General features: G+C 42.4%; 39 protein-coding genes, 6 pseudogenes and 1 riboswitch. Of the genes and pseudogenes, 38 read left to right on the plus strand and 7 right to left on the minus strand.

Going from position 1 to position 45,886, the window contains the following annotated elements; all coding sequences use genetic code 11:
* The first annotated feature begins 436 nt into the window (after nt 1-436).
* The 6 genes and pseudogenes from AC0YN6_RS29310 to AC0YN6_RS29335 all read left to right on the plus strand — a co-directional run bounded on the left by AC0YN6_RS29310 (nt 437) and on the right by AC0YN6_RS29335 (nt 5,682).
* On the plus strand, nt 437-1,240 hold the full coding sequence (locus AC0YN6_RS29310) for an extracellular solute-binding protein (RefSeq protein WP_475751625.1): 804 nt from the start codon (nt 437-439) through the stop codon (nt 1,238-1,240).
* Nucleotides 1,241-2,194: 954 nt separating this feature from the next.
* A pseudogene (locus AC0YN6_RS29315) lies at nt 2,195-2,260 on the plus strand (S-layer homology domain-containing protein); the annotation flags it as partial.
* 49 nt (nt 2,261-2,309) lie between these two features.
* The gene (locus AC0YN6_RS29320) at nt 2,310-2,495 is read left to right on the plus strand and encodes an S-layer homology domain-containing protein (RefSeq protein ID WP_475751627.1); all 186 of its coding nucleotides are present in this window, start codon (nt 2,310-2,312) and stop codon (nt 2,493-2,495) included.
* 22 nt (nt 2,496-2,517) lie between these two features.
* Complete coding sequence (locus tag AC0YN6_RS29325; protein WP_475751629.1) at nt 2,518-3,804, plus strand: cohesin domain-containing protein; 1,287 nt, start codon at nt 2,518-2,520, stop codon at nt 3,802-3,804.
* 268 nt (nt 3,805-4,072) lie between these two features.
* Nucleotides 4,073-4,666, plus strand: a complete 594-nt coding sequence (locus AC0YN6_RS29330) for a chloramphenicol phosphotransferase CPT family protein (protein WP_475751631.1) — start codon at nt 4,073-4,075, stop codon at nt 4,664-4,666.
* Nucleotides 4,667-5,301: 635 nt separating this feature from the next.
* On the plus strand, nt 5,302-5,682 hold the full coding sequence (locus AC0YN6_RS29335) for a hypothetical protein (protein ID WP_475751632.1): 381 nt from the start codon (nt 5,302-5,304) through the stop codon (nt 5,680-5,682).
* Between the two features lie 346 nt (nt 5,683-6,028).
* Here the strand turns inward: AC0YN6_RS29335 and AC0YN6_RS29340 are convergent, their stop codons facing one another.
* Entirely contained in the window at nt 6,029-6,211 is a 183-nt protein-coding gene (locus AC0YN6_RS29340) for a DUF6954 family protein (RefSeq protein WP_475751634.1), read from the minus strand.
* Nucleotides 6,212-6,840: 629 nt separating this feature from the next.
* On the opposite strand from AC0YN6_RS29340, the gene AC0YN6_RS29345 reads away from it, so the two are divergent.
* The 6 genes and pseudogenes from AC0YN6_RS29345 to AC0YN6_RS29370 all read left to right on the plus strand — a co-directional run bounded on the left by AC0YN6_RS29345 (nt 6,841) and on the right by AC0YN6_RS29370 (nt 10,773).
* Complete coding sequence (locus AC0YN6_RS29345) at nt 6,841-7,263, plus strand: hypothetical protein (RefSeq protein ID WP_475751636.1); 423 nt, start codon at nt 6,841-6,843, stop codon at nt 7,261-7,263.
* A gap of 404 nt (nt 7,264-7,667) precedes the next feature.
* Nucleotides 7,668-8,114: a hypothetical protein gene (locus AC0YN6_RS29350; RefSeq protein ID WP_364145309.1), complete on the plus strand. Its 447-nt coding sequence runs from the start codon at nt 7,668-7,670 to the stop codon at nt 8,112-8,114.
* Between the two features lie 234 nt (nt 8,115-8,348).
* Nucleotides 8,349-9,002 (plus strand): tyrosine-type recombinase/integrase, encoded by a 654-nt coding sequence (locus tag AC0YN6_RS29355; protein ID WP_475751638.1) that lies wholly within the window; start codon nt 8,349-8,351, stop codon nt 9,000-9,002.
* A complete protein-coding gene (locus tag AC0YN6_RS29360; RefSeq protein ID WP_475751687.1) occupies nt 8,944-9,177 on the plus strand; it encodes a tyrosine-type recombinase/integrase in 234 nt (77 codons plus the stop codon). The genes AC0YN6_RS29355 and AC0YN6_RS29360 overlap by 59 nt, the downstream gene beginning before the upstream one ends.
* A gap of 399 nt (nt 9,178-9,576) precedes the next feature.
* Nucleotides 9,577-10,029 (plus strand): annotated as a pseudogene (locus AC0YN6_RS29365) (VOC family protein).
* A 372-nt stretch (nt 10,030-10,401) separates the two neighbouring features.
* Nucleotides 10,402-10,773, plus strand: a complete 372-nt coding sequence (locus AC0YN6_RS29370; protein WP_475751640.1) for a hypothetical protein — start codon at nt 10,402-10,404, stop codon at nt 10,771-10,773.
* A gap of 86 nt (nt 10,774-10,859) precedes the next feature.
* Here AC0YN6_RS29370 and AC0YN6_RS29375 read toward each other — a convergent pair whose 3' ends face one another.
* Nucleotides 10,860-11,759, minus strand: coding sequence for an IS3 family transposase (locus AC0YN6_RS29375; RefSeq protein WP_475751689.1), 900 nt, complete (start codon nt 11,757-11,759; stop codon nt 10,860-10,862).
* Entirely contained in the window at nt 11,738-12,415 is a 678-nt protein-coding gene (locus tag AC0YN6_RS29380; protein WP_475751642.1) for a transposase, read from the minus strand. The genes AC0YN6_RS29375 and AC0YN6_RS29380 overlap by 22 nt, the downstream gene beginning before the upstream one ends.
* Before the next feature lie 189 nt (nt 12,416-12,604).
* Between AC0YN6_RS29380 and AC0YN6_RS29385 the strand changes: the two genes are divergently transcribed.
* The 5 genes and pseudogenes from AC0YN6_RS29385 to AC0YN6_RS29405 all read left to right on the plus strand — a co-directional run bounded on the left by AC0YN6_RS29385 (nt 12,605) and on the right by AC0YN6_RS29405 (nt 22,087).
* Complete coding sequence (locus tag AC0YN6_RS29385) at nt 12,605-13,000, plus strand: hypothetical protein (RefSeq protein WP_475751644.1); 396 nt, start codon at nt 12,605-12,607, stop codon at nt 12,998-13,000.
* A 117-nt stretch (nt 13,001-13,117) separates the two neighbouring features.
* Nucleotides 13,118-13,684 carry a peptidase M56 gene (locus AC0YN6_RS29390; RefSeq protein ID WP_475751646.1) on the plus strand — a complete coding sequence of 189 codons (567 nt, stop codon included), beginning with the start codon at nt 13,118-13,120 and terminating at the stop codon, nt 13,682-13,684.
* Nucleotides 13,685-13,822: 138 nt separating this feature from the next.
* A pseudogene (locus tag AC0YN6_RS29395) lies at nt 13,823-15,090 on the plus strand (IS110 family RNA-guided transposase).
* 1,586 nt (nt 15,091-16,676) lie between these two features.
* Entirely contained in the window at nt 16,677-16,799 is a 123-nt protein-coding gene (locus AC0YN6_RS29400) for a hypothetical protein (RefSeq protein WP_475751648.1), read from the plus strand.
* Nucleotides 16,800-16,816: 17 nt separating this feature from the next.
* Nucleotides 16,817-22,087, plus strand: coding sequence for an endo-alpha-N-acetylgalactosaminidase family protein (locus AC0YN6_RS29405; protein WP_475751650.1), 5,271 nt, complete (start codon nt 16,817-16,819; stop codon nt 22,085-22,087).
* Between the two features lie 411 nt (nt 22,088-22,498).
* Here AC0YN6_RS29405 and AC0YN6_RS29410 read toward each other — a convergent pair.
* Nucleotides 22,499-22,630: pseudogene (locus AC0YN6_RS29410) on the minus strand (hypothetical protein); the annotation flags it as partial.
* 298 nt (nt 22,631-22,928) lie between these two features.
* Here AC0YN6_RS29410 and AC0YN6_RS29415 point away from each other — a divergent pair.
* The 6 genes from AC0YN6_RS29415 (at nt 22,929) to AC0YN6_RS29440 (ending at nt 28,887) form a co-directional block, all read left to right on the plus strand.
* Nucleotides 22,929-23,585 carry a response regulator gene (locus tag AC0YN6_RS29415; RefSeq protein ID WP_475751652.1) on the plus strand — a complete coding sequence of 219 codons (657 nt, stop codon included), beginning with the start codon at nt 22,929-22,931 and terminating at the stop codon, nt 23,583-23,585.
* 21 nt (nt 23,586-23,606) lie between these two features.
* Complete coding sequence (locus tag AC0YN6_RS29420; RefSeq protein ID WP_475751691.1) at nt 23,607-24,719, plus strand: sensor histidine kinase; 1,113 nt, start codon at nt 23,607-23,609, stop codon at nt 24,717-24,719.
* Nucleotides 24,720-24,846: 127 nt separating this feature from the next.
* A complete protein-coding gene (locus tag AC0YN6_RS29425) occupies nt 24,847-25,782 on the plus strand; it encodes an ABC transporter ATP-binding protein (RefSeq protein WP_475751654.1) in 936 nt (311 codons plus the stop codon).
* A 32-nt stretch (nt 25,783-25,814) separates the two neighbouring features.
* Nucleotides 25,815-26,936, plus strand: a complete 1,122-nt coding sequence (locus tag AC0YN6_RS29430; RefSeq protein ID WP_475751656.1) for an ABC transporter permease — start codon at nt 25,815-25,817, stop codon at nt 26,934-26,936.
* Between the two features lie 2 nt (nt 26,937-26,938).
* On the plus strand, nt 26,939-28,087 hold the full coding sequence (locus AC0YN6_RS29435) for an ABC transporter permease (RefSeq protein WP_475751658.1): 1,149 nt from the start codon (nt 26,939-26,941) through the stop codon (nt 28,085-28,087).
* Nucleotides 28,088-28,626: 539 nt separating this feature from the next.
* A riboswitch (cyclic di-GMP riboswitch) is annotated at nt 28,627-28,709 on the plus strand.
* Between the two features lie 16 nt (nt 28,710-28,725).
* Nucleotides 28,726-28,887 (plus strand): anti-repressor SinI family protein, encoded by a 162-nt coding sequence (locus AC0YN6_RS29440; RefSeq protein ID WP_475751660.1) that lies wholly within the window; start codon nt 28,726-28,728, stop codon nt 28,885-28,887.
* Between the two features lie 62 nt (nt 28,888-28,949).
* Here AC0YN6_RS29440 and AC0YN6_RS29445 read toward each other — a convergent pair whose 3' ends face one another.
* Entirely contained in the window at nt 28,950-29,237 is a 288-nt protein-coding gene (locus tag AC0YN6_RS29445; protein ID WP_475751693.1) for a helix-turn-helix domain-containing protein, read from the minus strand.
* A gap of 133 nt (nt 29,238-29,370) precedes the next feature.
* Entirely contained in the window at nt 29,371-29,988 is a 618-nt protein-coding gene (locus AC0YN6_RS29450) for an SET domain-containing protein (RefSeq protein ID WP_475751662.1), read from the minus strand.
* A gap of 923 nt (nt 29,989-30,911) precedes the next feature.
* Here AC0YN6_RS29450 and AC0YN6_RS29455 point away from each other — a divergent pair.
* From AC0YN6_RS29455 to AC0YN6_RS29525, 15 genes and pseudogenes are all read left to right on the plus strand, one after another.
* A pseudogene (locus tag AC0YN6_RS29455) lies at nt 30,912-31,054 on the plus strand (IS110 family transposase); the annotation flags it as partial.
* A gap of 260 nt (nt 31,055-31,314) precedes the next feature.
* Nucleotides 31,315-33,264, plus strand: coding sequence for a metallophosphoesterase family protein (locus tag AC0YN6_RS29460; RefSeq protein WP_475751664.1), 1,950 nt, complete (start codon nt 31,315-31,317; stop codon nt 33,262-33,264).
* A 171-nt stretch (nt 33,265-33,435) separates the two neighbouring features.
* Nucleotides 33,436-34,524, plus strand: coding sequence for an ABC transporter ATP-binding protein (locus AC0YN6_RS29465; RefSeq protein WP_475751665.1), 1,089 nt, complete (start codon nt 33,436-33,438; stop codon nt 34,522-34,524).
* Entirely contained in the window at nt 34,484-35,389 is a 906-nt protein-coding gene (locus AC0YN6_RS29470) for a carbohydrate ABC transporter permease (protein ID WP_475751667.1), read from the plus strand. The genes AC0YN6_RS29465 and AC0YN6_RS29470 overlap by 41 nt, the downstream gene beginning before the upstream one ends.
* Nucleotides 35,390-35,409: 20 nt before the next feature.
* Nucleotides 35,410-36,231 (plus strand): carbohydrate ABC transporter permease, encoded by an 822-nt coding sequence (locus tag AC0YN6_RS29475; RefSeq protein WP_475751668.1) that lies wholly within the window; start codon nt 35,410-35,412, stop codon nt 36,229-36,231.
* A gap of 42 nt (nt 36,232-36,273) precedes the next feature.
* A complete protein-coding gene (locus AC0YN6_RS29480; RefSeq protein WP_475751669.1) occupies nt 36,274-37,605 on the plus strand; it encodes an ABC transporter substrate-binding protein in 1,332 nt (443 codons plus the stop codon).
* A gap of 25 nt (nt 37,606-37,630) precedes the next feature.
* On the plus strand, nt 37,631-38,581 hold the full coding sequence (locus AC0YN6_RS29485) for a CehA/McbA family metallohydrolase domain-containing protein (RefSeq protein ID WP_475751671.1): 951 nt from the start codon (nt 37,631-37,633) through the stop codon (nt 38,579-38,581).
* An 87-nt stretch (nt 38,582-38,668) separates the two neighbouring features.
* Nucleotides 38,669-39,445 (plus strand): DeoR/GlpR family DNA-binding transcription regulator, encoded by a 777-nt coding sequence (locus AC0YN6_RS29490; RefSeq protein ID WP_475751673.1) that lies wholly within the window; start codon nt 38,669-38,671, stop codon nt 39,443-39,445.
* Nucleotides 39,446-39,492: 47 nt separating this feature from the next.
* Entirely contained in the window at nt 39,493-40,299 is an 807-nt protein-coding gene (locus tag AC0YN6_RS29495; RefSeq protein WP_475751675.1) for a histidinol-phosphatase HisJ family protein, read from the plus strand.
* Nucleotides 40,296-41,693, plus strand: a complete 1,398-nt coding sequence (locus AC0YN6_RS29500; RefSeq protein WP_475751677.1) for an MATE family efflux transporter — start codon at nt 40,296-40,298, stop codon at nt 41,691-41,693. The genes AC0YN6_RS29495 and AC0YN6_RS29500 overlap by 4 nt, the downstream gene beginning before the upstream one ends.
* 268 nt (nt 41,694-41,961) lie before the next feature.
* Nucleotides 41,962-42,501 (plus strand): DinB family protein, encoded by a 540-nt coding sequence (locus AC0YN6_RS29505; protein WP_475751678.1) that lies wholly within the window; start codon nt 41,962-41,964, stop codon nt 42,499-42,501.
* Between the two features lie 86 nt (nt 42,502-42,587).
* Nucleotides 42,588-43,091, plus strand: coding sequence for a DinB family protein (locus AC0YN6_RS29510; protein WP_475751679.1), 504 nt, complete (start codon nt 42,588-42,590; stop codon nt 43,089-43,091).
* 204 nt (nt 43,092-43,295) lie between these two features.
* Complete coding sequence (locus tag AC0YN6_RS29515) at nt 43,296-43,634, plus strand: hypothetical protein (protein WP_475751681.1); 339 nt, start codon at nt 43,296-43,298, stop codon at nt 43,632-43,634.
* Nucleotides 43,635-43,706: 72 nt separating this feature from the next.
* A complete protein-coding gene (locus AC0YN6_RS29520; protein ID WP_475751683.1) occupies nt 43,707-44,615 on the plus strand; it encodes a hypothetical protein in 909 nt (302 codons plus the stop codon).
* Nucleotides 44,616-44,683: 68 nt separating this feature from the next.
* Complete coding sequence (locus tag AC0YN6_RS29525; protein ID WP_475751685.1) at nt 44,684-45,307, plus strand: NAD-dependent epimerase/dehydratase family protein; 624 nt, start codon at nt 44,684-44,686, stop codon at nt 45,305-45,307.
* A 7-nt stretch (nt 45,308-45,314) separates the two neighbouring features.
* Here the strand turns inward: AC0YN6_RS29525 and AC0YN6_RS29530 are convergent.
* Nucleotides 45,315-45,886: pseudogene (locus tag AC0YN6_RS29530) on the minus strand (transposase); the annotation flags it as partial.

Consider the following 45,886-nt stretch of genomic DNA (forward strand, 5'->3'; position numbering starts at 1 on the left):
ATCACAAGCGCATTAAGGCAAAACTAAAGGGAATGAGTCCGGTACAGTACCGAACTCATTCCCAAAAAGTCGCCTAATGAAATAACCTGTCTAACTTTATGGGGTCACTTCGCAAGAGGTTGTGGTTTTTGCATTTCCTCGACCTTTACCTTCAAAATAAGTTCAACATGCTCTTTATGGACGATTACCTTCTCTACATAGCTTCCTATAAACTTATTAATTTCAGGAATGCTTCGATTGTTATCATGTAACCTTAGTACTTCCTCAACAAGTTGGGTACCTACGAAGGTACCTTGATTTATTCTTCACCAGACTAATTTTCAATAGTGTATGAAACTTTCTAACTATTTTGCAATTATAATCAAACCGTTAACAGCCTCCCTTCGTTTCCTTTAAAAGTACCGGTAAAAATCACGTATGAAATGGAGGAAGAATTATGAAGAAGACCGTATTCCTATCAGCTCTACTGCTCCTTGTCATTTCGTCTACCGGATTGTCAGCCTATGCAAAAATGGACCGTACGACTGTGTCCCAGGAGACACCAAATTCCAGCCAAAGTAATCATGTCATCCGGGTGTACGGACCGGGCGGACCACTTGGACCGATCAAGGAAGCTGCTGAACGTTTTTCAGCTGAAACGGGAATCAAGGTGGAAGTAACAGCCGGACCAGAGGGCAAATGGATCGGCCAAGCAAAGCAAGATGCAGATATTATTTTCGGTGGCTCCGAGTATATGCTGCAGGAGTTCATCTTTAACCACCCCGCAGTGATTGACACTAAATCACGAACGGAGCTTTACTCGCGTGCTGCAGGAATATTGGTGAGGAAAGGAAATCCTAAGAAGATTGAAAGCCTGGAGGATTTAACGGAAAAGGGAGTAAAAATAATCGATGTGAATGGGGCTGGCCAGCTTGGCCTGTGGGAAGACCTGGCAGGCAGAAAAGGGCTGATCGAAGGCATCTACCAAAATATCAACCTTTCTGTAAAGTCGAGTGCCGAAGCCATTGAACGATGGAAATCGAATTCCAGCCTAGACGCCTGGATTACCTATGAATCGTGGCATTACCGGCTCCAAGATGTGACGGACCTGGTCGAACTGCCCGAAGAAGAAAAGCTCTATCGTGGAACGCCGGTCGCCCTGACGAAAATCACCGATCAGAAAAAAGAGGCACAGCAATTTATTGATTATTTAAAAACGGAAGAATCTCACCAAATCTTTCAAAAATGGGGCTGGAAGTAAGGACGAGCCTTAAATCTAAAAAACTGGACTGTAGAATCCATTTTGATTGATCTTTTTTCAAAATGGATTCTTTGAATTTATCGCAAAAAATAACAATAATAATTTATTATTTATGTTCTTGTCCAAACTCAAGGACAAGAACATACATGCTTTCCTGCGAGTGAATAAACAACAGAGAAGAAGAGTTCAAAAAGATTCGTCAATTAGGCTTCGACATCACTCAACGGGCTGGATAGCGCAGAGTAGGACATTGTTATAAAATGGGGGTATCTTGCTTTACGGGGTTGACAACAAATACCCATTTCAGAATTAGAACAGTGGTTATATAAACGAAGTTTATAGCCAAACAGAGTGGCTTGAAAACGCTCTTGTAATCTGCATGCGCATGAAAGAAGAACATCGGAAAGCCGTATGAGGGAAAACCTCACATACGTTTTGATGAGGAAGGGCTGAAATCATATTCAGCCCTTTACTCTAGAACGAGCAGATTACATTAATGAACGAATCCGATGTAAAGCAACAATCGGTATTAAACTGCTTGGAAAACTAGTACGAATCATCATCGGCATTGTTCAAAGGGGAGAAGCTTTTTCTCCTGAAAAGGCTGCCTAAGGTGATATTGTCGACCTGTCGATAAGTGGAAAGAAAAATTTTCGGAAATTAACAAATACGAATTAAAGCGGTAACAATCAAAGGGTAGCCATGATGGCTGTCCTTTGATACAATACAAATATTGCCAGTCATTGGGGGGAGGAAACAATTAAACGGGCAGCTGGTCTTGGATAGATTAATGGTTATCTGGACGCAACCTTCCGTCTTGAAAATTAAGTAACCCGTGCAGAATTTACGACGATGTTATCCAGGGCGTTTTCCTTGTCATCGAAAGGCGGCTTGTCACTTTCCTTTGCCGATATGGCATAAGTTCCCGATTGGGCAAAACCGTTTAAATCGGAAGTGGTAGAATCAGGCGTCATAACAGGCTATGGGGACAACACGTTCCGAGCGAACAATCCGATTACCCGAGCCGAAATGACCGTCATGGTAATGCGAGCGTCAGGTATCAACGTGAATGCCGGGGCACATCAACGCTGGTCAAATACCGACTTGGGCGCTTCCGTCAGTGACGGTGGCAGTCAAAGCAGGCTTGATCAAGGGAACAGGGAATAATCGGTTTGTCCCTGACGATCACACAACTCGGGCGGAAGCGGTAACCTTAATTCTCCCATTGATCGATTATAAGCAAGTGAACAAATAAATGAGGAGAAGGAGATCATGCTATGCAATGGAGTACAGGTAAAAAGACATTTTTGGCACTAGTACTGTTTATCGCTATATTAACAGGCCCATTTGCGGATCTGTCAAGCGCTCAGGCAAAGGGGGCCGTTCAAGGCTTCTTACACGGGAACAGTAAAGTTGATTCCGATCAAGCGCTGGAATTAATGTACAGTATCAGAGGAATATCTAAGCCTGTTTTTGCACAGGATCTGACCGTGACCTACGATCCGGAACTGCTGGTATTTACTGGTGCAGAATCATCGAAGGAAGGTTTGTCGATCGTCGCTAAATCGGAGGAGCCTGGGCTTGTCCGTCTGATTGCGGCCAGCCAGGGAAAGGAGTATGCGATTGACGAAGATGGCGATGTCATCGCCTTGCATTGGAAGGCTAAATCGTCCTCCAAAACAGCAGCTGCATCGATCACCTTGAAAAACGTGGTCGTATCTACCGGCGAGGATGATGATTCTCAGATCAATAGAGCAGCTCGCAGCATAAGTGTGGCCTCTTCAATTCGGGGGGATTTGAATGGCGACGGAAAGGTTACCATCGGTGATCTAGGTATCGTAGCAGCGGCAATTGGGAAAACATCGGCTGACCCGGATTGGGAGATGTACGCTCATGCGGATGTCAATCAGGATGGAAAAGTAGATGAAGGGGACCTGAGAATTGTCGCGGAACTGATTCTACAAGGGCAGCCAGAGGTATTATCTATTGTTCTCACAGGCTCAGATACGGCGCAGGCCGGTCAAACTTTTGATTTGACTTATGGCATGAAAGGGATAACAAAAAGCGTCGTAGCTCAGGATATGACTCTGACATATGACGCGGACAAACTTGAGTTCATCTCCTACGAATTGTTGGATGCAAAGCATTTTTCGATTATAGAACATGAGGAAAAAGTCGGACAAGTACGCTTCCTCGGGGTTCATTTTGGAATTATACCAAATAACCTGGACGGACATTTAATGAAGCTCCGTTTCAAAGCGAAAGTGGATGCAAAATCGAGTATCGCAGCGCTCTCTGTATCCCAGTTAATTGTAGCCAACGGTGAGGGCGTGGAGACAGAAATTGACGGCACTACACATAGATTACAAATAATTGGCGGGATTTCGGGTGATTTCAACAACGACGGAAGAGTAAGCATCGGTGATTTAGCAATCTTAGTTCAATCATATGGTAAAACATCAGTAGATCCTGATTGGGAATCAGTGAAAAATGGCGATTTAACTGGTGATGGTCGTATCGATATTTCTGATCTTAGCAGGTTAGCAACAATGATTTTGATGTAGGCCTGAAATTCAATAAATTAGACTTATCGGGGCTGGGGGAACAAAGGGGACAAGAGTATGATGGCGAATAATTAACTTTTTACCCATTCAACTAACGAGTAACGATTACGGAGGAGCTTCCTATGTGGTAGCTCCTATTTTTATTGAACTAACTGGCAGGATAGTTGAAACGTTCCTCGAATATTTTATCAGTTTGATAATCTAATGAAATTTGTTGAAATAAGGTTGTTTGAATGAAACGCAAATCTTATAGATAAGGGTGATTCATGTGAAGCAAGGACTCATTGTGTTTTTGAACGGAACGTCAAGTTCTGGAAAGACCTCCATATCGACTGAACTGATAAATCAGAAAGAGATTCCTTTTTATCATTTATCAATTGATGATTTTTTTAATAATTACAATGATTTTGTTAATAATAAATTTCCAGATGAACCTCCAAGAGGAATAGATCATCAAGTTGTCTCACAAATAGTTGATGATTCCATATTCTCAGTGTACCATTCGACAATTAAATTGTTATCAGAACTAGGTTTTAATGTAATAGTAGATACCATAATCGCAAATGACAAGTCGTTTAATGATTTTTATGATTTACTTGTTGATCATCCTATATTGTTTGTAGGCGTACGATGCTCGAAAGAAGAACTCACAAGAAGAGAGCAGAGTAGGGGAGATCGATTAATTGGACTAGCACATTCCCAGTTCGACAGAGTATATTCCTATAATGAATATGATCTTGAAGTAAATACGGAAAAGTTGAGTCCAACCGAATGTGCCGATAAAATATTAAGTTTTATTAAGTCCGATCAGGGTTACTCTGCATTTAAGAAATTAAGTAAATGTGAGATTAGTGTTTCATAGTAGGCAAATCCATCAGATAACAACATATTCAAGCATTGGGGCTATTGCCCCTCGGTCTGCCCACAAGATTTCGGAATTAAGCTAACGGGAAACGATAGTTCAATACCATGAGGGCGGCCAGCGGGCGGCCCTTCGTTAAGCTCCCTCAGAGAATAAGGTTTTTCTCACGAATACTCGCGAATTCGTAGGATTTCACATATAGATTTAAAAAGGAGTTTAAATGATTACATAACATGGGCTAGGCAGTTCCGTTTGAGGGCATGCGGGAATATAGGGTGTTGGTCTATTTACAACATCTTCCTGAGAAAGATTTGCTGCACGCCTCTTTCCACAAGGTCCTAGGGATTCACTCCCCCAAATCTCAACGGGTCTAAGTCCTTACATTCCATCGTCCTATCCTATCCAAGGTGTGGAGCCCGATCAACGTTAACGGAACGGGTCTCTGCCCTTAAGCGTAAAAATCTCGGTACTCCGTGTTCCGCTGATATTTAGAGATTCTTCTCATTAAAAACCGGCAGCCATCACGCAATAAGTATTAGACTGGTTCTGAATGTGCTCAGCTTCACATATTTTAGTTTCAGAGAATGTAATTAATGCTAAAATATAGTGAGTTCAATAGTTGATGGGAGGCATGAATGATGAGTCTAATTGCAAGAGCCGAGAATCCGGCAGAGCAAGCCAAACTATTGCAAGATCAAGCAGCACCGTTGCAGGCATCCGAGAGTAACGTTTCCTATTCCGTTAATTTGGGAGTACACGGTGGAGATTTTGTACTTAACTGGAGCGTAACGCCTCAAGTTTATGGAAGGTGGGACTGGGTTGGCGTTTTCGAGAACGTGGAAAATGCTCAAAACGACCCTGCCGGCACCTATAAATACGGCGGATGGCAATGGGCGGATGCAGGCAGCCCTTATTCGACGAACATCACCGCAAACGATGGCTATGTAATTGCCTATATTGTATGGAACTATGGAACGAAATCCTATCAAGCGGTTGCCATATCTGCACCTTATTAATAATCTAGTATGACGGATTTGCATGTCGTTCCATGAATTCTTGAATGCCTTCTGTTGAGTCTAAAACATATCTTCTAGTATTATTGCTTTATTTTTTGGATTCATGGTGATAGGACCTTTAATTGCGTTTATTATTAGCTAATTGTTTAACTAACGGGTAACGTTAGTTCAATAAAACAGTGATAGTCTAGGACTTTATTTTCTCGTCCTTGGCTGTCGCTGTTTCAATTTCTAGGCTCAGTCTAAAACTTATTTTATGGAGTCTGACGGTATGATAATTCGAAAAGCCGCGTGGAATAAAGTCATCCAGTCTAATACTTTATTTTCTGCTGACATCTGTCGCTCATTATTTTTTTTGGCGGAATATAACATAGGTGATAATCGTTAATGCGAAATAGATGATCATCACAACAGCAAGGGTGATCATTCGCTCTTTTTGGCTACCGTCGGCAAACAACAAAGGACCTAACCCAAACATCGTCACCAGCGCATACAAAACAAACATAATAAAACCAAGAATGACCTTCATGTTCAAGCACCTCCTGTTTTTCATTGCCGCACTTGATGATTATATCTTTTTTATCACTAACATTGCATAAAACTTATATAGTCCGACTACAAGCCAAGCTGATTTCAGGCATTCAAACCTGATCTTGCTCGGCTTTTTCTTTTACTCCCTTATATCAATTATAGATACAAACTTGAAAATCACAGCCATTATGATGTTGTGGATTTTCTAATATCATAAATAGGAGTGGATTCAGATGTTAGAATACACGCAAGTTGTTTCCATTAAGCTAGAACGTCCGAAAGTTGACGGTAATGCCTGACCAGATATTGACCGATATAGTGACCAAGAAGTTATCTCGGGAAAGGGAAAAGAGAGTCTAACACTTTATTTTTCTGATTACGTTAATAAGTCCTTACATAGTATTTGTTAGTCTAAAACTTATTTCTCAAAAGCTGACGAATTTCAAATTCAAAAACCGCGTCAAATCAACAACTCCAGTCTAATACTTTATTTTCTTCGAACAGATAGACCGAAAAATAAAGTATTAGACTGGTAATGGTATGTGGCATAAACCTTTTGTTGCTCATTCAAATCACTAATTCCAATGAGTTATTTTAAATTCTTCGTTTTGGTAGGAGGACTAATAAATGCGAAAGTTTTTTATGTTTATGTTGCCCATAATAATTTTAACTTTATCAGGATGTATTCAATCAGCAGTCAATGATTATAGGGATGGTCAGCCAGAAATTCTCATTTTGCCCAACGAATATCGTTTGTATGGGGGCAACCCTGGGCTTAATTTTATCCGAAAAAAACCTGATGGTTCCCCACAAGTGGTTGAACCTAGTGTAGAAAAGGTCGGATGGAATGATGTCTATGTGCTTTACAAAAGAGTCGATTATGATAATAAAACGGAGTATGGACTTCTGGATACAAAAAAGGGAACCATTGAAAAACTTGATTCAAACATTGATATTCAGAAACAGTTGAACGAAAGGGGTCTTGGTACAATAGAGATGTTCGATGTGAACGAACTTGTGGAGAAGAAACGCGAAGAATTGGAAGGGTAACTAGTTGAAATCGACAGCTGTAAGTTTGTTGTTTCTCTATCTAGGACTTTCTATACTCGCTTAAGCACGCGAGTACGTTACTGAAATGTTGGCGTTTGTAAAAGTTAATGAGTAGGGAAATCGCCTTTAAAGCTGAGTAGATAGTATTTTCGAAGATACTTGATTGAACTAAGGGGTAACGTTAGTTCAATAAAACAGCGACAGTCTAGGACTTTATTTCTCGTCCATGGCTGCCGTCGTATTCGGACCATACTGTCTATTAGTGTGTATTGATATCCACTCATGTACAATGGAAAGTACGTTTTTCAATTCTATTAAAAGTGCTTATCTACTAGTAATACCGCACAAACAAATCTATCAATTTTATATATACTATATTATTCCCAAATATAGGAGATGATATAGTGAAAATTAAAACATCAGCTAAGAGAGTAGTAAAGACCAGCGCGATGAAGAAAAAATTGAACACTCAGTTAAAAAAGCAAGTTCGGGTGAAAAACACCACTTCGGGTACTGTTAGAAGCACAGGTGTTCTCAAAAAAAATCCGAGTACAACATTTGCCCATACCGAAGTCATGAATCGGAGATCTTCACCGATAACCGCAACCGTTATGGTCTTTAATTGGGATACCAATTCACCAGTAAGAATTGGTAACAACACCGTTACCATACCAGCCAATTCCCTTAGATTTTTCAATACAAATCTCGCTGGTGTCAACGATCACTATGAAGTAGTTGTCATCCTTTCAGCTACTTCAAATGTTATTGTTAACCATTTCGGAGTAGCTGGGGATGTACCGCAAGATGGTAACATCGTTCTGGATCGTGACCTTATTTCAATTACGTTATAACATGTTATAAAAATGCGCCCATAATTGGGCGCTTTTTTATTGCACAGTATTATCTATTTGTCTTTGTATATGCCTATAAATGCTTATATATCAACGTTTATGATTATATCAGCATAGGACCATACCGTTCATCTCAATTGTTGAACTAACGGGTAACACTAGTTCAATACAATAGATTAAAACCTCTCATTAGAAGCAAACCTAGATTTATTAGGTCTAATGGGAGGTTTTATTATGATTTTAGTTGAATTGTGGAGACTGTATGTAGCCGATAAGCAGATTCAGGGATTTAGTCCAAACACACTAAAAGCATACGCCTTGCAGCTAAAGATGTTGGTTTCTGAATTTGGCGATCTTGATATTTCAGAGGTTACTCTACAGTTGCTAAAGGAATACTTGGCGAAGCAATCCGGCCGCTTAAAACCAAGCAGCTTGGGCCATCGTATTCGCTTTGTTCGCTCTCTTTTTCGCTTCGCATACGAAGAAGCATATCTGGCTTCAAACCCTTCTCTAAAGTTAAGAGAACCAAAAATGGATAAGCGTATTCCAAAGTTTTTAATCGAGGAAGATGTGATTCATTTAAAGATCTCTTGTCTATCCCTGCGGGAACGAGCTCTCCTTGAGTTCCTGTATACTACCGGCTGCCGGGTTGGTGAGGTTCAGAAGATAAATATTGAAGACCTAAATTGGGACAATTGCTCTGCGATTGTCAATGGTAAGGGGTCGAAACAGAGGGAAGTTTACTTCACCACCGAGTGCAAGGTTTGGTTGAAGAAGTATCTAGTCAGTCGAGAGGACTCCTGTAAGGCGTTGTTTGTGACGGAGTCTTATCCTACCCGTCGTATGCAGGTGGTCATTAAAGCGGCTTGCAGTTCGAGGAGAGGTTGAAGCTAATGTATATCCGCATCGTTTTCGCCATACTTATGCTTGTCAACTGCTGGATAACGGAGCGCCTTTGGATTTCATCCAAGGCATGCTGGGTCATGAGAAAGCATCAACCACTCAAATATATGCTCAGCTACGTGGAGAGCGGAGACGTGAGCTATATCGCCGTTTCTTTTAGCACTTAGTACCTTGTTGACCCATTAATTAACGGTACTTTATTCAGAATTTTAGCCGCAGTTACTCAACTAAAGGGCAGTTTAGTTTAATGATCAAAAATAATAAGCAGGAGATAATATCGTAACTCCGAATTGTTAAAGTATAAAAATATTAGGAGTTTAGAAAAGGGATATCTACGTAATTTTATTACGTAAAACGATCTTATTACGATAATTACGAATTGAATTTCGTAGAATAAAAGTTAATATGACATATCCGAAAACCAATACTATACTGTGACTTATCTTTGTTATCATGAACTGTGACAAGAGTCAATCTTTTGGAAGGAATTAGTAATTTTTGATAGAATAAATATGAAGATGATCAGGTAATAAATTTGTACACAAAAGGAGATAAAACTATGGCAAAAAACAAATTACTAAGAATGGACAATGTTGGCATCGTTGTAGAATCCCTTGATGACGCAATCTCTTTCTTCGAGGAGATTGGCTTGAAGCTCGAAGGGCGAGCTACTGTCGAAGGTGAATAGGCTGGTCGCGTAACCGGGCTGGGTTCACAGTGTGTAGAGATTGCTATGATGGTTACCCCAGATGGCCACAGCCGATTTGAACTTTCGCGATTTCTCACCCCACCTACTATATCAGATCACCGAACTGCTCCTGTAAATGCCCTCGGTTATCTACGCGTCATGTTCACCGTTGAAGACATTGACGAAATGGTATCCAGACTCACTAAGTATGGTGCTCAGCTCGTTGGCGAAGTGGTTCAGTACGAGGACTCGTATCGGCTCTGCTACATTCGTGGAAATGAAGGACTTCTAATCGGTTTGGCGGAACAACTCAGTAATAAATAAGTGTCGTTTAAAAGAAGACTTAACTGAAATATACATTACTAGAGTAGGGTGCATCATATAAACACCGCATTCACGCTCCGGGTCTGGGCAAACGAGGAAGTAATTGCCGGGACACATCTGCACCGACTAACGGCATCGCGGCCGGCAGCAAGCTGCCTTAACTCGGTGGGACTTCGTGATGCATGAACTTTAACGGAAATCAATGCAAAACCAAATTAAAGGGACTCAACTAACGGGTAACAATAGTGGAGCATGCTGCCGCGGTGCAGATGCTCCATTTTTCACTCAACTAACGGGCAGAATACGCAACTTAATGTCACTTCAAAACGTTACTTTAAGAAAGGCGGCTAGGATAACTTGAGGGGGAGGATTATGAAAAAAATCTTAATGACTGCAATTCTGCTATTCGTCTTGATGGCTGGGCTTCTTACCTTTAGATTTGGAAGTGCCTTGTCACAAGAGGGAAATCCTTTACCTATACTTTCTTCAATATCTAAACTTGAATTTGCAAATAGTAGTTATGAACAGTATTCCAAAACAGATAAAAGCACTAGTTTCGTATCAAAGAGTGAATCTAGGTATGATGTAGTCAAGGATATTATGAAGAAAAATGGCTGGGACTTTAAAGAACAAATGGGTGCTGGTCTTATCTTTGAAAAAAATGGTCAGACAAAAGTTGTAGAGACTAGACAATATTCAAGACATTATATCCTGTCGGTTATCCCAAATGATGTATTAAGTTAACGGGAAACGTTAGTTAAACACAAAATGGAGCAGTTGCAGTCTGAACTGCACCCCGTCAAGTAGACAGTACAAATAATAAAAATCAATTAAGCGGCCTTGGTCCTAAATTCCATTGGACTGAGGCCGTTTAGTTTTGCTTGTAACCGTTCGTTATTGTAAAAGTGGATATAGGTCTCGATGTCCCTCGAAAGCTCCTCAAAAGTATGGTACGTGTGCAAATAATACTTCTCACATTTCAAGGTCCCCCAGAAAGATTCCATTGGACCGTTATCAATGCACCGTCCAACACGGGACATACTCTGGATCATTTTATTGTCATCCAAGAGCTCCTTAAAGCCCAAAGAGGTGTATTGGAAGCCTCGATCACTATGAAGCATGGGGCTGCTTCCTGGAGCTACTTGTAGGGCTCGTTTTAACGTCTGGAATACAAGCGGATTGTTATTGGAACGCCCTAATACATAGGAGACGATGGATTTATCATGAAGGTCGAGAATCGCGCTTAAATACGCTTTTTGGCCATTGCCGTACTTGAATTCCGTTACATCGGTGAGCCACTTTTCATTCGGTGCAACGGCATGGAATTCGCGGTTTAGTATGTTCTCGGCCACCTGCTGCGGAGTGGCGATCACGTAACTCTTTTTCTTCCTACGGATAACTGACTGGATCCCCTGTACCCTCATCAGGCGGTAGACGCGCTTATGGTTAATCGGTCTTTCCGTTTGGCTGCGCATATGTAGCGTTAATTGACGATATCCAAAGATACGCTCAACTTTCTCGTAAATGGACAACATGACATGTGTCAGTTCTGCGTTCTCCTGTTTACGGGAACTGGGTTTGCGATTTAGCCACTTGTAATAGCTTGAGCGTGGGATTCCTGCAATTTCACACAGAAGCTGAACGCTGAACAACGCTTCTTCCCGAAGCGCTTGAATGGCAAGATAGACGTTCTCTTGGCGGTATTGACTTAGTTTTGCCTCCTTTGGAATTCCCGTAACTTTTTTAGAAACGCATTCTCCGCCCGTAGCCGTTCCATTTCATATTCCATCTTCTTCATCTCGAGCTTTTGGTGATCTGCCTCCGATAACTCTTCCAGTGCTTTCTTTCGTCCACGACCATCCTTTAATGCATCCTGACCGCCGTCTTCGAACTTCTTCACCCATTGGTACACTTGCTGGTAGGAGACCTGAAAATGTCCCGCTGCCTTATGAATGTCACGCTGATGTGTTAGGCAGTATTGGACAATATCGATTCGTTCCTGCCAAGTCGTAGAACGCCCCTTCGTCATCGCTTTCACTCCCCTTGAATAGGCTGTTAAGCTGCTACGATGATTATACTGCTTAATCCAGTTAGAAAGCTGCGTTCTACTAGAAATCTTGTATTTATCGATGATCTGATACGAAGACATTCCCCCCTCAAGGTAATCCTTCACTGCTTGGAGCTTAATCTCCGCACTGTAACTTCGATTATGAGTACGACTCTCTAAACCTTCATATCCGTACACCTTATAACGACGTTGCCATTTCCATAAGGTCCCTGTATTAATGCCGTGTTTTTTGCCTACTGCATTAACACCTATCTCACCATTCTCGATTTCTTCTAGGATAGCGAGTTTCTCTGAGGCAGAATATTGACGTCTAAGCATAAAAAAGCCCCCCTTTCAGTAGCAGGTTTTATTATTTCACCTGTCTACCGTAAGGGGAGCATATCAGTTGGCAGCTGCTCCATTTTTTATTACGCTAACGGGCATGAAATTTCCAATATGTGTTATATTCAATAAGTAATGCCTATTAAAGTTCAGTGTGAATTTCGTTGATGAAAGGTAGGGAGGCTATTGGGGACAGACATTCATGTATATATCGAGCAGAAAACAATCAATAATAACAATCCTATGATGACTGAATGGATCAGCGTAGATGATTGGAGAGATAGCACTTTCGAGATTCGAAAAAGAAACTGGAAAATATCGATGCCAAAGGGATTGCCTGAAGATGTTAGCCCAGAGGTTAAGAATCAAAGTGATGAAGAAAATGGGGACGCTCACACAAGGAGTTGGCTCACTTTAAAAGAACTCCTCGAATATGATTGGCAACAAAAAATGGAGGATGACAACGAAGAGATTTTTCCGATTGAAGAGTTGATTATCCCTTTTGTGAGTGAGTTTATCCTACGTCTGAGCAAAATTGACGAGCCTGAGAATGTTCGCATGGTCTTTTGGTTTGACAATTAGTAGTTCTTTGAACTAACTGAGAACTATAGCTTAACAATCACCAGAACGCGTTGAGCTAACGGGCAGATTAATGGAATACTTCCACCATATCAGGAAAAGATAAACTAGGGTGATTAAATGAGAAAAAAGTTGTTATATACTCTGCTTCTTATCATTAGTATTTTGTTCCTTCCTCAATCGACATTAGCTGAACCTCAAAAGTTAATACATGACGAAACTAAACCGCCAAACTATAACATCTATAAGAATGTTGATTACCAAGTTGAGTTCAAGTATCCGAAATCGTGGAAACCGGTGACAGGATACACCCCTGTTAAATACGAAGGCATTGACGGATTTTTTTTAATTAGTGCAGTATCAGGGGGAGGCTTTAATATAGATGGGGTTGTGAAACCTATAGCCTATCATAAGTTACAACCATACGGATCAAGACCTAAAATAGAAAGTTTGATTATATCAGGACAAGAAGCAAGACTAATTTTGCCTTCCACTGGCCAAGATGAGCATATGCACAATGAAGCAAGTTTAATTATCAAATATCCTTCACCAGTGACTATAAACGGAGATAAATACTACTTTCTTATCATCTATGCAGATCAAAACCATATATATCAAATCGGTAATACTATTACTTTTATCACTCATATAAGTAAAAATCATATCCCCGATCTAGACAAACATTAAAGGGCAGTTAGTCGTATCAACCTGTTCTTTTTGTTGAACTAAACATTCCTGTTGAGGCTAAGAAATAGCCTTTGTCAAAAAAGGAGCACCTCGGTATGATGGGTTTGTCCAATACACCATCAAGGAGGCACTCTTACTATGAAGTTTAAGCAATCAGACGTACAAAATCAACGGATTGAACGAATTACCACCTCGCATCTTGTCGTAGGGATCGACATGGCCAAAGAAACGCATGTCGCACAAGCTACGAATTTCCGAGGGATCGTGGTTTCCAAACGACATCTCTCATTCTCAAATAGCATTGAAGGCTTTGAAAAATTGAGTCGCTGGATGACGGAGTTACAGCAGAAACACCGACTAAAGAAGCTCATCATCGGCATGGAGCCAACCGGACATTACTGGTTTAACCTGGCCAACTGGTTAGCAGATAAGGAATTACACGTGGTTATGGTTAACCCTGCTACGACGAAGCGCAATAAAGAAAATCGAGATAATAGCCCATCAAAGAACGACCCCAAAGATGCACTTATCATCGCAGATTCAGTAAGTCGGGGCTTCTACTATGAGTACACGCGTCAATCGCTTGTGTTTCAACGCTTACGGACCATAATGAGTGATCGCGAATTCTGGGTGTCGAACAGAGTACGCCTGCAGAATCGAATCATTCGCTGGCTGGACATTCGCTTTCCTGAGTATCCGTCCGTATTCAAAGACTGGACCTGTAAGCGATCATTGGCGACCCTCAAGACATTCCCTTGCCCACAGGATTTAGAGACGTATGCAATACCGGATGTAATCAGTGCTTGGAGAACTCATATGCAGCGCGCTGGGGGTTCTACGGGGATTGAGAAGGCTGCACAGCTCATCGCTCATGCTAAACGCAGTGTTGGAGATCGAACCGCTGTAGAAGAATCGAAGGCAGATTTAATACGGCTAATTGAAGAATATGAACGAGTTACAACCATGCTTGAACAGATTGAAAAGGACATCGAATCCCTGCTTTCTGAGATTCCAATGGCACAGCAGCTTCGCACCATAAAGGGTCTTGGTAAGATCTTCACCGCAGCCATACTAGCAGGCACAGGCATGGACGTCAGGTATTACGGAAGGCTGGCCTGAATTTGGCTGAAAGTACGTCAGGAAAGCGAAAAGGACGAATTGTTCTTTCGAAACGAGGAGACTCATCCCTGCGAAAATATCTCTATCTCGCGACGGTTTAGCTCGTTTGGAATAATCCCGTGTTCCGTCATCTGCATGATCATAATGTGCAAGAAAAGAAGATGAAAAAGCAGCAATCCATATTTAAGTTAATAGGAAAGCTGGCACGAATTCTAGTTGGTATTGTTCAACGGGGAGAAAAGTTCACGCCAGAAAAAACTGTCCTGAGCTGGACAGAAGCAGCTTAATCTAAGCAGCATCACGTATATTGACTCATTCGCAGGATTTCACAAAGAAAGCACGGAGGACCGAGTTCGTTACCCAAAAGGGCTCTGACCCATCCGCTAAACGCTATCGGTCTCCACACCTTGGACAGGTATAACGAAGGAATGTAAGGTGCAGTAGAGACAGTCTGGGGAATATTTCCCGAGAGTTCCTCTATTTCCGCATGCCCAACCTACCACCTCAACCGGCATCAACTGCGTTGCTTCCTGAGATGGATGTGATCCAAGGTGACGAAATCCTGCGAATGAGTGAGTATATGTAAGATAAACCCTTAAAACCGAGGGACGGGTAACGTTAGTTGAATGAAAAACAGCAGCAGCCAGGAATTTTTCCAAGGCTTCTGCTGTTGCTGCGTCTGCGATTCGAACATTTATTGTGTTCTTTTTTGTAATTCTTGATAATTCGCATTTTGAACTACTGTTACTCCTGGACTTTGTATTGTTTTTATTTTTGTATGAGTACTGTAGTTCACGGCTACAAATGCGCTAACAAATAGAGAAGCAATTAAAAATGTGTATGTTATTGTTTTTGGGATTTTGGTTTCTCTTTTCGCTAATATAACAATACACATAGTACTAATTAGCAGAAATAACAGCATGATTCTTTAATCTCCTTTCGTACTGGAAACGTAGATCTTATTTTACATGCTATTATATTCAATAGAAAGGTAGCTAATACAATTTAAATTCATAATTTGCTCCAATTATACCAACCTCCGCATTCAACTAACGGGAAACGATAGTTAAACGATCTTGGTATTACGTTGAGATATCAAAGACTTTGAATTGATAAGTTGTACTGTGTATAGGAAAATCAACACTGTTAATTATAATGTACTAACGAATTTGCGCATCTAGAGATGATCTCTACGATGATCTATAAAATGTATCCAATCCAATATGCAACCTTTAATATGTGCAAAAATGGGGGAAAAAATTGCAGTTTAAGCTACTGTCCCTTTTCCCTTTATAGTGCCGTAGCCGAAGTAGAACCTCATGGGCGGCATGATGTAATAAGGGACGTGAGTACTTATACATCGGTTTTATAATAAAATCCTTTATTGATTAATAAATAGACCACAACAGTCAAAAGAGAGGTTTCTCGGGATTCTAAATTGAATTCTGAGAAGCCTTTTTTTGTGTGTGACAGGGTACGCAAAAATAATATATATCTTAGTTATGGATGTAATGGTATTCAGCTCTTAATAACCTAAATCTTCTATCAGCATCTGATAAGAGATTCACAAAAAAACACATACACTTGAAAAAAAAATACATGTTGGTTCAATAGAATGTTCTATTAAGATAATGTAAGCGTAATTAAAAACCAAATCAAAAGGGGTTACGAGGAGGATGGTTATGAAAAAAGCTTTATATTGTTACTAGTTTGATGCTAAGCATGAGCATGTTTGCTGGGTGCGGAGGGAAGGAGAATAACGCTAATCCACCAAGCACGGCTCTAGGCGATGCATCCGGTGTACCGAGAACGCTGGTAAAAGATAAAGGACTTCTTAATCTGACAGAGGTATTTAACGAGCAGGTTCCAGGCCTTGAACCATACACAGGCACAAACACAATTTTTGAAAGGGGTTGCATTATTTATCCCTTGCGGAACTTGGCTTGAAGGTGAAATGAAGGATATTGTTCCAGCAGACTTTGAAAAATCTAATTGATGGAGGCAACAAGACAAATGAAAAAAAAACCAAGAAGGTTTCGTAAGCAAGTAATTGTTTCAGCCTTGGCTTTGGCCATGATGGTTACCCAAGCAATGCCTGGCGTGAGTGCTGCTTACAGTGGAGAAGTACAGGCTGTTGAAGTGCAAACAGAACAATCAGTTGTTCTTCAAGATGAAATGGAATCTAATGAGAATAGTGTTATTACTGCTTATGAAACGATTGAATCTGATGAGATGCAAGTTACTCTCGATCATAACTTTCCAAGTATTGAGAAATACGTCTGGTTAGATGGTAATAAAACGATATATGGTCAAGATTCACCGATTAATGAAGTGCTCATTAATGAAAAATCTTATACACCTACAGTTGCATTTACGAAAGTAGGGGAGGATAGTGCTTCGTACCATTTGACCTTTGATGACATTAAAGTAGAGATGGATATGGAGTTTAAGGTTGTTGACAATACGGTTAACTTCAAGATTACTAATATTAATGATCCAAACAAAGTGGTATATAATATTCAGATTCCGGATCATAATCTGCTATCGGTAAAAAGTACACAAAAGGGAGCAGCATTTGCAGGATCCAGAATGCATACAGCAAGGTCAGGATCTGGTGACACGTTTGCTTCTGTTGAAGGTACGCCAGAGGTTGATCAAGTCGCTAAAAATTACATGTATGCCATGGTAAACACCGATGAACTCGCTGGTGGCGTATGGACGAATGCAGTTGTGGATGCATCTGACAAGGCAGACACGGATAATAATAGACTAAAGAAACAGACAGTTATTAAACAAGGTTACTATCAAACCGGTCTGTGGAGTACAGGCTGGACCTATCGGATCGAAGGATGGGATGAAACAGAGCCGCTTCCAGAAGCAAAGATTGCGATTACTCCTGATGCCAATGGAGATGGAATTGTAAATTGGCAAGATGGTGCTGTCGCATACAGAAGCATCATGAACAATCCTTTTGGATCAGAATTGATCCCAGAGATGGTTGTACAACGTATTCCTACTAACTTTGGAAGTACGACAGCACAGCCATTCTTGAGAACACTTGATGAAACGAAGAGATTGTATCTCGCCACAGATGGATTGGGGCAACAGGTCATTCTAAAAGGTTATCAATCAGAAGGACATGATTCGGCTCATCCAGATTACGGTGGCAATATCGGCCCGCGGATTGGTGGAGTTAAGGATATAAATACGCTTGTGAATGAAGGCTCAAAGTATAATGCCAATTTTGGTGTTCACATTAATGCACAAGAAGCTTATCCAGAAGCCAAAAACTTCTCTGAAGAGCTGGTGTACAAAAACAGTTTAGGCTGGGATTGGCTTGACGCATCCTACATAATTAATAAACGTCTAGACGGTACTAGTGGTAATAGATTAGATCGTTTGGAAAAATTGAAAGAAGAAGTGCCAGGTCTTAAGATGATATACCTCGATGTTTGGTATGACAAAGGATGGAATGGTCGCAAGATTGCACGTGAAGTCAATTCGTTGGGTTGGATTTTTTCTACAGAATTTATGGATTCTGCAGAATGGGATTCGGTTTGGAGCCATTGGGCAGTTGAACATAATTATGGTGGAAATAGTATAAAGGGATACAATAGTAAGATTGCTAGATTTTTGAGAAACCATCAGAAGGATACTTGGCTCGACCGAGATACTCTTCTGGGTGGAACAGAATTTGTATCTTTTGAGGGCTGGAGTAACGCTAAAGATATTGACAAAAATATCAAGATGACATTTGATACGAATTTACCGACGAAGTTTTTACAACATTATCCAATTATGAAGTGGGAAGACGATACTATTCAATTCCAAGACAATGTGCAAGTGTCTACAGCAACTGGTGAACGTGTCATTCAAAAGGATGGTATTGTTTTGTTGAAAGGCAATGCTTATCTGCTGCCATGGACGATTAAAGATGAAGAAGAGAAGCTTTATCATTGGAATAGAGATGGTGGTTCTACAACTTGGACATTGTCAAACGATTGGGCAAATCTTGGTACTGTTAATGTATATAAATTGACAGATAAGGGTCGCGTGTTTGTTGAAGAGGCTGATGTTACTGATGGACAAGTGACATTGAATGCTGATGCAGAAACAACTTATGTTGTTTATAAGGGTGAACCTAATACAATATCTAATGTCGATGCAGTGAAATTTGGTGAAGGAACGTACCTGAAAGATCCTAGTTTTGATCGAGGAACATTGGATAGCGTCTGGAATGTAGACGGAAGTGGTGCAACTATAGAACGTAATAACTTCGGTCAACATGAACTAGTTATTGATGAGGGCGATGGAGCAACTGTTAGTCAGACCATTACTGGGCTTACTCCAGGAACGTATTATGCAACTGCCCATGTGCAAACGTCGACCTCTTCATCCAGCGAAGGACGTAAAGCTTATATTGGAATTAAAGATATTACTGGTATGGATGAAGTGAGTAATTATATCGATCATTCCTATTGGATGAATAATACAGTGCAAGACGCTAAGGTTGGTACGTATATGACGAAGATGCCAGTTATATTTGAAGTACCAGAAGGGCAAACTACGGCGACTCTATATCTGAAAGCAGACAAGGGAATAGACAAAGTTTTCTTTGATGATGTGCGAGTAATTAAGATTCAAAAACAAGAAAATCCAACTGAAGCTTACTTTGTTCAGGACTTTGAAAATGTTCCAGATGGTTGGTATCCATTTGTACGCGGAACTGTGGATCAAGGAGCACAGACTCATTTATCTGAGTTACATCAGCCTTATACCCAAAAAGGTTGGAATGGTAAGAAAATCGATGATGTGATTACTGGCAATTGGTCGATGAAGTCGCATCATGAAGCTGAGGGGCTTCTGTATCAAACCTTGCCACAAACACTTCGTTTCGAACCAAACAAGGTTTACAAAGTATCTTTCAATTATGAGAATGAGGCAGATAAAGCAATTAGTTTTGTTGTTGGAGACATGAACACAGAAGTGAAGAGCAAGGAGCTTCCAGCAGCAACTGAGCCAACACGGTTTTCCTATGCGTTTCAAACTGGAACATCAGAACAAACTTGGATTGGCATTCAAAAAACACGATCTGTTAGTGGAGATTTTGTATTGGATGATCTGGTTGTAGAGGAAATCGAATATTCAGGTGAACTTCCAATTGCACCTCAGAATCTTAAAGCATCGAATGAGATTGGACAAGAGGGGCAATATGTCGAACTGAATTGGGATGAGGTAGATGGTTCAGATTTTGGAATAGATTCTTATAAAATATACAGAGATGGTAATCTAATAGGAACAAGTAAAACTACTAGCTACAAAGATTACAACATTCAAGATTTAGCGCAGTATTCATATAGCGTTTCGGCTCTAAACGATTTCAATGTTGAAGGAGACAAGAGTAAAGGAGTTAGCATAACTACGGACCCTGATACCATATCCCCTAAAGTTGAAAATATTAACATTATAGACGAAAACACTCTAGCCGTTATTTTCAGTGAAGCTGTAGATAAAGAAAGTGCTGAGTTGGTGAGCAATTATAGTATTAGTAAAGGTCTATCCGTTAATTCTGCAACATTAGAAAATGATAATAAAACAGTAAAACTCATTGTTGATTACATTAATCCTATTCGTAAATATATACTATCCATAAAAGGGATCAAGGATATTGCGAAATCTCCTAACATTATTGAAGGTACAGTTAATATAGGCTTTAGTTGGATTGGAGAAATCCAATATGAAGCAGAAAAATGGTACTCAACTAAAGGGGGGACAGGTGTAATCCAACAAGATGACGCTTCAGGCGGGGCACTAGTATGGATTAACGATTATAATAGGGACGATTCCGGTTTTACTTACAAAATTGAGGAGTCTGCAACAGATATCATTATTCGGCATTCAAATATTAGCGCAAAGGATCGGTTACTAGATTTCTACGTAAACGGTGAACCTGTGTTAGAAAATGTACATTTTCCTACTACTGGACCAAGAGTTAACGGTTTATTGACGTTTGATTTATTATCACTCAAATTGAACCTGAAAAAAGGAGACCTTTTAACACTTAAGGCGCCTGTAGGGGAAGATGCGGCAATGATTGATTATTTCAAAACAGAATTTAATCAAGAAGAAGAGGAGTACAGCGTAAACACCAATCAAGTAGATAACGGAAATATCACAGTATCCAAAAATGTAGTTGAAGGTAAAGTGTTAGCAGGAGAAGATGTAACCTTTACTTTCACACCAAATCAAGGCTACCAAGTGAAGAGTGCAACCGTAAATGGAGTAACAGTCACATTGGTAGATGGCAAGTACACAGAACCAAAAATACAAAGTGATTTAACAGTAACAGCTGAGTTTGAGGAGATTGGTGTGCCTCCAGTAGACAAAACCGCACCAATATGGTCTCCGGAAGCAAAATTATCTGCAACAAATGTTGGCAAGACTAGCCTTACGCTTTCATGGACAGTAGCAACGGATGATACGGGTGTAACAAGCTATAAGGTTTACAAGAATGGTATTGAATTAACTACATTACCAGCTGGTATTACTAGCCATAAAGTCAGTGGCCTTTCAACTGACACGACGTATACCTTTAAAGTTGAAGCAGGTGATGCAGCAGGAAATTGGAGCGTGGATGGTCCGAGTGTAACGGTGACGACTGAAGCTAACTCTTCAGGCGGCGGTGACTGGACACCAACACCAGATCCAACACCAACACCAGATCCTAAACCAACGCCAACACCTAAGCCAATAGATCTGTCAGATATTGCAGATCATTGGGCAAAGGCCTCCATTGCAAAATCAGTTGAACTTGGTTTTGTGAGTGGCTATGAAGATGGAACTTTCAGACCGAATCGTACTGTAACACGTGGTGAGTTTTCAGCCATGTTAGCTAGAGCGCTGAAATTGGAACAAGTTAATACTGAGTTTGGATTTGCAGATCAAGCCAAAACACCAGTATGGGCAAAGCCATTCATTCATGCACTCGCTAATGAAGGTTACATTTCAGGTTATGAAGATGGAACATTCCGTGCGAATAATGAGATTACCAGAAGTGAATTAGTTGTTATTATTGTTCGTGCACTTGGTCTTGAAGTAAATCCAAATGCAGTTCTAACGTTTAAAGATGCAGATCAAGTCCAAGCATGGGCTAAGCCTTATGTAGCGGCAGCAGCAGAAGCAGGCTTAATTAAGGGGAATGGAGATGGCAAATTTAATCCTAATGCTTCATCAACTAGAGCTGAAGCAGTCACTTTGATTCTAGCTATGCTAAACAATAGATAGTGAACGCTTTTGTACAACGCACCGCCATATAAAGCGGTGCGTTGTATTTTTGTCGTACCAGTTAATTTTTTTTTAATCTGTTCAATGTATTTTGTAACTTATCTATCTGATCATCCTTGGACACAGCGTCTAATCGCTCCAGTTGTGTCTCCGACTTCAGCAGGATTGGAATCGTCCATCTTCATATTGGCCTTTACATCCTCAAGATATTGTTCCAACTTATCAACGTATTGAGAGAAACTCGCGTAGAATACTTTTTCGAATAGCTCCAACCTAATTAGACCAGTGAAGTCGACTTTTCCAATCCGCGATGATGGTGCCTTGGTCAGTGGCCTCGGTCTTAAACTGTCTTGGAGCGCCTGATGGCTTTTTGCTCGTCTTTGAAACTTTGGTTTTTCCGAAAACGACTGTTTATTCGTATGTCTGCACCTTGGCAAGCATTTTTTTAAGTTCGGGTCTATTAATGTCTTGAGAAGAACCCACCTCAGAGAACACTTCGAATGTCCAATCGTTCTTTACGCACATTTCAATAAGAATGCTAAGCTGTCTTTGTAACTAGATTTAAGCTGGACGGAATTCCGGGGATCGACTGAATTAATTCATACTTTTCAATTTCTTCAGCCAGAGCATCTATGTTCTGTTCCAATTCCTCTCGGGATCAAGTCCCACGGGCAGTTATACGCGGCAGCCAACCGCAACTAATTGCTCCTTATTGACGTATAAACTGACTAATCAAACTAAATTTTTATATAATCAAAATTAGAGAATACAAGAATCATGCTCCAATTCAAGCTAAGCGTGATGGAGCGGTTAAACAGCGGTGAACGGAGAGTGAGCAGCCTTGAAAATAAAGGTCATTATTGCCGATGACAATCCCTTTGTTCGAGAAGGCATGAGGATCATCTTGACTACCTTCGATGAATTCGAGGTATTGGCATCGGTTCAGGATGGTCAAGAAGCCGTAGATTTCTGCCGGCAGAACGAAGTAGACGTGGCACTGCTCGATGTGCAGATGCCCCATATGAACGGCGTGGAGGCGACCAAGCTGATCTCCGAGCTGACAGGAACCAAAGCGCTAATCCTGACCACTTTTGATGACGAGGCATTTATTCTTGATGCGATAAGGAGCGGAGCGAAGGGGTATCTGCTGAAGAATAATGATCCGGAGCGAATTCGCGATGCCATTATCACAATATACAATGGACATAATGTGCTGCAGGATGCAGTGCTGGATAAGCTGAAATCTAGTTTGCTCGCGGACAAGGATAAAGATAAGAAGACGGATAGAGGCAGTAAAATCGATAGAAGCTTATTCACCGATAGAGAGTACGACATTATGTCCCTCATCGCAAAAGGACTTTCGAATCGTGAAATCTCGAAGAAGCTGTTCATCTCAGAAGGCACGATTGCCAATCACATTACTTCAATTTTAGGAAAAAAAGGTCTAACGCATCGTACACAAATCGCGATTTATTTTCTAACCGGGGAAGTGGATTAAATGACGGAGAGGGCAACCCCTATAGAACTCTGGACAATGGGAATAAAAGCGATTTTCTTAAGCTATGTGGTCATTCAATCCTATGTATCTGTAGGTTCTATTTCACCATGGTATACGTTGTCCATCCTCCTCTACCTGTGTTTGAATATTTCCATTTATATCGCTAAAAAGGTTAGTACCACGACGATCGTGCTTTTGCTGTCCATGCTGGTTATCGCAGCGTCCTCGTTATACATTCAACCCTTATTTTTACTCCTATTCCCTCTGAACATATACGAACTGTTCGCTATATACCTGTGTAAACGCGGAATTATTCTATTTCTTATGCTGGTTCCGCTTTTACTGCTGTCTCAAGAATCTCAAGCCATCTTGATTATATATGGTCTCGTTTCGATGCTAAGTTTTCTCTACTACCTCTTGCTAAACACCTACATAAGCAAAATTGCAGACCTCAAAGAGGACATAGAAAATAGAAACGAACATATCCAGCAGTTAACAAAGAGTCTAAATGAGAATAAAGAATATATTAGACAGTCCGATTATACAATTAAGCTGGAGGAGCGGAACAGACTGTCCCAGGAAATTCATGATAAAATCGGACATTCGATGACAGGTGCATTGATCCAGATGGAAGCCTCGAAGCGCTTGTTCACCTCCGATCCTAACAAGTCGGCGGAGCTGCTGCAGAATGCTATTCACATCTCCAAGGACGGAATTGAGACCATTCGCCTTGTGCTTAAGAATTTGAAACCGCCGACAGAGCAGCTAGGGATGAATCGGATGAAATTATTCATTGATGAATTTTCAGCGAAGCATACGATCAGGACCTCTCTCACTTATGAAGGAAATGTCGACATCATTACTCCAATCCAGTGGAAGGTCATTCAGGAGAACACCCAGGAAGCGTTGACCAATGCCATGAAGTATTCAAACGCTACTTTCGTCTCCATCCATATCGTGGTATTGAGAACCTTAATCAAGGTCGAAGTATCGGACAACGGCAAAGGAGAGCAGAAGGTGATAAAAGGTTTGGGAATAATCGGCATGGAAGAACGGGCAGCAAGCGTAAATGGTACGATTATCTTCGATGGCTCAAGAGGCTTCAGTGTCACTACATTAATTCCTCACGGATAAGATGAGATTTACGATGATTAGATAGGAAGATTCTCAGGGGTTAAGGATGAACTTGTGCACTGTCACAGGGGCATCCTTTTTTATTACAATTACATTATCCTAAAGACGAAACGGGAGAGTGTTACGGATGAACGTACTTGAAATTAAGCAGCTTACGAAGAAGTTTGGGGATTTTATTGCCGTGGATAATATCACGATGTCTGTAAAGGAAGGCGAGATATTTGGATTTCTAGGTGCGAATGGAGCAGGGAAAAGCACTGCCATCAATATGATTGCCTCATTGCTCCGGGTTTCCAAAGGCGAAATCGAAGTTCTTGGCAAGAGTATAGCTAAGCATAGCAAATTTGCGAAGATGAACATCGGGATCGTGCCGCAGGAAATGGCTATTTATGAGGATATGACCGCTTATGAAAACGTTCATTTTTTTGCCGGATTATACGGACTCAGAGGGGCGGAGTTAAAGGAGCGGGTCATTGAAGCACTAGCATTCGTAGGTCTTGGCGATAAGCACAAAAACTATCCCAAAAACTTCTCAGGCGGCATGAAACGAAGATTAAATATAGCCTGTGCAATTGCCCATCGGCCAAAGCTGCTCATTATGGATGAGCCAACGGTGGGAATCGATCCGCAATCTCGCAATTATATTCTTGGTTCTGTGAAGAAATTGAATCAAATGGGCTGCACGATCATTTACACGAGCCATTATATGGAGGAGGTCGAGGAGATCTGTACAAGAATCGCCATTATCGACCACGGCAAGATCATCGCGGAAGGAACAAAAGGTCAATTAAAGGCCATCATTACGAATCAGAAAAATATAGGTATCGAGGTTCGTTCGGCAGAAAATCTGGATAAGAACAAACTGGAGGGAATTGCAGGCGTTAACCGGGTTGAAGTGGAGGATCGAATCGTTAAGATCACCTCTGATTCCGAGGTCAATAATTTGAACCGGATCATCCAGCAGTTGATGGCGGACGATATTGAAATACGTTCAGTGGAAGAAAATGAACCTAGTTTGGAGACGGTGTTCTTGACATTGACAGGCAGAAGCCTGCGGGACTGATAAGAAAGAAGGGATAAGGAGGCGAAGGGGAAATGAATGTATTCAGAATAATGCTCAAAGAGTTAAAGGTTATCCGCGATCCCAAGATGCTTTTGTTCTTGGTGGTTTCTCCGCTATTAACCATGCTTATTTTGGGAACGGCGCTTACGAATGCTTTTAACGGCAGTTTAACGGTTGAAGAAGAGATCAACGTACTTTATAAGAATAATAGCTCATCGAGTGAGTTCTCTAAATATTGGGACGACTTCACGGGGCAGATGCGTCAAGTCGGCATTAAACTCGAGAAAGCAGACGAGAAGACGGATGGGAAGATAGAAGTGAAGAACAACCGCTATGCGGGTTACGTCGAGATTTCGGACAATGGGCTGGAGTATTACAGCAGTAGTCAAAGCTTGATTGAAAGCGATATTGCTAAGAGTGTGCTTACAGCTTTTGCAGATCGTTACCGATTGGCTGCTGAAGTATCAGGTACAGACTCGGAGCAAGCGGTTGCGATCATGGCCGGAAGCGGCGGTGAAAGCTATGTAGTCGAGGAGTCGCTGAATGCCACAAGAAAACCTGGTGCTATGGACTATTTCGCTATAGCGATTACGACAATGATTATTTTATATAGCGCCTTAACAGCCGCACAATTAATAGACAGTGAACGCAAAAGGAACACAGCTGTTCGATTACTTGCTTCACCAGTGACGAAAATCGAAATTTTCGCGGGTAAATTAGCGGGGCTTGTCATGCTTAATTTAATACTAACAATTGTCGTAGTGCTCATCAGTAAATACATGTTTAATGCCTATTGGGGAGAAAATTTGGGTCTCGTGTTTCTAACGCTCTTTACTGAAATCATTTTCGCTGTGAGCTTAGGACTCGGATTTAGTTATATCATTAAGGGAAACGCATCAGGCACTGTTGTTATGATTATCATCCAATTGGCCGCATTTCTCGGCGGTTCATACTTCCCGGTCGAGGAGGCTACTGGAATCATGGCAACCCTCTCTTCTCTTTCTCCGCTGCAATGGTCCAATGCAGCACTTATAGAAATGATATACGCAGGTAGTCTGTCAGCAACAGTTAACGCCATGCTGTTAAATATCGGCTTCGCGGTCGTCTTGCTTGGTATCGCATTAACGATGATGCGTAGAAAGGAGGGGTTGTAACAATGAGAGACACGTTATGGCTAATCAGGAGGACATTTATTTCTACCTTTAAAAATTATTTGAATTTATTTATATACTTCGTCTTTCCAGTTATGGGAATCCTGCTCGCGACACTAGTCCAAGGAGGCTCGGGAGAAACCGATTTGAGAATGGGCATTGTTAATTATGATGGACGTCAGACGATAACACAGGGTGTTATCGATTCGGTGGACAGACAGGATTCCATGCTTGTAAGTGAGATTAAGGAGAATGAGATAAAAGAGCTGATTGCTGCTGGCGAGCTGGATGCAGCAATTATCCTTCCCGCAGGTTTCGCACAGAGCCTGATTGACGGCAAGCCCGCAAATGTTAAGATCGTATCCATTAAGGGGGCGCAGGTTACCGGACATGTGAAAGCATCCTTGGATCAACATATTAACAATATGGCTTCGATCGGCAAGGTGGTTAAAGGAGATAAGGCTAAGTTTGATACCCTGTATGAGGGATATCAAAAAACAGACTTCAGATTATCAGCTGAGAAAGTAGAGGATCAATCCGTAAATTATAACAAAACCAATCAATCAATAGGTTACTTGCTTGTCCTCATGCTGGTGTCGGCTTCGAATTTATCCGGAATTCTTATTAAGGAAAGAGAGAATAGAACCTATTATCGCCTATTATCTTCTCCGATCAATCCTAGAACCTATGTCTTATCTAATATCATCGTTAATTTGACTATGATGATGCTGCAGATTGCAGTGACACTGTTGATTATGATAACTATTTTTCATGTCGATCCGGGTATTCCTTATTGGAGCATGTTCCTAATTCTTGTGTTATTTGCTCTGGTGGCAATAGGGTTATCGCTTGTAATCGTGGCATTTTCCAGCAGCTCTTCTACAGCCAGCGGCATGCAGAATATGATCCTCATTCCTAGCAGCTTATTGTCCGGATGTATGTTCCCGCTTGTGTTAATGCCGGAATCCATGCAGCAGCTCGCGCACTTTCTTCCCCAGTATTGGTTGTTGGATACCTTCAGCGATCTACAACAAGGGGTATCCCTTGGGGAATTATCCTTGAACTTGATCATTTTGATTGCTTTTTCTGTGGCCTTATCTTTAATAGCCGTCTATAAGTTTGGCAGGAATAATGATACTCGAAGCTATATTTAAGAAAATAAGCTAATCCCATATTTTAAATTTTGGGAATCAACGGGACACGATAGCTCAATAAGCACGAAGAGACGGCAGCCGGTGAAGTGGTTGTCGTTTTCTCAACTGGTAGGATAATTGAAGAAGGGTAAGATCTATTTTTCTAAGTATTAGATACAGCTGTTATAAGTCCAAGAATTTTGAGTATAACCACATACGCTATAAATGAGGGGATGGTGGACAAGATGTTAAGATCATCTCACATCATTCTCTGCCGTAGCTTAAAGGCGATGTTCCTGCATCGCCCTTTTTTAATGTGAGTAAAATAAAGAAATCAGTCGAAAATATCAATAATTGAAGTCCTTATGTTTGTTCAACGGGGCAGGAAAGTTAAAAGAACTATTCCTAGTCGAGCGAATTAGTAAGACAAGTAAAAAAGCAGTATGTGTCCTTTACAATCAATTCGACAAAGAATGTAATAATCTATCATTTTGTGAGACATGAAGCGATAACATGCGTAACAGAGCTGATTTATAATAGATAAAGAAATCAAATGAAGCAGCAAAAGGGAGACGTTGAAATGCGTTTAGTATCTGGGCACCTTAAACGCAAGGAGTCATTGGTGCAACCGTCCCAGAATGAATGGGGGACATAGGATTATGGAACTTGTAAAATCAGAGAATAATCATGACTTGGATTTGGAATGGGTAGCCCTAATAAAAAGCGCGCGATCAATGGGGTTTACGAAAGAAGACGTGCGTAAAGTTTTTCTGTGCCTTCAGGAAAGTGATAAGGATGACACTCAAGAAACGTCTGTTTAATAACAAATAAAACGTTATTCACGCTTGATTTTCCACTTATTAAATTCCAAAAATTGTTTAAACTATTCCTTGCTGACACCAGAAGCCGCAGCCTCTCTTACCAATTCGGACCATTCATGTTCAAGATGATCAACCTTTTGCTCACACTGGTCAATTTTTAAAAATTCTTCAACTGTAACCTTCAATACATCGCTTACCTTTTCGAGAAACTGAATCGAAGGATTTTGTTGAAGCCCTCGTTCAATGGAGCTTAAATAAGATTTCGCGGCACCGGCTCTTTTAGAGAGCTCGGTCAGTGATAAGCCATTTCTCTTGCGTTGCATCTTAATACATTCTCCTGTGAGGGAGATAACTATGTTTGGCCCCGTAATACACTGGTCTGACTAGCAGTATATTACTAAAAGTTTTAATTACGATCTTTCTTTCTATGCAAAAGGCTGACCCTGAGTCATCTCCGATGACTTTAGGGACAGCCCCGTTCCGTTATGCTTCGTCTTCTTCATCATCTTCCGACTCGTCTACGAAAAGAGTAAGAATTGATGGTAACGGTAGAAGTCCCGCGGCTACTGCTTTTACTTCTTCAGCATATTCCTTTTTGATTAAATGTTTCAGCGGTTGTTCGACACTATTGAAATACTTAAACGCTTCCCTCGCCATTTCATCCCATTCCTGAGAGAAATACAAATAATCATCCGCTCTCACTCTTGTCCGAGATGTTCCTTCCTCATGCACGCATTCAAAATCTTCATCCTCTCCAACAATTCCATAATCACATGTCAATTGTTCCCCAGGGTGTATATCTCTTTCAGCTAAATTAAATTCAAATACCGTATCGATACAGGTCGGATGGAAGCTATGATTCATGTATTTTGCATGGTCCCAATGTAAAATATAATACTCACCGTCGTCACTTAAATAAGAATATTTATCCACCACTCTCCGCCGAAGTTCATCAAGGGATTCAACGAAATCCTTCTTTAATGTCATTTCTAAGTCATCCGAAATCCAAGTTATGGTTCCTTTTGGAATAAATTTTGTGGCAACAATGCCGACACCTATCACATCGTTGATAAAGCGGAGTTCTGTATCCGGATGCATCATGATTGTGAGTTCATCCTCCTTTTTAGTACTGAAATATAATATTCATTCTTAAAAAGGAGGGACACGTTCATAAAACTATTTTCGGTAAAGATCGGGACCAAAAAAGGCAATAATCCCTCAAACTACAGCTGATTGCCCAAAAATTTGCGTTATTTATGGTACGGTTCCCCCCGGTTTCACCGCTTGGTGAACCGTATTATTTGTCATTACGCTAACGGGACATGATAGCGAACTGTTAGCTCCGAGGTAAAGAAACAAAGTGATGAAGAAACTGATGTAGACGAAGGCGACGAGTTAGCGCCGGATAGCTTTTTTGATGAAAGATCTGATTTGGAAATCCTCGATGTAAAGGTAGATATTAAGAAAGAGCTTTATGAGGTGATTACATTTTCAAAACCATTGTGGTTTACAGATAATAAATTTGCTTTAGTACATAGAGAATTCGCTCGTATTAAACCGCCTTCATTTAGTTATAGTTGGCGTTCAACTAACGGGTAACGTTAGTTCAATGAAGGACTCTATACAAAGATAAAGGAGCTGCCGCGGCAGCTCCTTTTGCATCTATGTCCGATACTCTATCTTTTAATTACAGTTAGGGAGCTTTCACAAACACAGGTACAATTCTGGTACTTTTCATTTTATTGGTGATTATCGCTTGGCTGCATGAGATTTGGCTAATAAAGTGAAACATTCTGTCGACGATTCCTTATATTCAGAATGTTTATATTCCTCCTAACACTTTTCCCGATGGGCCCAATCTATGGGCCTTCTTCTTGTTTAGTGCATTTATCATTTCCGTGGCAACATGCTCACAAAATAAGCGATTTTGTACATATGTAGGTGATAGGCGTTAAGCTAACGGGCAGCATTCCTATTATGAAGAAATACGAGGATTGAGAAATAAAAAGACTCCTTGGTAATGCAAAGAGCTCAATGACAATTCTCCGACGAAGAATGACATGACGGGAGATACGCTGTACCAAGCCTTCCTCAGGGCATTTATGCAGAACTGAGGGAAGCGATGAAAATTCGCGAACACCTGACGACTGACCTTTGTGTTGTGCAAGATATGGACATCAACTCTACGAAATTGATCACTCTCAGGAATGAAAGAAACAAAAAGCAATAGTTAAGTTCAAAAAAAGAAAGATTAACAAAAAAATAATTCGCCAATAATATACGGTTTACAATCGAGATTTATGATTGGGTTGGTCGGAGGCACAGTGGATGGAAATCCGCAATCGCTAGAAGCAGGCTGTTCAGTATTTATTAGAGTTTGAGAAGAGTCAGGTTTAGCAGAGTAGATTTATGAAAGGTGGATTCAATATGGCAGAGAAAGCGCTCAAATTTAATCAAGAAGGTACATTTAAGATTGTTCAGTTTACGGATGTCCATTGGACCTGTGGTGGTGAGCTGGATTTGCGCACGCAATCATTAATGGAAGAAGTAATCAGATCGGAGTCTCCGGATCTTATTGTTTTTACAGGTGATATCATCTACAGCGATTACTGTGAAAATCCGAAGCTTGCCTTTCTGCAGGCTGTGTCCTGTGCTGAAAATGCCGAGGTTCCATGGGCGGCCGTTTTTGGCAACCATGATTCGGAGAAAGGAATAACCCGTCTGGAGCTCATGGAGCTGCAGCAAACCTGTAAATTTTGCCTTTCTGAGGCAGGACCTGAGCACATTGACGGCATCGGAAATTATTTTATACAAGTCCATGGATTACAAGGAAATCCTGAAGCTGCCCTCATCTTTCTCGATTCAGGCAGCTATGCACCGGCGCCGTTGGAAGGGTACGACTGGATCCGGCGAAGCCAAATAGACTGGTATGTACAGAATTCCAAAAAGCTTACCGAAGAGAATGGAGCTCCATTGCCCTCCTTGGCGTTTTTTCACATTCCACTTCCGGAATACATAGAAGTTTGGAATGAGCAAATATGCCACGGAGTCAAATACGAAGATATCGTTCCCCCAAAAATCAATTCTGGATTTGGCACCGCGATGCTTGAACAGGGAGATGTGATAGGGACCTTTGTGGGACACGACCATATTAACGATTTTTATGGAGATTGGCATGGGATTCGTTTATGTTATGGCAGAAGTACTGGCTTTAATACTTATGGAAAAAGCGGGTTTTCCCGAGGGGCAAGAATCATCCGCCTTAGAGAGGGGGTCAGGAATTTCGAGACATGGCTTCGTTTGGAAGACAATACAGTTGAATTGGCGCAGCCTGTCCATCATCCTGAAGCAGGGAATTCCAATAATGCCGAACCGCCTGGATCCTCTGGCTTTGAAGGTATCACCCCCCCGGAACAGTGGCTGGATGCGGCATTTGCCGAACAAGGCCTTGGGCTTCTAGCTCAATTTCTGAAATCCTACTACATGAATAGTAACATCGAGGAAAGAGAACGAGTTTTACAGACAAAGGAGCGAATTGAGGGTTTTCTGTTGCTGCTCCAGCAAGCCGCTCCCAAAGATACGAGAATCATGAGCATGTTTGCGGATTTTTATCACAGGCATGGATCTTTTGCCGAAGCCGGATTCTGGTACGGTTGTTTATTGGAGCAGGAGCCGCAGCATACCGTTTCCGCGGAATTGGCTGAATTGGTTTACAAATTGGCTCCGGAGCTGAATCTGGTGGAGAGCGAGCCATTTGCTCTGCAGGATTGCGTAGCGGTCATCCACCCAGAAATGCCGCTGATTGCGTATCATTTGTTCTGGGAGAATGACGGGAATTCCCCAAATGATGGTATGTCTTATGATCATGAAATTATATGGGTCGGATATGACCCGCAAACGTTGGAGCTTTCTGGGATATGGTCTTATTTCCATGAATACATCATCGCTACAAAGGCTGCTTTAACCGAAGCCCTTGAGCATCAGAATCGACCTCAAGCCTATGTGCAATGGGGAATTCACGGTACATTTTTGGCTGGCGGGCTTAATGCCCTTACTGTGACTTGGAAAGACAGTGCGTCCTCAATAACCCATACAGGTATGGACGCAATGGAGCGTATGTTCCATGATGCTAAAAAAGGAGGTACGTGGAGTAAAAACTCATTAAGGCAGGGTTGTGTCAAATGTTTTGCTGGGGAGTTTTCTGACTATATCCGTTTTTCGAAGAAATTGGATACTCGTGCATACCTTGATAAACAGAAACGAATCTTCAAATCCAGATGGGCTAATGCCGTTTTAAGCCAGAGCGCGTTGACCTACAACGCCGCTCCGAAGCTTGAATGGCCCGAAGAAGCTTTAGAAAGAAGCACGCAACTGTGAAAAATTGACCTCCGTGAGGGAAAAAGGAACAAAAAACAATAAATTAGTTAAACAAGTGAAACATTAACAAAAAAACAATTCGTACCTAACATTCAGTTTACAATCGAGATTTATGATTGATCTGTGGCCCAGTAGCCTATAACTTCAGTAAGCGGGAGGGAATGTCATCACATGTCGGCTATTCATCTAGACAAGGTATCCAAAACGTACCCGAATGGAAAAACCGTTATCGACTCCTTACAGCTCGAAATTCGGGATCGCTCTTTTACCGTATTGGTAGGCCCTTCGGGATGTGGAAAAACGACAGCACTGCGGCTAATTGCCGGTCTGGAGGAAGTTACCAGCGGCGAGATTCGCATTGGAGAGTGCAATGTCACGAAGGCAGAGCCCGGCGACCGTGGTATCGCTATGGTTTTTCAAAACTACGCGATTTATCCGCACATGACCGTCGTCAAAAATATCGAGTTCGGTCTGAAAAACCAAGGGCTTCCCAAAGATGAGATCAAGCGGCGCGTGGAGCATGTGGTGAATTTGGTCGGACTCCAGGACTACATAAACGCCAAGCCGTCTATGCTTTCGGGAGGACAAAGGCAGCGGATTGCATTATCCAGAGCAATCTCGAAACAACCAGAGGTTTTTCTAATGGATGAACCACTGTCCAATTTGGACGCCAAGCTGCGCAATCAGATGCGAAGTGAGCTGATCCAGTTGCACCGCAATTTGCAATCGACGTTTGTTTTCGTTACTCACGATCAGGTGGAAGCGATGACGATGGGGACCGATATCGTTATTTTCAATGAGGGAAAGGTGATGCAGAGCGGCACTCCGAAGCAAGTATACAATGATCCGGATAATGTTTTTGTCGCTACATTCATCGGTGAACCCGGCATGAACATTGTTCCGCTTCCGAATATTTGTCTGCTCGGCTTTCGTCCCCAAAAGGTCAAGTTGATGAAACCGGCACAATTTCAAGGTATTGTCCTGTCCGGGAGTATCGTCTTGAGGGAATCTTTGGGGTTGGAGACTTTGTACCATGTGTCGACAAGCTTGGGTAAGATCGTTATGAAATCCGAGGAGGATAGAGACTTTGGTGACCGTGTGAAGGTATACGTTAGGGATGAGGACTTGTTTTACTTCGATGAGGCGAGTGAACAGCGTATCCGGGATGTTCAGCAAATCAGGTTTGAGTTGCATTCGATTTCTAATCTGGAGGGCGTATATGTGGAAAATGAGCATCAGGTTCATACAACAGCTCTTTAATAGAATCATCAGAAATCCGTATGTACTAATTGCCCCGGCCATCATTCTCGTTTGCTTATTTTCCATCTATCCGCTCTTGTTCGCGATCAAAGTCAGTTTCTTGAATTGGGACATTGTGACGGACACTCAAAGCTTCGTTGGATTCGATAATTATACTAATATTTTGAATGATCCCGTGTTTGCAAAGGTGCTGAAAAATACGCTGGTTTACACACTTTTTACGGTCGTGTTCGGTTTGGTGTTTGCAGTACTCATTGGTATTCTACTGCAAAAGAATACGGTATTGGATAATTTCGTTCAGAGCATCATTTTTACACCCCATATTATTTCGTTCGTATCCGTAACGATCATGTGGATGTGGCTGCTGGATCCGCAAATGGGCATCATCAATTATGTGTTGAAAATGGTGGGACTTGAGCCGTTAAAATGGATGATGAGTCCGGATACATCCCTCTTATCGATTATAATGGTCTCGATTTGGAAAGGGCTCGGATTCAATGTAATGATTATCGTCGCTGGGCTGCAAAGTATACCCAAATACATTTACGAGGCTGCTAAGCTGGATAATTCCAGCAAATGGACGACAATGTTCCGGATCACGCTTCCGATGCTTTCACCGACGCTGTTGTTTCTATTAATTACTTCGATAATAGGATCGTTTAGCTCGTTCGATATCGTCAGCCTGATGACCAAGGGAGGACCGCAGAACTCCTCCAATCTATTCGTGCATTGGATTTATCAAACCGGTTTTTTGAAATTCCAACTCGGTAAAGCGATGGCTGGTTCCATCTTGTTCTTAATCATCATTGGTATCATCTCACTAGCTAACTATTTATTTTTCTCTAAGAAAGTCCATTATCAGTAAAGGGAGGAACAAAGATCACAATGAAACAGACTGTTTTTGTATTGCGTATCTTGCTGCTTATTGCTTTGGTCCTCGTGTTTATCTTCCCTTTTCTCTGGATGATCAGCACTTCCTTGAAAACCTATGTGGAGTCTATTCAATTTCCACCGGCATTGCTGCCTGAGAAGCCGCAGTTTTCCAATTACGCGGCGGCGTGGGAACAAGTCCGGTTTCTCCATTACGGGCTGAATTCTGTCATCGTCACAAGTCTTACTGTGATCGGACAATTACTCGTCTGTATACCTGCCGCATATGCATTTGCCAAAAAAAAGTTTAAGTTATCCGGATTGTTTTTTGGACTTATTCTAATCGACTTGATGCTGCCAGCACAAGTGACCTTCGTTCCGATTTATGTCCTGTTGAGCAATTTCGGATGGATCGACACCTACCAGGGTATGATCGTTCCATTCACGTATTCATCGTTCACCATCTTCTTTATGACACAGGCATTTAAGCAAATCTCGGACGAGATAATTGACGCAGCGAAATTAGACAAGGCATCTGAGTTGCAAATCATAACACGTATTATGCTCCCGATGGCCAAGCCGTTCGTGTTTACGGTAATGTTGATCACATGTATTTCGAAATGGAATGATTACTTCTGGACATTGATTCTAACCAATTCCGAAGCGGTGCGGACACTGCCGATCGCGGTCAAAAGCTTACTGGACGTCGGCGACGGGGTAACCCTATGGAACATTGCAATGGCGGGCAATATGTTACTCATGGCTCCTGTTGTCATTCTTTATTTATTGGCAAACCGTTTCATCAAAAATGCTTTTGTTTACGGAGGAATTAAATAGTTATTCACAAATAAGGACCACATTTAAGGAGGAGTTTTTAACATGAGACGATCTTTGAAAAATACGGTATTTATTCTCTTCTGTGTAGCAATCATTTTTGTGGCTGGATGCGGTGGAAGCAAGGAATCACCAACTAATAATAATGCTGGCGGACAAACAACTGCGAGCAGCCAAGAGAAAGTCGTCGTCGATATGTGGTCAATCTTTGATGTTAGCAATGGTAATGGCAAGGCTCTAGTCGATGCCGCTGAAAAGTTCAACGAATTACATCCGGATGTGAAAGTTACCATCTTCGGACAAGGCGGCTACGACGGAGTAGCCGAGAAGCTGGAGGCGGCACTCGTTGCGAAGAACACGCCGGTTATTGCCCAAATTGAGGAATCCTTCCTCACCCGCTATCACCCGGTGGCTGCTGATCTGAGCAAATATATGCCCCAGGAGACAATCGACAATTATATCGAAGGTTTGACTCGCTCCAGCTACGTCGACGGGGTGTTCAAAGCCGCTCCGATGAATCGCAGCACACCGATAATGTACATAAACGCCGATTTGTTCAAGGCAGCCGGAATTCCGGTGGAAGCGCCGAAGACGTGGGATCAGCTCCAAGAATATGCCAAAAAATTGAGTGATCCAGCCAAGGGGATTTACGGATTTTCCTCCCATTGGGACAGCGATGCGTGGTTCTGGGAGTCTGCAGTGTATTCCTATGGCGGTGAAATCGTGAGTGAAGACGGTTCGAAGGTACTGTTTGACAATGACATGGGTTCGGGAATCGTCGAGCTGTGGCAGAGCATGGTTAAGGAAAATGTCATGTTTAACCCTTATGGCGCGCAAGGCAGCCAATCCGAGCTTATTAAGAAGAAATTTTTCGAAGGCAAAATAGCGATGATAATGGATTCAGTCGGATCACTTGGACCGGTATTTAAGGAAGCAGAAGCTAGCGGGTTTGAAGTGCAAGCTGCGTATCAGCCGTATAAAGAGAAAAATTCGGTCGTGACAGGCGGAGCTAACTTGATCATTCTGGATAGCGCGACGGAAGCACAGAAGAAAGCGGCGGGACAATTTATAGAGTATTTGTCGAATGATGAATTCGTAATGTCCTTCTTCCAAAATTCCGGCTATTTGCCGATAACGAAATCTTCGCTGGAAACGGATGAGATGAAAACGCTGCTCGCCGAGAAGCCGCAGTACAAGGTGGCCATTGATCAACTGGAATATGCTCATAAACGCCCGTGGCAAAAAAACTGGAGAGCGATGTATACGTCCATCGTGGAAAACTTGCAGCTTGCAATGATGGACACTACACAAGATCCAAAGCAAATCATTCATAAAGCAGCTGAGGAGTCACAAGCGATCATCAACGAAAATAAATAAGGTGCCTTTCGAGAGGAGCAACGAAATGATTTCAATAAATGGATTTATTGACAATGGAAGCTGGTATAAAGGTAATTTGCACGGGCATTCCACCCTTTCCGACGGCGAACTAACGACCGATCAACTTCGTGAGGCGTACAAACAGAAGGGTTACCATTTTTTCGCCCACTCTGAACATGATTTCTTCTCCAACTTCGAGCACTTAAATGAACCGGATTTCATTACACTTCCGTCCAGTGAAGTGGGAATCAGAATGCCTAAGGGCGATTATCGAATCTTCCATCTCCATGTCATCATGGGGACGGATGAGCATCTTCGCGCAGCGACGCTTGAGCCTTTGACCCATATGCAGCCGATTATATGGCCGGATTTTGTAGGGTACGAAACGGCCCAGCAGTTCATCGACGACATGGTCGCACGCGGTAATATTGTCATGTTTAACCATCCCCACTGGTCGATTGTGGAATGGGAGGATTTGATAGAGCTCGACAATCTGTTTGCGATTGAGGTTTACAATCACTGCTCCGAATGGCAGGAAAACATGGGGAATTCGCGGATTTTGTGGGACAGCCTGCTGCGTAGAGGTAAGAGGCTGTGGGGAACGGCCACTGACGACAATCACAACCGCTTTCCTCTCGACTCGGCTTATAACGACTCGTTTGGAGGATGGGTTGTGGTGAAGGCGGAGGAGCTGACCCGGAACGCCATCGTAGACGCTCTACTTAAAGGCAGTTTCTATTCGTCGACAGGACCAGAAATCTATGATTTCCGTATCGAAGACAACGAGGTTATCTTCGAATGCTCGCCCGTCGAACGCATTTATATGAACGGTGATGGAAGGCAATACCAAATTGAGATTGGCGACAATGTGACCAAGCTTCGCAAAAAGTTGCACGGTAACGAGAAGTATATTAGAATCGAATGTTATGACAAATACGGTAAATTTGCTTATACAAATCCGATTTTTCTGGATTAAGGCACGCATTGCCGATCAAGCCGGAGTGCCGACCGTAGGTGCTCCGACTTGAGTTTCCATTAAACTAATGAACAGGGTGGGCATTCAATGCTGCAGGTTGAAAGAGTTAGTATTATTATGGCCGAATTGAATACGAACGGAAGAGTAACGGTGAATGGTCTCGCCGAACGATTGGATGTTTCCAAAGTGACGGTTCGCCGCGATTTGGACTTGTTAAGCAAGGAAAGTAAGTTGCTCATCGTTCATGGAGGGGCGGTCAAACCGAATTTTACGCTGTACGAAGCGCCATATAGCCAAAGAAATGCAATTCATATCGAAGAGAAGATGCGGGTAGGCATTAAAGCGGCGGATATGATAAATGATTATGATGTGATCGCTCTCGGTGTAGGTACGACGACGTTGCAAATCGCCAACCACCTGATGAATAAGAAAAATGTGACGATACTCGTTGGATGTGTTCCAATCCTAAACAGCTTGATCGAGCGGAAGAAGGCGGGCTATTTTACGGGGAGAATTATTTTTCTCGGTGGTGAAATTGACACGGACCAGATGTTCGCTACAGGTGCTATAACGTTGGATTTGCTGAACAACTTCCACATCGATAAAGTGTTTATTGGCGCCAACGGTTACTCCATTGCCAACGGGATTACGACCTATCAGATCGACGAGGGTCATTTACTCAAGAAGATGCTTCGGCGTTCCGATCAAGTTCATATCGTCATCGACCATTCAAAAATCGATGCGAAATCGCTTTACCAATATGCTAATTTCGACGAAGTTGATTATGTCATTTGCGATTCTGAGCCGCCAAACGATTGGAATAAGCAACTGCTGGACGCAGATGTAACCTGGGTGAAAGCGTAGCAATATGAATGCAGAATAGATCAAGATGAAGAAAGAGGGAAAAGGAAATGCAGGTATCAAAGGAAATTGTAGATCAGCACGTTCATTCCGTCTACTCTCCCGATTCGAGTGAGTTATTGGCGGATATCGTTCGTCACGCCCAGTCTCTAGGTAAAAAGGCGGTCGTGACGACGGATCATTTCGATTACGACTGCAAATTTTTCAAAAAAGACGTTCTGATCGATATGCCGAGCTATGAGCAAGAAATCGCCGAATTGCGCGGTCAATACGATATCGACATCCGCAAGGGCATTGAAGTTGGGTATCGTAAAGACTACATTGGTCCGATAAACGACTATTTGCAGCAGTATTCATTCGATCTAGTACTGCTCTCCGTTCATAATAACGGCGTACACGATTTCGCCGAAGATGCTTTTCACCAGCAACCGATTGAACATATACTCGACAATTATTTCTCGCATGTGCGGGAAGCCGTCGATGTGATGGACAATTACGATGTCGTCGCTCACCTCGATTACGTCGTTCGATATACGAAAACCGGCGTTCGCATCGAGGATTATGAGCGGTGCCAGTCGATCCTATATGATTTATTGAAGACCATTATTCGCAAGGATAAGGTATTGGAGCTAAATACAACTGGACTGTTTCAACAAGGGTGGATTCACCCGCATTCCTATTTAATCGAGATGTACTTGGATTTGGGCGGAAAATGGTTTTCGCTGGGCTCCGATGCGCACAGCCTGAGCAATTACGAGCGAGGCTTCGGTCTGGGTATTGAACTGTTGGAGTCCTATGGTATTCGTGAAATTGTCCAATTCCACAAGCGTGTTCCTCAGCTTGTGGCGATTAAATGATGCGACTGAACGATGAATTCTACAGCAAGCTATACAGGCTTGCTGTTCCGATGACGATTCAGTTTTTGTTCTCCTCATCCTTCTTCCTGATTGACTCGATTATGCTGGCAAGCTTGGGGGTTGAGGCAATTGCCACCGTAGGCATCGCCGCTCAATTTGAATTTATGCTTGGGATGATATTAGCCGGTGTGTTAAGTGGACCGGCAGTTTTTATCGCGCAATACTATGGCAAAAGAGATTACGATTCGATCCAGAAGCTGGCGGCATTAAACGTCTATTGTGGATTGGCCATCAGCTTTATTTATTTTATTGTCCTGACGTTCAGCTCTCCTTATGTCTTTATGCCATTCACCGATGACAAAGAATTGGTGAAAATGACATCGTCTTTCGTTTCCATTGTCAGTTACGGGTATATTGCTTCGGCTGTCACGAGCGCTTTCGCGATGAACTTGAAGAGCATCGGAGTCGTTAAGGTAATCGTGTACGTGACTACGCTGTCGCTGCTGCTAAACACGGTTCTGAACTATGCGCTGATTTATGGACATTTCGGATTCGCGCCCATGGGAGTCGACGGCGCTGCGGTTGCCACGCTTATTGCAAAGCTGCTGCAGATGGTGCTAACAGTAGTGTATGTGTATACCAAGAGAAGAGAAGTTGCTGTGCCTCTCTCGAGACGGGTCCCGGTTGAACGAGCTCTTGTTGGCAAAGTGTTTACGGTTACGCTGCCGATCATTATTCATGAAACACTGTGGGGACTTGGCACAACGATGTACATGATGGCGTTTGGCCTGTTGGGTCCTTCTGCAATTGCAATTATTCAAGTTTCCAAAGTGATCGGTAACTTTGTTATGGCTGGAGTGTCGGGCTTTGCCCAAGCGGCGAGCGTTATGATCGGTGAGCAGATCGGCCTCCGCCACCGGGAGCGGGCACAGCTCTACACCGAGCGGTTTACGCGAATCGGCATCGCGTCTGGAATTGCAATTGGGCTGGTATTGTTCGCAACTGCTCCGCAAGCCGTTCGGCTGTTTCAAATCAGTGACTATTTGCATGAGCAAGCAGTGTCAGTCGTGCGCATAATGGCTTGTATGTTAATATTCAGTTTTCTTAACTACATCTGGATTGTCGGCGTATTCCGCAGCGGTGGTGATACGCGGTATTCAATGAAGCTTGTGCTGGGATCGACTTGGCTGGTCGGGCTTCCGCTCGCGTTCATAGGAGCGGGGATCATGAAGTGGCCGATAGAAATCGTGTATGCACTGTATGCCGCAGAGGAAATCTCTAAAGCGCTCATCGGCTACTTTCGCTATAGGTCCCGCCGCTGGCAGCATGATTTGGTCAGCGAGACGAATGACAACGGCAAAATCTTAGGAGATGAACAAATAACCGTATCGTGACTCTGATTTGCGTTCAACTAACGGGGAATGATAGTTCAATAAAACAGCGGCAATCTAGGACTTTTTTTCACGTCCCTGACAGCCGCTGTTTCTATTATTGGGGTCGGTCTAATACTTTATTTTCCTTGAACATCAGAACACTTTAGTGTTACAAGAAAACAGCTTCTATGGAGAAGCTGCTCATTAATACAACCCTGACATACAGTTGTCAGGGTTGCTATTGTATGATGAATACATAAGTAAACAACAAAAACCGGAGGTAGTTGAAATGACAAATCATAGTTTGAGATTTTACGACTATCATGTATGGGCAAATAAAATAATCTTTAATCGATTAAAGGAGCTTCCGCATCACCTATACAATCAAGAAATTCAAAGCGTGTTTTCTTCCGTGTCGAAGGTCATGGCACATATATACAAGGTTGATTCCGGTTGGCTGGACATCCTGATGGGTAAAAGTATGAATGAAGCTATGGAAGCTTCTTTTCAAATCGAGGCGGATGCAGAAGCTAGAAGCCTTGGGGAGCTGGAAGCTATGTATGACGAATTGTCCGTGAGATTCAAAGCATGTATTAACGGGCATGCGGATCTTGAGAAAGAGGTTGTCTTAGATAATCCTTACGCTGGAATTTTAAACACCAGATATTCAGAGTTTATTATACAAGTTGTGAATCATGGTACGTACCACCGAGGTAATTTGTCTGCTATGCTTCGTCAACTAGGCCATTCCTCTGTTATGACAGAATATGGACTTTTTATGTACCAGGATGAATCAAACGGTAATATGTCAACAGATCCCGCCAATTAGGACGAATACTTACACACATACAAATATTGAAAACAAACAATGATATAATGGTGCTATTCCATTACAAAAAAAGGGAGATGTTAGATATGTATAAACAAATCGAGGATTTTGCCGCGACTTGGCGTCATGAAACGGCAGCAACATTGCGGACGCTGGAGACGCTCACGGACGAGTCTCTTGACCAACAGATAACTAGCGATCATCGAACGCTTGGACGTCTTGCATGGCATCTTGTACAGACATTGCACGAAATGCCATCGCGGACTGGATTGTCTTTCGAAGGACCGGGAGAAGATGCGTCGGTGCCAACTTCAGCTGCGGACATTGCGGCGGTCTATAAGCGGACCTCGCAAGCGCTCCTTGATGCTGTACAGTCCAGTTGGAAGGATGAGAATCTGCTCATCATGAGCGACATGTACGGAGATCAATGGCCAAACGGCTTGACTCTAGATATCCTCGTAAAGCATGAGATTCATCATCGCGGTCAAATGACGGTCCTGATGCGTCAAGCCGGTCTTCGTGTGCCGGATCTTTACGGCCCGACGAAAGAGCAGTGGGTCGAGTATGGTGCACCGGCTCCGGTAATATAAAGTAAGAGTATATCACGCTTTGGCGTATTGGGAGAAGAGCGATAGAAAGTAAAAGAACAACCCGGAAGATGATTCTTCCGGGTTATTCTTGAGATTGAGGGGTATTATGTCGAGGGGAATAGCGGTCCAATTATTGACCAGGACAATTGCAATTCGGATTACACGAGCTACTCGGACATTCGAGCCAAGGTGCAAAGGATATAGGTGTTTAAGCTGAACGACAGCACCATGCCGAAGATCGATCTGTATATTTATGAGAGCTATGTAAATACCGTACCGGCGGACGTTTATTACTTCGATATCGTCATGCTGGATGAGCAGGACAATCCGCACAAGACGATCTTCTCTGCGTCGCTCCCGGCCTATAATATCCCGGGGAGTGTGAGTCCATATTCCATCTATCCGAAGCTGACGAATTTGGATACAAGCAAGAAATACGGCTTGATCTTGAAGTCTCCGAAATCGGTTATGACCGAATCTACGGAAAATAACGGAGAGCGCGATTTAATTTTTACCATTTATTCAAGCGGTGAGGGCGAGTAGTACTCACGGAGCAAGGGGCGATCGATGAGTGAAATCGACCGCCTACTTTTTTACCAGAAAGGGTGATTTCGAATGATTCAGATTACTGAAAGCAAACATCTAGGTTTTCCTTCCGTTAGCATCCATACGAATTATTATGATATGGCATCGGTGCCGGGTATTGGAGGGCGCATCTTGGAATTTGGGACGGACGGTATTAACCTGCTTTACCAGAACCAAAGCCTTGCAGGGCATCGCTCTAAGTACGAAGCTGATAACGTGGAGGAGATGAGATCGCAGCGTATGAAAGGTCAGCAGCTGCTTTACGGTGGCGAGAAAACATGGCTTGCTCCTCAAGCCGATTGGGGCGACTGCCCCTATGCCGATTTAGACCACGGCGAATATGAGCTAGAAATCCAGCGCAGCGAGGATACGGTTAAGCTGCTCCTTACGAGCCCTGTATGCAGAGAAACGCAGCTGCAAATCATTCGGACCATTACATGTTACGGAGACAAGCCGCATATGGATATCGAGCAGAAGCTGATCAATCATGGACCCGGTCCTGTTAAGAAGGGTTTATGGCAGGTAACGATGCTAAATCGAGATGGAGTCGTGGAAATTCCGGACGGCGCGACCGTTTATGCGGATCAACCTGTTATGTTGTTAAAGGGGGAGAATGCTTCTGCCATTCATGACGCGAAGGGATGGCGAATGGAGATAAATAACAATTCGCTCTACAAGTTAGGTTTCATGACAGATGCTGGACAGACTACGGCACGGCTTCCGGCGACAAACGGGAAAAGCTATACGCTTATGAAGACGTATTCGGTGAAGCCGGAACAAACGTATCCACACAATACGGTTGTTGAGGTGTACAATGCCAGTGATTATCTTTATTATGAGCTTGAAGTACACAGCCCTGTCTATACACTGCAGCCGGGTGAAAGTGCATCGTACTCCATCAGATGGGAACTCCAAGCTGATCAGGAAGGTGCATCGTGAACTTGAAATTGTGAACATCGAAGCCCCGATGATAATGCTGCAGCAAATGTTAACTGGGAGGCAATACGATGAATATACTTATTACGGGCGCAAGCGGATTTATCGGACAGAAATTGGTTAATGGCTTGGCAAAAAATCATAACGTTATTTGTATGTCGCGGTCGCGTCATCCTTTAAAAAAAGATGCAGCGTATGTTCAAGGTTCGTTTGATCGTTTGGAAGATTTGCGTAGTTTGGATCCTTATGAGATCGATTATGGGTTAAGCAAAGCCTTAGTGAAGGAATTGACCCGTTATTTTCATTGCGTAAATCCGGACACGGATTTTATCAATTTACGCTTTGGCGCAGTAGCAAGCGAGGATTGGTTACCGCCTTTGGTTGAGAAGGATAAAAGGATGTCTGTTCCGTTTATCGTCTTAGGACATGTGTATGCAAGCGATGTCGTTGAGGGAATTGTCAGAGTCGTGGATGCGCCATTCAAATCAGGTGTAAGAAACTTTAACCTGGTAGGACCGGACATCAGCAGCACGATATCCGTGCGGGAAATTCTCTCTTCTATACTGGGTGACCATTATTATCTAGATTATTACAAACTTCCAGGCAATGAATATAACCCCTTGTATGCCATAGATGATTTCATCGCGGAATTCGGCTACGAACCCCGTAGATCAACGCGCCGTCCCGCAGAATAAACTAACAAATCATGAAGATGAAACGTCGGAGACGAGAACGTCCACGTTTACTAATCTTCATCTGTCCGGTCCATTTAATTGAGCTTGCTTCTGCAAGGTTGAGACCAGCATGACGCAGTAAGGCATTACCATGAACAAAACCAATTTAATTCCCCCGCCTCACTTAAAATACCGGATAACGAAATCTCACTAATCCCTTTGACAGCAAGCATGGACCCCGCAAATGAAATGCGTTCCAAAACGGCGATAATCTCCGTTTCTACCGTTTGCAATTGCAAGCAGGCAAGGTCATACTCATCGAGCAGCTGCTTCAAATGAAGCTTGTAGGCATGTGTGGCTTGCTTAGAACCCACAGATCTGTAAGCCAATGAGATAAGAGCTCGAGCTTTTCGATCACCAGAATGCCGTTTCATAAGCGATTTCCAGCCCCGTAAGATATCTTGAGGCTGTAATTTACACAATTCTTCGGGCGTTGGGAAAAGACGAAGTGTGGCCAATGAACCGATACACATGATGTTTTTGAAAACTTGTCGCAACTCAGGAAAAACAACGTCGACCCAGCGGTGAATTTGGTTCTTC

Source organism: Paenibacillus sp. J22P15, assembly GCF_056269345.1.

Bases quoted from the DNA above. Each gene is read 5' to 3' on its own strand.
- AC0YN6_RS29310 (WP_475751625.1), top strand. From the start codon at position 437: ATGAAGAAGACCGTATTCCTATCAGCTCTACTGCTCCTTGTCATTTCG.
- AC0YN6_RS29320 (WP_475751627.1), top strand. From the start codon at position 2,310: ATGCCGGGGCACATCAACGCTGGTCAAATACCGACTTGGGCGCTTCCG.
- AC0YN6_RS29325 (WP_475751629.1), top strand. From the start codon at position 2,518: ATGCAATGGAGTACAGGTAAAAAGACATTTTTGGCACTAGTACTGTTT.
- AC0YN6_RS29335 (WP_475751632.1), top strand. From the start codon at position 5,302: ATGATGAGTCTAATTGCAAGAGCCGAGAATCCGGCAGAGCAAGCCAAA.
- AC0YN6_RS29340 (WP_475751634.1), bottom strand. From the start codon at position 6,211: ATGAAGGTCATTCTTGGTTTTATTATGTTTGTTTTGTATGCGCTGGTG.
- AC0YN6_RS29345 (WP_475751636.1), top strand. From the start codon at position 6,841: ATGCGAAAGTTTTTTATGTTTATGTTGCCCATAATAATTTTAACTTTA.
- AC0YN6_RS29355 (WP_475751638.1), top strand. From the start codon at position 8,349: ATGATTTTAGTTGAATTGTGGAGACTGTATGTAGCCGATAAGCAGATT.
- AC0YN6_RS29370 (WP_475751640.1), top strand. From the start codon at position 10,402: ATGAAAAAAATCTTAATGACTGCAATTCTGCTATTCGTCTTGATGGCT.
- AC0YN6_RS29380 (WP_475751642.1), bottom strand. From the start codon at position 12,415: ATGCTTAGACGTCAATATTCTGCCTCAGAGAAACTCGCTATCCTAGAA.
- AC0YN6_RS29390 (WP_475751646.1), top strand. From the start codon at position 13,118: ATGAGAAAAAAGTTGTTATATACTCTGCTTCTTATCATTAGTATTTTG.
- AC0YN6_RS29405 (WP_475751650.1), top strand. From the start codon at position 16,817: ATGAAAAAAAAACCAAGAAGGTTTCGTAAGCAAGTAATTGTTTCAGCC.
- AC0YN6_RS29425 (WP_475751654.1), top strand. From the start codon at position 24,847: ATGAACGTACTTGAAATTAAGCAGCTTACGAAGAAGTTTGGGGATTTT.
- AC0YN6_RS29430 (WP_475751656.1), top strand. From the start codon at position 25,815: ATGAATGTATTCAGAATAATGCTCAAAGAGTTAAAGGTTATCCGCGAT.
- AC0YN6_RS29435 (WP_475751658.1), top strand. From the start codon at position 26,939: ATGAGAGACACGTTATGGCTAATCAGGAGGACATTTATTTCTACCTTT.
- AC0YN6_RS29440 (WP_475751660.1), top strand. From the start codon at position 28,726: ATGGAACTTGTAAAATCAGAGAATAATCATGACTTGGATTTGGAATGG.
- AC0YN6_RS29450 (WP_475751662.1), bottom strand. From the start codon at position 29,988: ATGATGCATCCGGATACAGAACTCCGCTTTATCAACGATGTGATAGGT.
- AC0YN6_RS29460 (WP_475751664.1), top strand. From the start codon at position 31,315: ATGGCAGAGAAAGCGCTCAAATTTAATCAAGAAGGTACATTTAAGATT.
- AC0YN6_RS29465 (WP_475751665.1), top strand. From the start codon at position 33,436: ATGTCGGCTATTCATCTAGACAAGGTATCCAAAACGTACCCGAATGGA.
- AC0YN6_RS29470 (WP_475751667.1), top strand. From the start codon at position 34,484: ATGTGGAAAATGAGCATCAGGTTCATACAACAGCTCTTTAATAGAATC.
- AC0YN6_RS29475 (WP_475751668.1), top strand. From the start codon at position 35,410: ATGAAACAGACTGTTTTTGTATTGCGTATCTTGCTGCTTATTGCTTTG.
- AC0YN6_RS29480 (WP_475751669.1), top strand. From the start codon at position 36,274: ATGAGACGATCTTTGAAAAATACGGTATTTATTCTCTTCTGTGTAGCA.
- AC0YN6_RS29485 (WP_475751671.1), top strand. From the start codon at position 37,631: ATGATTTCAATAAATGGATTTATTGACAATGGAAGCTGGTATAAAGGT.
- AC0YN6_RS29490 (WP_475751673.1), top strand. From the start codon at position 38,669: ATGCTGCAGGTTGAAAGAGTTAGTATTATTATGGCCGAATTGAATACG.
- AC0YN6_RS29495 (WP_475751675.1), top strand. From the start codon at position 39,493: ATGCAGGTATCAAAGGAAATTGTAGATCAGCACGTTCATTCCGTCTAC.
- AC0YN6_RS29500 (WP_475751677.1), top strand. From the start codon at position 40,296: ATGATGCGACTGAACGATGAATTCTACAGCAAGCTATACAGGCTTGCT.
- AC0YN6_RS29505 (WP_475751678.1), top strand. From the start codon at position 41,962: ATGACAAATCATAGTTTGAGATTTTACGACTATCATGTATGGGCAAAT.
- AC0YN6_RS29510 (WP_475751679.1), top strand. From the start codon at position 42,588: ATGTATAAACAAATCGAGGATTTTGCCGCGACTTGGCGTCATGAAACG.
- AC0YN6_RS29520 (WP_475751683.1), top strand. From the start codon at position 43,707: ATGATTCAGATTACTGAAAGCAAACATCTAGGTTTTCCTTCCGTTAGC.
- AC0YN6_RS29525 (WP_475751685.1), top strand. From the start codon at position 44,684: ATGAATATACTTATTACGGGCGCAAGCGGATTTATCGGACAGAAATTG.